We start from the raw sequence: 57671 nt of genomic DNA, 5'->3' as shown, positions 1-57671 counted from the left end.
TATTGAATATGCAGGCGCTTGAATACACTCTGCAAAGCGGCCTGGCGCTGGTCGCACCATTGCTGATAATCCGCTTTCACCTGGGTATTGGCGGTATCCAGAAGCAACTCCTGACGGCCATCAGTCATCGCATAAAGCGCAGGTACTGGCGAAGATAGTTCCAAGGGATCGCAAATATGATAAGCCAGAATGTCATTATGCTCATGCAGCCGGCTTAAATGCTTTTCAGCATCCTGATTCAAGTGATAGAAATCACTGATTAAAACAATAATACTGCCAGGTTTAACAACTCTTCTAAGTCGTAATAACCCCTCGCTCAGAGGCAAGGGAGAATGATCGGACATCATCTCGTCAACCTGGTTGGTATAATCCATTAATGAGGCCAGGATAGGTAAAACCCCTGCTTCGCGAGCCCGGGGTATAAATTCGTTGTGTCTGGCTGATGAATAAAGCAAGGCGCCAATTTTGTCGCCCTGCTTTACCGTAGTCCATGCAATCAGCGCAGCAAGCCTAGCTGCAACAACCGATTTAAATGCCTTTCGGGTTCCAAAATACATGGAGGGATTGAAATCAGTGACGATAACCACCGGACGCTCGCGCTCCTCCTGATAAAGCTTGATATGCGGCCGGCCAGTCCGCGCAGTCACCCGCCACTCCATATGCCGAATCTCATCACCTGCCTGATAATTTCTAACTTCCGAAAAATCCATTCCCCTGCCGCGGAATTTCGACAAATGATTTCCCACGCCATTAGAAGCCCTCTCAGGCTTGTAGGCAATTTTGCGGGCGAAACGCTTCAAGGCTATAAGTTCCGCCAGATCAACTGATACACCATTTCCCATAGTTATTTTCCGATTTACAGGCCGTTAGGGAACAGCCACCAGCCGCAGCAGATGATCAATAAAATCATCGCTGCTTATTCCCTCTGCTTCCGCTTCATAGCTGAGCAATATACGATGCCTTAAAACGTCATGCGCAATCACATGAATATCTTCCGGGGTCACATAATCGCGCCCCGCAAGCCAGGCATGGGCCTTTGAGCAGCGATCCAACGCTATGGTTGCGCGGGGGCTGGCGCCAAAGCGAAGCCATTTGGCCAATTCCTTGCTGTACATTGCCGGATTACGGGTGGCCACAACCAGCTGCACCAGGTAGTGTTCCAATGCAGGGCTGGTATGAACTTTTAAAACCTGTTTACGGGCTTCAAACAATACGCGCTGGGGTAATTGTTTAATGTTCGCAGGGGCAGCATGCTCTAGACTCATTGCTTCTCGTCTTGCCAGGGCGAGAATATCCTGCTCAATAGCTGCATCGGGGTACCCGATTTTAACGTACATCAAAAAACGGTCAAGCTGCGCCTCAGGCAAGGGATAAGTGCCTTCCTGTTCAATAGGATTCTGGGTTGCCATTACCAGAAATAACTCCGGCAAGGGATAGGTTTTACTGCCAATAGTGACCTGACGTTCTGCCATGGCCTCAAGCAGGGCCGATTGAACTTTGGCCGGCGCCCTGTTAATTTCATCCGCCAGCAATAAATGGTGGAAAATCGGACCCGGCTGGAATACGAAGGAACTGGTTTCCGGATGAAAGACATCTGTTCCGGTCAGGTCTCCCGGCAATAAATCAGGGGTGAACTGAATCCGATGAAAACTACCTTCGATAAGGGCGGATAATTCTTTAACCGCCCGCGTTTTAGCAAGCCCTGGCGCACCTTCTACCAGTAAATGGCCATCAGCCAGCAAGGCGATCAATAAACGCGAGACCAAAGCCTTTTGGCCCAAAATACGCTCGTTTAAGAAATGACTGATCCGCAAAATGTCCTGCTGCACAGATTGTGTTGCTGATTCTTGCAGTTGTTCCATTATTCAACCTCGTGCAAAAAAAACATAATCCTAACGTGAATCACTGCCTCTGCCAAGCTCTGGCGGCTGTATTAATCTGAGAGTGTTGTCATTATGCCCAAATCTCCGGCCATGCCGCAGGATTCGACTTAAACCAATTATGGAACAGTTTCTGTACTAAAATTAGATTAATCGGATACGGCTTGCCGCAGAGTTCTGGATTCCGCGAACAAGTCGCGGAACGTAGGGTAGACTCATACGCTGTAAACTCGTCAGCACAAAGTTAAGAGTAACGCTACTCAAGGAGGAGGAATTTATGAATAAATTACAAGGTAAAAAAATCGCTATTCTGGCAGCCAATGGCTTTGAACAAGTGGAAATGGAGGAACCCCGGAAAGCGCTGGAGGATGAAGGCGCGGAAACCTTTCTCATTTCTCCCGAGAAGGACGAAGTTCAAGGTTGGCATCATTTCGAAAAAGGGGATAAATTTCCGGTTGACGTACCGCTAAATGAAGCCAAATCAGAGAATTTTGACGCGCTGCTTCTTCCCGGTGGGGTTATCAATCCAGACCAGTTACGTCTTTATCCCGAAGCGGCCGCATTTGTCAAAGCACTCAATGAACAGCAGAAACCCATTGCTGCAATCTGTCATGGCCCCTGGCTGTTGATTAATGCGGAGTTGGCGAAGGGCAGGAAAATGACGTCCTGGTTATCTGTTAAAACCGATTTAATCAATGCTGGCGCTGAATGGGTCGATGAACCGGTAGTTTGCGATAAAGATATTCTAACCAGCAGAAAGCCGGCTGACATTCCAAAATTTAATGAAGCGATGATTCAACTATTCGAGTAATGTCATGACCCTTGATCGTTATCAGGAGAAAAGGAATTTTGGTAAAACACCGGAGCCCAAAGGCCATGTTCGGGGTAAGCCTCAATTTCTTTATATTATTCAGAAACATGCTGCCAGCCATTTACACTATGATTTCCGCCTGGAGCTTGATGGTGTGCTAAAAAGCTGGGCAGTCCCCAAAGGCCCCTGCCTGGATCCCTCCGTTAAACGCCTCGCCGTGCAGGTGGAAGACCACCCGGTTGAATATGGCAGTTTTGAAGGCATCATCCCCAAAGGCCAATATGGCGGCGGAACAGTTATGTTATGGGATAAAGGCAAATGGAAACCGCTGGATAAGGATCCGGCGGCTGCCTATGAAAAAGGACATCTCCATTTTGAACTGGATGCCGAGAAGTTGAACGGCCAGTGGGATCTGATCCGCTTTAAGGAAAAACAATGGTTTCTGATTAAACACCGCGACAAGGAAGCCAAACCCCTGGATGATTATGATATTACCCTTGAAGAACCAGACAGCGTAGTCAGTCATCAGACGATCGATGAAATTGCAGAAAATTATGAATCGGTCTGGAACAGCAAGGAGGGTAAGGAGAGCAAGAAGCCCAATAAGCCGGCCAGAAAAAAAAAACTGAACCTTGACCTCCCTGATGCCCCTTTCCCCCATTACTATCCGGTTGAGCTGGCCACCCTAGTCGATAAACCCCCAGCAGGCGAGGACTGGCTGCATGAGATTAAATTCGACGGTTATCGAATCATTGCTTATAAACAAGGCGCTGAAATTAAATTGCTTTCCCGAAACAAACTGGATTGGACAAGCAAATTCCCCAACATTGTGGATGCTTTAAAGACATTACCCGTCGATTATGCAGTCGTGGACGGTGAAATAACGGTACTGGATGAAAACTCGCATTCAAGCTTTCAATTACTGCAAAATGCCATGAGCCATGGACGGCTAACCCATTTTGATTATTATCTTTTCGATTTGCTTTATGTAGGACATTACGACATCCGCTCGCTTCCACTGCTGGAAAGGAAAAAGCTGCTTGCATCCCTGCTTGAAGATAGTGATGACAGTCTGCATTATAGCGACCATATTGTGGGAAGTGGCGCAAGCGTATTCAAACAAAGCTGCGATTTTAATCTGGAGGGGATTATTTCTAAAAATATACACAGCAGCTATGAGGGCGGACGAAGCAAAAAATGGCTCAAAATCAAATGCAGTAAGCGTCAGGAATTTGTGATTGGCGGTTTCACTAAATCACAGAAAAACCGGACAGGATTTCGTTCTCTGCTGCTGGGTTACTTTAATGATAAAGGAGGGCTTATTTATTGCGGCAAAGTGGGAACGGGCTTTACAGAGACATCCTTAAAAGCGATTGCAAAGCAGTTAGAAGCCTTGAAAATCGAAAGCAATCCGTTCACAAGCAAACCACCTGACGCTAAAAGCAGCATCTGGGTTAATCCTGAATTAATTGCCGAAATAGAATTTAGTGAGTGGACAGAAGAGGGACATTTAAGGCATCCGAGTTTCAAGGGGCTTCGTCTCGATAAAATCGCTGAAGAAGCAACACAGGAGCAGGAAATTCCAATAACCAAGCTATCTTCAAAAGGAAATGATATGCCATCCATCAAATTGAGTAACCCTGACAAAATTATTTATCCTGAAGATGAAATCGCCAAAAAGGAACTCTTTGATTATTACCAGGCTATCAGCCCCTATATCCTTCCTTATATTACCAATCGGGCGCTAACGCTTGTCCGCTGCCCTTCACACTATCAGGAGTGTTTCTATCAGAAACATCTTAACCAGAAAGACCATGCCGGTTTATATGACATTAAGGTAAAGAGCAAGAATAGCGGCAGCATTGAAGACTGCATTTATTTAAAAGACGAACAGGGCTTACTCGCCTTGGCACAAATGGGAGTGCTGGAAGTTCATCCCTGGGGAAGTACAGTTGATCATTTGGAGCAACCTGATGTGCTGGTGTTTGATCTGGATCCAGATCCTGAAGTCAGCTGGAAAATGCTGGTGGCCGCAGCGCTTGAAATACGGGAAGAGTTAGAGCAGTTAGACTTGTCGGTATTTATTAAAACAACAGGCGGAAAGGGTCTGCATTTGGTTATTCCCATTCAGCCTGAGTATGACTGGGATAGTGTAAAGGAATTTACCCATGTCTTTGTCGAATATCTGGAGAAAAAATATCCAAAAAAATACACCAGCAATATGGCAAAAGCCAAACGAAAGGGGAAGATCTTTGTCGACTATTTGCGCAATCAACGCCAGGCAACTGCTATAGCCCCTTATTCACCGCGTGCCCGATTGCATGCCCCAGTAGCCACGCCTTTGCACTGGGATGAGTTAACTGATAATCAGAATGATTGCTTTTATACTATTCGAACAATCTTCAAACGGCTTGACCATCTGCGGGAAGATCCCTGGAAAGCATTTTGGAAAATTAAACAAAAGTTACCTCTTGATCAAGTCTAGCATTACAAATTGATTAAAATTGATGCTTGAGATATAATTTTTACATTACCTGCAAATAATTAAGCCATCTCTATGAAGTACAAGCAAAGCCTTACTGACATCAAAAGCAAAAAAATTCAAGAGAGGCAATTTAAGAAAAAACACGCCGCCCCGGACGATATGAGCCTCGGAAATCTTCTGCTGTTAATGAAGCAAATCAATGCAGAAGATGAAAGCAAAATGAAAGAGGCGCTTTCCCCTGAAAAGCGTAAAGACGGTCGTTACGTGACGAGTGAAGGGGCTTTGCGTGGTACGGATGGGCGCATTTTTCGAGAAACACAAGTCAAACGCCTGGCACGCTGGTTAAGCTCTACTCCTCCGCTGATTAACCTGTTTTTTAACTGGCTTTTTATTAAGCGACTGGGGATGAAACTCGATTACTTCACCCAGGAAGAAAATAAAAATCCGGATAAATTATACAAACAGGGCTTCAAACATGAAATCAGCAGCCGTGAACATAATTTTACCATTCATAACCTGGGTCATGCTACTCAACTAATTCAAACCGAGGGAATGAATATCCTCACCGATCCTGTTTTTGGCGATTTGGCGCCGCTAATTTACCCTTCCACGACCAAGCCGTTCTCGCGCGATCTTTCAGCGAATGATTTACCGGCCATTGATGTGATTTTAATTTCCCATAACCATCGCGATCATGTGGATGTTGATTCTCTAAAACAACTGATTAAGAAAGCGAAAGATGAAGGAAAGCCGCTACCCCGTTTGCTAGTGCCCCTGGGCGATGAAAAATTCTTCAGGGATCTTGGATTTACGGATGTTAAACAGTTCGAATGGCACGAGCAAATTACCCTGTATTCTCCAAGCAATCAGGCCATAAGCTTTTGCGCAACGCCGGCTGACCATCGATCTGGCCGCAAGGGCCATGACCATCATAAATCATTGGTCACCGGCTGGACTATCAGTCCTAAAAATCGCGATGAAATTGTTTATTTTGCCGGCGATACTGCCCGGTTAAGCAATGCACGCATGGATAGTCTGGCACTGGATATTTACCATCAGGTTCAGCATAAAACCGGTCTGGCTGATAATAAATTACCTAGAATCATTAATATGGAACCAGGTGGCCCAAACTACACGCGCAGGGACATGGAAGCTACCCATCAATCAGCGGTAGATAGTATCGTCTCAGCCTTTCGTCTGGCGGTTTCACTGGAGAAAGTGGAAACAGCCCATAAAGGCGCTGAAAAATCCCATACTGCCAACCAGTGGCTTGATGCTACGTCGACAGTATTCATGCATCATAATAAATTTGAATTAGGGCCGGATCGCTTCAATGAAAATGTATTCATTTATTCCAGGTTATTAAGCTATCTGAAAATGAGCGATAAAGATTTTCAGCAACATAAACAGAAGCAAGCGCAAAAAAGCACCTCCTGGAGCCTGTTCGAGCGGCGAAAAGATTTTATTACCCAGGGAGTAGAAGAGCTTAAAGCGCTGGCCGCAGAAATCTGGCCAGCAGAGGATCCCGAGGTTCAAAAACAGTATCTCATCGAATTTATAGAGGCCCGCACTCACTTCCCGCTAATTAATGAGAAGTTGTCTGCAGACGATGTCTTTCAATTTGAAATGGGCGAAACCTCAAGCATTATTCCAGATACCTTTATAGAAGACGGGAAGCGGCGGAAAGGCGAGAAGCTTGATGAGCCGGAAGAAGGTACTGATATAGGAGGGCCGCCGGTGTAAACGAACTCGTTTCCCTCTCTCGCGGAATCCATAGGTCCTGCGACATCGACCATCAAATCCCCGCAGCACCGACCATCGAATCCCCGCAGCACCGACCATCGAATCCCCGCGGCTGCGACCGCGGGGCCCACACGAAGCCTATTAGAATATCGGTCTTGCTAATTAAGGCTAGCGTTTAAAAGACTTTGTTTTTGATTAACTTCTTCAATCTCTATTTTTCGGCAACATTGGAAACTCATTTGGGGAGCATGTCCCACCACAAGACATGGGCCCCGCGGTCGCAGCCGCGGGGATTCGGAGAAGGTCTTCGCCGCGGGGATTCGGAGAAGGTCTTCGCCGTGGGGAGCCGGAGAAGGTCTTCGCCATGGGGAGTCGGAGAAGGTCTTCGCCGTGTGGAGCCGGAGCGGAAAAACATTTGTGTGCGTAGCCTAATCAAACAGAAGATTATTGATAACCTTAATTCTGATAATCACTCTGCAGCTCAAGCGGCATCATCGTCTGCAGACGCTCATACAGATCAAGCAAATCAACGCAGAAAACCTGGAATTGCTGTCGACTTTGCCATAGCTCATAATTAACGCCCTTACGAAAAGCCAACTGGCGGGACAACATTTTAAAAAGCTGCAGATCCTGGCCGGAAAAACTGAGATCCTGATTCATTTCCAATAATTCAACCAGTGTTTTATTCTGTTTAACGGGGCGGTGGACATGTAATAAATAGGCATGCAAGGTCAATTGAAAGGCGTTGTACATCAAAGAGCAAATAGGGTTTAAGCTATCTTTAATGTATTGCTCTTCAATAAAATCATCCCGCAGATTACTCATGAGATGATCAGCGGCATAGGCATGTTGAGTCGCTATTTTTAACAATTCCAGCGGCGAGTAGTAATGTTTATCCATTGGGCACTCAATTTGATACAATAGCAAGTTAATTTAGAACGCGGATTCTGCCAGATGTTTACTGAAATTGCGAGCCGGGAAGCCAGCCCCGATTCCTGGTCACTAGGCGGGTTGCACTTCCCGCATCGTTTGATACAGGGGCCCTTGGCTGGATTTAGCTGCTCCCCGATGCGCGCCTTGTTTTCACGTTATTTGCCTCCCGCCTATTGTGTTTCTGAAATGATTTCCGCGCATGATGTCATTCATAAGCATACTGGACAAAACCGCTATCTGCACCGTTCGGCAGAAGAAGGCAGGCTCTGTTATCAATTATCGGGAACTGATGCTGATCTAATGGCAAAAGCGGCTCAACGATTGGAAGTTCTGGGAGCTGATCTGATTGATATTAATTGTGGCTGTCCCAAAGCTAAAATAAGAAAACGCGGTGCTGGCAGTGCGCTTTTGGAAACACCTGAACAGTTAATCAGCATTGTAGAAAAAGTACGTAATGCCATTCAATGCCCATTAACCGTCAAAATACGGATTCAGCAAACAGCGCTCGATCTTGCATTAGCACAACGATTGGAAAATACCGGTATTGATGCGCTTATAGTGCATGGAAGGCGCTGGCAGGATGATTACGACATCGCCAGTAACTGGCAAGCCATACGTTTGATCAAACAGGCCATTAATATACCCGTGATAGCCAATGGCGATATTTGCGACCAGCACTCCCTGTCTGCGGCCCTCACTGCAACCGGCTGTGATGCCTTCATGATTTCAAGGGCAGGAACTGGCAAACCCTGGCTGTATCAGCATTTAACGGAAGGAAGCAAATCAGCTATTTCGCCTGAAGAGCGAATTGATCTATTCATGGTGCACCTTCGCGATATATCACAGCTCGAAAATGAGTTTCAAGCTGTTTTGCAGAGCAAAACGCTGGTTCGTTATTATTTTCGTGAATTGCCTGCAGACGTTTTACGAGGATATTATGGGTTGGATTCCCTGCAGGGAATTGAGTTATATTTGACCAAGGAGATACCTGGAGCTTATACCGAGCTGTAAATCCCCGCGGTCGGTGCCATAACTATCTACACAAATGTTTTTCACGCTCCGAATCCATACTTCGCCCTCCATCTACATTCAATACCTGACGACAATGAATTCTGGATCTCCATGCCGTTTCAAGGGAGTTTCCGCAATAATTTTCTGCTGCAGCTGTTCTGATAAGCTATTGTCTTTTTCTGGCCAGATAATCAATAAAGCAGCTTTGGTCTGGCAACAGATCGTGCAGTCTTTGCTGCAAATCCTATCTACACATCACGCTCCGAATCCCCGCGGCTGCGACCGCGGGGTCCACACGAAGCTTATTTAGAATATCGGTTTTGCTAATTTAGGATAATGTTTAAAAGACTTGTTTCTAACTACTTTTAATTGCTATTTCGGCAACATTGGGTTCATCTGAGGAGCATGTTCGGCCACCAAACATGGGTCCGCGGTCGCAGCCGCGGGGATTCGATTAATCTATACTTCGCCCTCCATCCACATTCAATACCTGCCCGGTTACAAATTCATTTTCGACCAGGCAAACCACCGCTTTGGCAATGAAGACTGGATCTCCATGCCGTTTCAGGGGAGTTTCCGCAATAATTTTCTGCTGCAGCTGTTCAGATAAGCTATTGTCTTTTTCTGGCCAGATAATTGCGCCGGGGGCCACCGCATTAACCCTGACTTTTGGCGCAAACTCCTTGGCCAATGCCCTGGTCTGCATCAATAAAGCAGCTTTGGTCTGGCAGTAAATCGCGTAGTCTTTCAGCGGAATTTCAGCATGTATATCCGTAATATTAATGATGACGCCCTGCTGTTGTTTTAAATAGGGCAAAGCAGACTGGCTTAATTGATAAGGAATTTGTACATTCAGTTTGAACAGCCTATTCCACAGATCCTCATTAAAATTCTCAAAATGATTCTTAGTAAATTGCGAAGCATTATTAACCAGCAAATCCAGTCTTCCAGCCCAGTCAATTACGGGCTCAATCAGGGTTTCCGCCTCGCTTAGAGCGGCTAAGTCCTGACAAAAAACCTGAGCAGAATCAGCTTGCTGCTGATTTAATTGCTGCGCCAGACCATCGGCCTCCGCTTTCGACTGATTGTAGTGAATAGCAATTCGATAGCCTGCATTATGCAAGTGCTTGGCAATCATCCTGCCAATGCGTCGGGCAGCGCCGGTAATCAATGCCACTTTCCTGACTTGTTTCTGCTCCTGATTCAAGGTATGTTCCCCCTTTTTGCCTATCTAATTATGAATGTCCCTGCAGCGCTGGTCGCACAGCTTAAAAAACACGATGCCATTCCCTTTGCAGAATTTATGCAGCTCGCCTTATATTCTCCAGAATATGGCTATTATACGTCTTCAAAGCCCAAGTTCGGCTCTGGCGGCGATTTTATTACAGCTCCTGAGCTAAGCCCGCTTTTTTCACAAACCCTCGGCGAGCAATGCCGGCAGATTTTACAGCAGTCAGACACTGATACCATTCTAGAATTCGGTGCGGGCTCTGGCAAGCTATGCACTGACCTGCTAAAACACCTCGCCAGAAAAAATTACCTGCCTGAAGTCTATTACATTCTTGAAGTCAGCGGCTATTTACGCGAGCAGCAAAAACAGTACATTCAACAGGAGATCCCGGATTTGGCTTCAAGGGTGCAATGGCTCTCGGAATGGCCAGAACAGCCTTTCTCCGGCATTATTCTGGCCAATGAAGTGTTGGACGCCATGCCCGTCCATCGTTTCCTGCAAACTGACGATGGCATTTGCGAAAGTTTTATTAGCCTTGATGAACAATCACAGTTGAAAGAAATTTTTAAACCCTGTAGCAATCCCCGCCTGCTAAATTATTTGAAAACAGTTCTGCCTGCAGATTTTTCACCCTATTTATCTGAAGCAAACCTGTATGTTGAGGGCTGGCTGAAGCAATGCGCTGCCAGCTTAAAAGAAGGGGTGATTCTGTTAATCGATTATGGATTTCCGCGCAGCGAATATTACCATCCCGATCGCAACCAGGGAACGCTTATGTGCCATTACCGGCATCAGGCCCATTCTAATCCACTGGTTTATATCGGCGAGCAGGATATTACCGCGCATGTCGATTTCACTCAGGTTGCAGAAGCAGCCCTGGCCGCAGGTCTTGAGGTGAGCGGTTATACTAACCAGGCTGCTTTTTTGCTGGGCAATGGTTTGCTAAGCTTACTGGAAGACATTCAGGACGAAGGCCTGCGTCTGCGGGCAGCCCAGGCGGTTAAACAACTAATTCAGCCCAGCGAAATGGGCGAACTATTCAAGGTAATTGCCCTGTCAAAACACTATGAAGGAGACCTGGCAGGTTTTCAATTGCAAGATAAACGAGCGAGCTTATAAAATGAGTAAATATTTGACGACCGTCGAATTACAGAAAGAATCCATGAAATTTTCTGCGGGGCACACCACCATATTCTCTGCGACAGAAAGAGAGCCTCTGCATGGCCACATGTACGGCGTGTATCTGGCCTTGACGACCTGGGTGGAAGATAATGGAATGACATTTGATTATCGTTATTATAAACACCGCGTCCATCACCTCTGCCGCTTTTTAAATCAAACCTTCCTGATGCCCCAGTATTCACCCTTCCTGGAATTTTCAGAAGATGAGGAATATTATTATTTCGTTTTTAATAAAAAGAAAATTCCCTTTCTCAAGGAAGATGTGACGTTAATGCCTTTAACCAACATCACCGTAGAGGAATTGTCACGCTGGTTTGTCGAAGAGCTCATTAAGGAAAAGGAAGAATTGGATAAACATCGCATTGAAAAAGTGGTGGTCAAAGTGTTTTCTGCGCCTGGCCAGTCAGCAAGCCATCAATGGCAGCGGCATGCAAAGGCCAGTCAATGACTGAGGTCCTTCAGGTTTGTATCCCCAATACCCTGCGGGATTGCTTCGATTACCTGCCCAATGGGATAGAAGCCGCAGTCGGCTGCAGGGTTCAAGTGCCATTCCGTAACAAAATACGCCTTGGTATTGTGACAGGACAAACCGATTCAAGCCTGCCGGCGGACAAATTGAAACCCATCGCTGAACTTCTGGATAAAGAACCCATCTTAAGTCCGGAGACATTAAAACTTTGCCACTGGGTAAGCCAGTATTATCAGTCCCCTCTTTCTGAGGTATTGCCGCTGGCGCTTCCCAAAAAACTGCGTGAAGGAAAACATCTTAAACCCATTGACATTAAACCTTTGCTGCCGATTAAAGAAGAACAGATCAAACATCCTCTCCCCCTGAATGAAGAACAGGCACTGGCAGTGGAGGGTATTGCAAAAGAATTGCATCATTACCATTGCTTCCTCCTTTACGGAGTAACCGGCAGCGGAAAAACGGAAGTCTATTTGCAAACGATCAGCAAGGTGCTTGCCCAGGGATTGCAGGTCATGGTACTGGTGCCTGAGATTGGCTTAACCCCGCAATTATTAAAACGCTTTCAGGAGCGCTTTGATTACCCCATGGCCGTCATTCATTCCGGCCTTAATGAAACGGAGCGCAGCAAGGCCTGGCAATTAGCCAGCGCCCATCAGGTGGGGCTGGTGATTGGCACGCGGGCAGCTGTTTTTACGCCCATGCCTAAACTGGGTTTGATTATTATTGACGAAGAACACGACAACTCATTAAAGCAAATGGAAGGCGTACGTTATTCAGCACGCGACACCGCATTAATGCGCGCCCATACAGCCAATATACCGGTGATCCTCGGCTCTGCCACCCCCAGTCTTGAAACGCTCAACAATGCCCGGCAAGGTAAATTTACCGTGTTGCACCTGCATCACAAGGCGCTGAACCAAACCCCCTTGCAATTCCAGGTGGTTGATTTACGCAATAATTTTTCAAATCAGGGATTGGCAGCCGTGACCCTGGAAGCCATTAAAGAGCAACTTGCCCAAAAAAATCAGGTTCTTATCTTTATAAACCGCCGCGGCTTTTCGCCAGTATTATTCTGCCAGTTATGCGCATGGATTGCGGATTGCCCGGCCTGCGACAGCCATTTGACCTTTCATCGGCAGATTAACCGGCTCATCTGCCATCATTGCGGTTATAACAAACCATCCCCGCCGGCCTGTAAAAAATGCCACAGCCCAGGCCTTTTACCTTTGGGAACCGGCACACAGCGTCTGGAAGAATTTCTGCAGACTGAATTTGCCGACTATCAGATTATGAGGGTGGATCGTGACGAGGTCAGCCGAAAAAATGAACTGAGCAAGCGCCTTGAGTTAATCACCCGGGGAGAGGCACAATTGATTGTCGGAACGCAAATGCTCGCCAAGGGGCATCATTTTCCCAATCTCAGCCTGGTGGTGATTGCAGATGCCGATGGCGGTTTTTTTCATCATGACTTCAGGGCAGTCGAGCAACTTGGCCAATTACTCACGCAGGTTTCCGGGCGGGCAGGCAGGGCTGATCGCGCCGGCAAAGTAATTATCCAGACGCATGTCCCGCAAAACCCCTATCTTAATTTACTAATCAGGCAAGGCTATGACGCCTTTGCCGATGCTTTACTGCAGGCACGGCAAGCAGCGCTTTTGCCTCCCTACCATTACCTCGCCTTAATTCGCGCACAGGGCAGGCAAGCGGATAAAGTCATGGCGGCCCTGCAGGACATGAAAAAACATTTATTAGCCTCATCCATCAGTGTACTCGGCCCAGCCCCTGCACCTATGGCAAGAAAAGGCCATCAGCACCGCATGCAATTGCTGCTCAAATCCCAGGCAAGAAAGCCGTTGCAACATGCATTGACGCAGATGAGAGAATGGTTAACAATGAGTAAAGCGCATTCCAGCGTCCGCTGGAATATCGACATTGATCCGCTGGATTTGTCATGACGAATAAAAATAAAATACATCAACGATGCTTTTCGATTGCCTGGGGCGATATGGATGCTCTGGGTCATGTCAACAATGCACGCTACTTTGATTACTTTCAGGAAGCGCGGATTGAGTGGCTGGCCACGCTTAATATCAAACTGACAGAGAATACCGGCCCCGTGGTTATTCACGTCGCCTGCACCTTCTTAAAACCTGTTATTTATCCTGCCAGTTTAGTTCTGGACAGCAGTATCCACAGTATTGGGCGCTCAAGCTTTGTCATTGACCATGATTTATTTCAAAATGATGAACTGATGGCGCAGGGTGTCAGCAAAATTGTCTGGGTTGACTATCGTTTAAATAAATCCATTCCGATCCCGGATGAGGTTCGTGCAGCATTTACCGGGTAAACTGCTACTTGAAACCCAGGGTAGATTCGAGTTCGCCTTGAGTCAAACCGTCGCTGTTCTTGCTGGAATATCAATCAACTCGTGGCCATCCTCTTTTTTTAGCTGGATAAAAATAACAATGGACGCAAATGTCAGCAATGACATGGCAATAAAGGTCTGGTGAAAACTGCGTACACTCAGCATTGGCTCTTCACTGAAAATTGCAGAAACCCTGATAAGCAATGCCGCCGCAGCAACACCGAAGCTTTGCGCAAGTTGCTGCGTAGTACTGACAATACTGGTTGCCGCACTCATTTCTTCGGCATCGATATTCGCATAAGCCAGCGAATTCATACCGGTGTACTGTAAAGAAATCAACAGTCCATAAACAAAGGTCAATAAAGCAATCGCGAAAAACGATGTCTGGGCATCAATTAAGGCAAACATTCCCAGCGCAACTCCAACTAGAATAGTATTGAGTATTAACAGTTTCTTATAACCAAAACAGCGTAAAATATATACCGATAAAGGTTTAACAATTAAGACGCCTAATGCGGTGGGGGCGAGCAATAAGCCAGAAACCTGAGGATTATAGCCCAGGCCAACTTGCAGGAGTAACGGCAATAAAAAGGGAAAGCCGCCAAATCCCAAACGTGCGAAGAGATTTCCCAATATAGACACGCGAAAAGTGCGGATTCGCAGTAATTCAATCTTGACAATCGGGTGTGATCTTTTATAAGAGTGCCAGGCGTATAAAGCCAGCAGACTAATCGCCAGCGGCAAACAGATAACAACCAGGAAATGCGCAGCATCGGATTCACTGAGAATGGATAAACCGATTGTTAATAATGCCAGGCCGCTGCCAAATAAGATAAATCCCCATTTATCCAGCGCTGCAACCGGTTTAGGCGGCATTGACGGTAAAAGAAACAAACCCAATATAAAGGCAAAAATTCCCACGGGCGCATTCACCCAGAAAATCCAGCGCCAGGAAAAATGATTGCTGATGACGCCGCCCAATACTGGGCCCAACATCATACCGATCGCGGCCACCATAACCACCACATTCATCTTACTGATCAATTCATGGCGCTCACAGGTTCTTATAATGATTAACCGCCCCACCGGCAAGGTCAGCGATCCGCCAACCCCCTGCATAATTCGGGCTATGATAAGCTCGGGCAGCGTATTGGTGAAACCACACCAGACTGAACTGGCTGTAAACAGAACCACCGCAAAAACAAATACTTTTTTAGCGCCAAATTTGTCAGCAATCCAGCCGCTAATCGGGATAAAGATTGCCAGGCTTACCAGATAACTGATTAAGGCAATTTTAAGATTGATGGGATTAACATCCAGGCTTTTTGCAATCACCGGGATAGCGGTGTTCAATACCGTGGTATCCACAGCTTCCATGAATAAGGCGAACGAGACAATTAATAAAATGAGATTTTTTTTCATAGCAAAAATTCAATTAATCATTTGTTACAATAGGCCTGATAAGCATGAACGTCAACCTCTATTGAGCTGCCGCGGGAATTCGAAAGGGCAGATACGAATACATCTGTTTATTCCCTCGGCGCCAGTATATAATCCTTCCAGATTTAATAAGGGAGAAACAATTGATGAAAAAAATGGCTTTATTTTTATTCTGTGGTTTCACTGCACTCCAGGCTCAGGCAAATCCCAGTCTCTGCGGATATACTGATTTTTTTCGCATTAGTGACGACAGCCGTCCTGATATTGCCATCGTTGATGCCAATACTACCCCTGAACTCTACATGCAAATCCTCAGTCATTTAAGTTTTGAAATCCGCGACACCCCTGCCTGTCGCAAAGGTCGTGCGAATATCACCGTAGCCACACAGGACGGAACGGGCTGGTGCGTTCTTCACCTTCAGGATGGCCCTTTCATGATGCATCCCAAAGTTCATGCCAATTGTTCAGGCATGCGTTTTGTAGACATGTCTTATGAAGGCAGCGGCAGCTTCCATTATACTATTCGACTGGATTAATCCTTTGGCCTGCATCACGCAGGCTATAATTTAACTATCCACAATACAAGGACTGCAAAAAATAACAATGGACTTTAAAGATTATTATCAAATTATGGGATTGGATCGAAATGCCAGTCAGGAAGAGATAAAGCAGACTTATCGCAAATTAGCCAGAAAATACCATCCTGATGTCAGTAAAGATCCTAAAGCGGAAGATAAATTCAAAGAGCTGGGCGAAGCTTATGATGTACTGAAAGATCCTGAAAAAAGAGCCAAGTATGATAAATACGGCCAATACTGGAAACAACAAAGTGAGGCCCACCAGCAATACGGCCAGGACTATCAACCGCAGTACCAATACACGGGACAGTCGGATTTCGATCCTGCGGATTTTGAAGACTTCTTAAGTTCTATATTCAGCCGCCAATCCGCACGGGGCAAACCTTCAGGTTATTACGATCAGGGGCAGGATATACACGCGCAACTGACTATTAGCCTGGAAGACAGTTACCATGGGGCAGAAAAATTAATACAGCTTCAGCTTCCTGCAGTGAATCAGAAGAGGGAACTGGAGTATCAGCAACGTGCAATCAAAGTAAAAATACCCAAGGGAATTGGCAATAAGCAGCAAATCCGGCTCAAAGGCCAGGGAGGCGAATATGCTCCCGGCAGGCACAGCGATCTCTATATTGAGATTCACATTGCCCCTCACCATCTGTTCCATTTAGACAAGAAAGATATTCTGCTGAAGATTCCCATTAGTCCCTGGGAAGCGGTTCTTGGCGCCAATATTGAAATTCCCACGCTGGGCGGCACAGTCAATATGAAGATTCCGCCTTATTCGCAAAGCGGTAAAAAAATGCGGCTTAAAGGCCGCGGCCTGCCAGGCAATCCGCCGGGAGATCAATATATTACGCTGGAGATTGTGATTCCCGAAACGGAGAACAGCGAAATGAAAAAGCTTTTTGAGCAAATGGCTGCAAGCGTTCATTTCAATCCGCGCGAAAAAATGGGGGGGCGCCATGGACGATAAGCAAAAAACAGCCACTATTGAAAGTGAACATTTATTTTCTCTCTCTTTACAGGAGATCAGTCATTCATTTGGCGTTACCCGGGAGACGATTATTGAAATTGTTCAGGAAGGCATTGTAACGGTTGATAAAAATGAAAAAAATGAATGGTTATTTGATGATGAAGCCTTAAGCCGGATCCGTACGGTTATACGGCTCAATAAAGATCTGGGAGTTAATCTGGCAGGCGCAGGCCTGGTACTGGATTTGCTGGCAGAGATTGATCAGCTGCGGGCTTTGTTGTATTCACAGGGTCGATAAGAACAATTCCCGCGGCGAAGACCCATCGCTATCTACACCAATTCAGTCGAATCCCCGCGGCTGCGACCGCGGGGCCCATGTCTGGTGCCGAACATGCTCTTCAGAAGAATCCAATGTTGCCGTAAATAGCAAAAAGCAATGAGGAACAAGTCTTTCAAACATTATCCTAAATTAGCAAAACCAATATTCTAAATAGGCCTCGTGTGGACCCCGCGGTCGCAGCCGCGGGGATTCGGAGCGGGAAAAACCTTTGTTTAGATAGCTATGGGCGACCGCGGGGCCAGGAATGAGCCAGGTTGTGGGTCCCGCGGTCTTCGCCGCGGGAATTCGAGTGGGCTTCGCCACAGTATCTCGAGTGGGCTTCGCCACAGTATCTCGAGTGGGCTTCGCCACAGTATCTCGAGTGGGCTTCGCTACAGTATCTCGAGCGGGCTTCGCTACAGTAACTCGAGTGCCCTTGCCCAAGAATGGATAAACAACTCAGGCGCGCTGCTCAAGCAGAAAAGCAGGTGCTTCTTCTTCCGCAAAAGGCGCCGGCCACCGAATCTTTAACTCTTTCATCCGCCCGTTAAACGCTTCGATATATTCCCTGAGTTCACCCTTCGCAGCATCGATGCTGAATGCGGGGCAGGCATTGTCCTTGAGGATTTTATCCAGGCCATCGCGAATAGCTGCTCGCTCTTCTTCATCCCTCAGTTTTCCAATCTGGCTGCGTATGGCATATACGGCACCTAACAATTCTTTAGTAGAAAACGCCTCCTGGGTTAAATCTTCAAACCAAAGGAGAAGATTCTGGTAGGCCTTAGTTGGCGTTGAAGAAAACCAGCTAAAACAGCAATTGCTTTTATGATGCTCAAACAGGTAAACATCAGCAAAATCATCAAGGCTATTCAGGCCGCGTAAAAGATTTACTCGCTTTAACCGTTCTGCTGAGCGGTTAATGGATTGATGCGCGTCTTTAATCAACTGCTGCTGCGGGGAAGAAAGGCTTTTTTGGCTAAGCAGCATTTCAAGCAAGCCCGCATATTTATCAATCATTGTGGATGCGATGGTAATATTAATTTCCAGTACTTTACGGCTATTGGGATCTTTAACGTCTTTATTTTTTACTGCTGCCATAATTTCCGCATTGGAAAGCAACTCCTGCAGATAGGCATTCATTTTTCCATTAATACCGTCTTTAATAAGGTTAAATACATCAGACAGTGTAGAAGAGGCCGAGGACAAAAATGAGAGGCTGTGGGGTTTTGCCGGCTCTTTCAAAAGTTCCTGGGCAGCCGCCAGTTGGTTCACCGTATGGGCATGCGGACTAGTCTCATTCGCTGCACGGTTTGTCAAGCCCCGCTGTTCAGCAGGCAATTGTTCTGATGCTGTTTTACCCGTCAGATCCCTTATTGCCTGCAACTGCTGAATCAACACTATTTTCTCTGCATCACTAAGCTTCATAGCCGCCCCTTTTTCTATCCTTGAATTTAAAGTCTAGAAGGGGTTTACAGAAACAGGCAAATTCTCAAAGGATGTTTCAGCGGCTTTGTGTTTCGAAATCTCATTCGCCTTTACGCTCAGTAAATCAATCCCTAGCTTAAAATTATTTTCTTTAGCGATATCAAGGGCAGTCTGACCCGCTTCATTTTTTAAGCCCAGATACCGTGGCAAGGCGGTTTTATCGGAAAGCCGCTGCTCAAGTTTGAGCACCATTGATATTAAATCAGCGCGCTGACTGATAACCGCCCAGTGCAGAAAACTGTTCCACTGTGCATCCTGTTGCGCAATCATATTGAAAAACATATTCGGAGGAAATTTTGCAAGGATTTCCCGCCCTTCACTGCGATTTATCAAATAAATGAGCAAGGTATCCGCTTCGCTCAAGTCACCCCACGGTCTGGCTGTAATATCAGGGTATAAATGAGTGATAATGCCGGCGTGTAACTCTTCTCCTACTGTGTCTGATATAGACAGCATTTTGAAAATAGCGTGCAGGAAAACAAGGCCTTCCCTGCTGCGGACCAGTGTTTCAAAGCGGCTTTTAACGCTGTTTTTGTCTACTTTGAATAATTGCTTTAAAGAAAAATTAAAGTTAACCAGTACTGGATTATCTTCCATATATTTAAGAAAGGATCCCCAAGGGCCTTCTCTGTCGTCAGACCAAAGACTGGTAGTAAACAGACAATAGAGTAACGGAGGAAGCTTGGGGGTGATACTAGCAGTCAGACAGGTGAACAATAAATCAGGAGGTGTGCCAACCACTAGCAGGTCGAGTTGTTCATACATCGCTTTTGAGCCAAGATTCGCTTTCGTTAATTGGAATAAGGCATTAACTCTGATTTCCCTTTCCAACTCGTTATGCTGGCTCATTCTCTCGTCTATAACTGTTTCAACAAGTTTTAGTTTTTTCCTCAATTCCTTATTTCGAGGGTTCAATGATAACTTATCCCGGCATACTTTCTGATCATGCCGAAGCGCATTTGTCTCATTTACAATTTTCTTAATCGCAGGAATCTGGATTGAACCTCTAGTCTTTGCTATCTCCTGTATGGCCACTGTTATATACTCTTCATCATGAAATGGGGGCGTATTAGTGCCTGAGGATTTCTCATAGTTGGAAGGATTCAAAGCATCGATTATTTTGCTCGAATTATTCTTTTTCGCTAGTTCAAACGCGGTTAAGTTCTGGCTGTTTTTGATACCCAGCACATCAAATTCCGGCTTCAGGTATCCGCCTCCTAAAGCCGCTGCCCTCGCCCTCATGATACTTTTAACCAGATCTTTCCGTTGATCACTAACTGCCCAATGCAATAGAGTATTTTTCTCTTTATCCATCCAGCGTAGTGTTGCGAATAAGGAACTACTGAAAAGTGTTTCAAATACAGCGAGGCCTCCGGGGTAATTAATCAGATAAATTAATAAATTTTCTTTGTCGTCCAGATCATCCCATGCATTTGTAGAAGAGGCGGCATAAAAAGTTGTCCATAACTGCGCAAGCGCGCCAGAGTGCACCGTTTCCGGGATTGACATGGAAGCCCAGATTGAATTAAGGAAATTAAGCCCGCATTGTTTGCGGCAGAGGATTTCAAAATAAGTTTTTCCAGAAGCAGGTTCTGTCCGAGTTAGCTCTTGCAAAGAGAAATAGCTATTTAAACCTTCATAGTGCTGCAATGCCAACCACTTGTCTTCATTCGGTTTTAAATTTCCTTTATCGAATTTTAATCGGCTTAGGAAGCAATCATAGCCCTGGTTCTCTGTAAGAACGAACCATTTTAAAATGGTTTCGGGCTTGTATGGGGGAACTCTTTTGAAAATCTTATCCAAATATTGCTTGGAAAAATTATTGAATAATTCATTGAGAAAGCGCTGAACTTTTAAATCGCCGGGTAATAATGCAGTTTTAGCTTGCTCTTTTTCTTTTTGTATTTCGGCCCATTTCTTTTCCAGGTCGGTGCCCTGAGCAATTATGGCATCACAGGTTTTTACTAATTCGCCGCTTGTTGCGATTTTGCTTAGTTTCACTGTATTCAGACTTGCCTCTAAATCGGCTACAGTGCCAGGAAGGCCTAAGTTTCTTTTAACCCCTCTATTGGCAAAGAATGTAGCCGGCGATCGAACCAAGGCATTACTCGATGGGAAAGGGCTTGTCTGATCCATAGTTTGTGGCGGTTTAAGCGACAGACTGGCTGTTATTGAGAGCTGCGCTTTCTGGGCAGACTGGCTGGCCTTCCTCTTCGCTTTCTTTTTTCGGTTTCGCCTGCTGCCCGCTGCCTCTTCTTTGGCTGGCTCAGGCAAAGCTGCCTGAGGCTCAGTGGCTTCTCCTGCTGGCGGTTCGATCTCTGGAGTTGCTTCCTTCTCTTGTTTCTCTTCTGCCAGCGGCATTTCCTTTTTAATCAGCTCATGCGCCAGCAAAAAGCTTTCATAATCGGCGTAGGGCAATTTGCCTTCAATCCAGCGGTGAAACGCATGCTGCGACCATTCCTTTTTACCCTCCCGATACAAGCGGCAAACTTCAAGCTCCCAACCCGCCAACTGTTCTTCCGCAGTCTGCTCGGATAATAGCTCCCTTAAAAAAGCAGACTTGGGCGTATTAATGCCCTCCTTTAACGCTTTACACAGCCAGGTTAAGGGATGGCCTTCATCCTGGTCAATAATCAAAGCTCCCGTGGCACGCGTACTGCTGGTAAAAAACTTATTCAGCGCCGGGCCAAAGCGCTCATCGCTGCAGCCGCGACGGGAGCGGTGGACAGGCACTTTGCCGTCAGGACCTATCTGGCCTAACTTGCGGCTGGCATCACGGCAATGCGCATTATCCAGCATGCGGTACAGCACCACATTTTCATATTCCAGTCCCTTGATTTGCTCCGGCGTGAAGATGAGCACGCCCTCCCCGTATTTACGGCGAGCCTCATCAATATATTCAGGCAGGGTGATAACCGCAAAATTACTTTGCCTGGCCAGCTTTTTTAATTTGTCCAACTCTTCCGGCGTCTGCTCTAACCAGTGGACAATGCCTTTATTTTTCTGCTCGGCTGACATCTTTATCTCAGGCTTTTCCCATTTATCGGCAGCGCCTCCCACCACCGTATTCTTAATGCTTATCACCTTGTTCGCAAAATGAACCACGTTCTCAGGGCAACGATAGGCATGCGGCAACTCAATATGATTCATCCCTTTCATCCCAAGCAGAAAAGGACGCTTGGATTTACAGTCAAAAAGGCTCTGGTGCGTATCCATGCAAAAGCACACCTGGCCGTCTTTCGCCAACTGCATTAGAAACCGCAACTGCAGATCCGATAAGTCCTGTGCCTCATCGCCTAGAACAAAATCATACTTGCCCTGCTCATTAACCGGCAGAAAATCCAGCGAATACTTGTGATTGTCTTTTAGATAATTCAAATAGGAATCATAAGCTTCCAAAATCCAGCGCCTGCTTGCCGGGGGATATAAACCCGCGTCCTCACCAAGCTTCAGATAATCGTCCGCACTCTCTCTATATCCTGATAAAAGGCGAAACTCCTGATACAGCTCATTGCGCTCCTCAAAATAATGATTCAGCTCTAATTCCGCTTCACTCGGCCTGTTTTTCTTACCACGAGTGCCGGCTGCCGCTGCCGCAGGCTTTAGCGCCGTTTTCTTGGCATCAAGATACCCCTTCAGCCACTGCTCAAAATCCGCTTCTTTTGCTGGCGTCTTACCCACAAAATAAGCGGACTGCTGCTCCCGTGCAACCGTTTCATACGTCTTAAACTCCACCCGCCTCTTTAAGGCCTCCGGCAGCGATATCTCAGCCCATATCTTCTCCATCGCCTCAATTAACTCCGGCGATTGCGTCACATACAAAATCCTCGCGTCCGGCTCCTGCGACAAGCGGCTGAGTACCTGCTGAATCAGCGATATCGCCACACAGGATTTGCCGGAGCCCGGCGGACCGCTCACCAAAGCCGGTAAATTAACCTGCAATACTTTGGCCTGCTCACTGTTTAAGCGAATAAAATTCTGGTTATAGCAACTTAAGGGGGTAACCCGATGCACCGCTGCCGCCCTTTCACCCGCTGCCTCCCGCGCCGCTGCCGCCTCTTCCTCGGCTATTGCCTCCGCAATCCGCTTCTCTATCGAAGCCCCATACTTCGCACGGTATTTCGCCACCCCATCCCGTAAATGGTATAAGGGCGATTGCGCATAGGCGTGATGCTCCGCTATACCCGCTATCATCGCCGTCCTGCCAAAATTCACTATCAGCGCACGGTCTGCACCACTCAAGCGCGCACTCCCCAAATTATCCTTATCACTAAACTCCTCATACGACACGGACTCCCCTGACAGCATCGCATCCGCTAGCTTATATACAGGCTCTGGACCTCTCCCATAACCCTCTAATACGGCTCGGTCTATAAATACCCTGTCCCAACGGGAAGAAGGTGCTGTTTTCTTTTTTGGCATGGGTTAACCTGAATAAATCCGACTGCAATGGCGGAATATTATACATACAGAGCTACGTTTAATCAAACAAAGAAGCCGTCGCAATTTTCGATGTTTAGTCACCACATCCCATATGGATCCCGCGCGCAGACCTTCGAATCCCACAGCATCGACCCTTCGAATCCCCGCGGCTGCGACCGCGGGGCCCATGGTCGCTCAAAAAAGTGCTCAGAAAAACCACAATCCTGCCACAGTAAAGATGAACGGCTTAGTAAATTGGGGCTCTGAATTAGACTCATTGGGCCCCGCGGTCGCAGCCGCGGGGATTCGGATGGGTCTTCGCGCGGGGATTCGAAGGGTCTTCGCTCGGGAGTTCGGAGGCGCATCGCCGGGCAGGAGGGAATCCATCATTCTGCAGGGAATCGCTTATTGAAACTCAAATTTTTCAATTTCATTCGCTAACATCGCTTCTACGTCCTTCGAGCTTAAACCAGTTGGAGGTGCAAAAAATACACTGGATGATCTAGTATAGGGATTAGGGTAGGGTATCGTTTTTGGCCCGCCTCTTAATCTGTCCCTTGCTATAATTGATTGTTTTTCTAACAAGGAAATGATGGCCTCAAGACTTACTATTTCAGTGTCATTGTTCCCCTCAGTTTTTATAGCTTCTTTAACCTTTTTAGCTAAAGCGAGCGGGATCAGGCCATCCTTATTCTGGATATTAAAAATAATATCCATATTTGTCCCTTTTACTGTACGGTCTCCCCCCCTTAAACCGGCTACCCTGGTATTCATAATGATGAGCACTAAATCCGCTCGCTTCTTGTTGATAGCCCAATGCAGAAAAGTATTTCCCTCTTCATCCTGTATTTTCAAACCCGGTGTAAAACGGCATTCCACAATTTTCTGAAAAAGAACTAGACCTTCTGAGCTGCTTATTAAATGCATAAGGCAGTGATTTTCTGCAGTTAACTTATCCCAGTTAAATTGACCCGGCTTGGCAAAAAATACCTCGCATATGCGCGCATTTAGTTCAGTACAAAAATTTTCATCAATAATTTCAGCAAAAATTAAATCAAGGATCTCCAGTCCTGCCGGTTTGCGGGCCAATATTTCAAAACGGCTTTTGGCGCAATCCGGTGCAGCTTCAAATAATTTTTGCAGGGGAAACCATTGTTTAAAATTTTTGGAGTGTTCTAATAAATAAGCGCGAAAGATCGTCCACTTATTCGGATCTTTTTTAAGCCGGGTCAAAAAACAGTCTGCATTCCCCGTTTCAGTAAGAACCAGCCATTTAAAAACAGTTTCCGGCTTATAGGAAAATACTTTATCAAAGTCTTTCGCGGAGCAATTTCGAAAAAGAATATCGAGAAATCTTTTTTCTTTTTCGGCCGCTGTAGGGACATTCGTAGAAACACTGGACATTACGGGAGGTTTCGATGGGCTCGATACCTGCGCTTCATCCGGGCAGGGCTGTTTTTCTATAGACTCAGGATTTACAAAGGTAAACTCACTGCATTCTGCTGTACGCCAAAACTTATGGGATCGGCCTATTTTACTTAAGGGTACGAAATGATTTAAATCGACGCTATTGGCAGACGGTTTAAGCGACAGACTGGCTGTTGTTGAGGGCTGCGCTTTCTGGGCAGACTGGCTCGCCCTTTTTTTCGCTTTCTTTCTGCGGTTTCGCCTGCTGCCCGCTGCCTCTTCTTCGGCAGGCGCAGGGGAAGCTGCCTGAGGCTCCGGGGTTTGGACTGCTGGCTGCTTGATCTCTATAGCAACTTCTGCATCCTGTTTCTCTTCTGCCAGCGGCATTTCCTTTTTAATCAGCTCATGCGCCAGCAAAAAGCTTTCATAATCGGCGTAGGGCAATTTGCCTTCAATCCAGCGGTGAAACGCATGCTGCGACCATTCCTTTTTACCCTCCCGATACAAGCGGCAAACTTCAAGCTCCCAACCCGCCAACTGTTCTTCCGCAGTCTGCTCGGATAATAGCTCCCTTAAAAAAGCAGACTTGGGCGTATTAATGCCCTCCTTTAACGCTTTACACAGCCAGGTTAAGGGATGGCCTTCATCCTGGTCAATAATCAAAGCTCCCGTGGCACGCGTACTGCTGGTAAAAAACTTATTCAGCGCCGGGCCAAAGCGCTCATCGCTGCAGCCGCGGCGGGAGCGGTGGACAGGCACTTTGCCGTCAGGACCTATCTGGCCTAACTTGCGGCTGGCATCGCGGCAATGCGCATTATCCAGCATGCGGTACAGCACCACATTTTCATATTCCAGTCCCTTGATTTGCTCCGGCGTGAAGATGAGCACGTCCTCCCCGTATTTACGGCGAGCCTCATCAATATATTCAGGCAGGGTGATAACCGCAAAATTACTTTGCCTGGCCAGCTTTTTTAATTTGTCCAACTCTTCCGGCGTCTGCTCTAACCAGTGGACAATGCCTTTATTTTTCTGCTCGGCTGACATCTTTATCTCAGGCTTTTCCCATTTATCGGCAGCGCCTCCCACCACCGTATTCTTAATGCTTATCACCTTGTTCGCAAAATGAACCACGTTCTCAGGGCAACGATAGGCATGCGGCAACTCAATATGATTCATCCCTTTCATCCCAAGCAGAAAAGGACGCTTGGATTTACAGTCAAAAAGGCTCTGGTGCGTATCCATGCAAAAGCACACCTGGCCGTCTTTCGCCAACTGCATTAGAAACCGCAACTGCAGATCCGATAAGTCCTGTGCCTCATCGCCTAGAACAAAATCATACTTGCCCTGCTCATTAACCGGCAGAAAATCCAGCGAATACTTGTGATTGTCTTTTAGATAATTCAAATAGGAATCATAAGCTTCCAAAATCCAGCGCCTGCTTGCCGGGGGATATAAACCCGCGTCCTCACCAAGCTTCAGATAATCGTCCGCACTCTCTCTATATCCTGATAAAAGGCGAAACTCCTGATACAGCTCATTGCGCTCTTCAAAATAACGATTCAGCTCTAATTCCGCTTCACTCGGCCTGTTTTTCTTACCACGAGTGCCGGCTGCCGCTGCCGCAGGCTTTAGCGCCGTTTTCTTTGTCTCGAGATAGTCCTTCAGCCACTGCTCAAAATCGGCTTCTTTTGCTGGCGTCTTACCCACAAAATAAGCGGACTGCTGCTCCCGTACCACCGTCTCATACGTCTTAAACTCCACCCGCCTCTTTAAGGCCTCCGGCAGCGATATCTCAGCCCATATCTTCTCCATCGCCTCAATTAACTCCGGCGATTGCGTCACATACAAAATCCTCGCGTCCGGCTCCTGCGACAAGCGGCTGAGTACCTGCTGAATCAGCGATATCGCCACACAGGATTTGCCGGAGCCCGGCGGACCGCTCACCAAAGCCGGTAAATTAACCTGCAATACTTTGGCCTGCTCACTGTTTAAGCGAATAAAATTCTGGTTATAGCAACTTAAGGGGGTAACCCGACGCACCGCAGCCACCCTTTCTCCCGCAGCCTCCCGCGCCGCTGCCGCCTCTTCCTCGGCTATTGCCTCCGCAATCCGCTTCTCTATTGAAGCCCCATACTTCGCACGGTATTTCGCCACCCCATCCCGTAAATGGTATAAGGGCGATTGCGCATAGGCGTGATGCTCCGCTATACCCGCTATCATCGCCGTCCTGCCAAAATTCACTATCAGCGCACGGTCTGCACCACTCAAGCGCGCACTCCCCAAATTATCCTTATCACTAAACTCCTCATACGACACGGACTCCCCTGACAGCATCGCATCCGCTAGCTTATATACAGGCTCTGGACCTCTCCGATAACCCTCTAATACGGCTCGGTCTATAAATACCCTGTCCCAACGGGAAGGAGGCGCTGTTTTCTTTTTGGGCATGGGTCAACCTGAAACTAAATATGAATACAAAACTGGTTCGATATTATACACGCAGCCCTTTATTTTGTAATTAGATTATTTTTAGAACAGCCAACTATTTTTGAAATACATAGGTTCCTGGTGCACTGCACAGAGGGGGATAACCCTTTTCCGGGTTACCCATAGGTGGGGGCGTCACTTTTTCACCTGATTGAGCGGCCAGCCATTCCTCCCAGACAGGCCACCAGGATCCCTTATAGGATGGCGCTTTCTCAAGCCAGCTGTCGGAGGTCAAGTATTTATCATGCGGTTTACGCGTGCGTATCTGATAACTGCGGTTTTTATGCCCGGGTTCACTGACAATTCCGGCATTGTGGCCGCCGCTAGTCAGGACAAAAGTAATTTCAGTGTCGGTAAACAAATGGAGCTTATAAACAGAACGCCAGGGGGAAATATGGTCTGTCTGTGTCCCGACAACAAACATAGGCACTCGAATATCACTTAAGGCAACCCGACGGTGGTTCACCCGAAAGCGCCCCTGGACCAGATCATTATTTAAAAATAAGTAATGCAGATATTCTGAATGAAAACGATAGGGCAAGCGGGTAGTATCATGGTCCCAGGCCATCAGATCATTTAATGGCCGACGCGTGCCCAGGAAATAATGGTGAATGATTCGGGACCAGACCAGATCATTGGATCGGAGCATGCTGAAAGCAGCAGTCATTTGATTCCCTTTTAAGTAACCCTGCTCCCACATAATATCTTCCAGATAGGTCACCTGGCTAGGATCGATAAACAACTGCAATTCCCCAGGCTCCCTGAAGTCAACCTGGGCGGCAAAAAGGGTCACACTTTTCATGCGCTCATCCGAACGGCCTGCTAAGGCAGCGGCGACCATGCTAAGCAGAGTACCGCCTAAACAATAACCTACAGCATGAACCTTCTGGGTGGGAACAATACTCAGAATGGCATCCAAGCCTTCTAAAATGCCATGGTTAATATAGGTATCAAAACCAAAATCCCGGTCTTCATGACCCGGATTTTTCCAGGAAATGATGAAAACAGTATGTCCCTTGCCCACCAGATACTTCACCAGCGAATTATGAGTGGAGAGGTCTAGAATATAATATTTCATAATCCAGGCAGGTATTATAAATACAGGCTCCGCATAGACTTCTTTAGTAGTTGCTTCGTACTGAATAAGCTCAATTAAACGATTTCTGAAAACAACTTTTCCAGGCGTCACTGCCAGATTGACGCCTACCTTGAATTTTTCCATTTCCTTAGCCGGCAGGTTTAGCCACTCACGAAATATATCCTCGATAAGATTTTCTGCCCCTGCTAAAAAATTCTGGCCTCTCGATTGCAGCGACTTTTCAATAATCTCAGGATTTGTCCAGGGAAAGTTGCTGGGTGAAAAAATATCGAGAAACTGACGTTGAACGAAATTAACAACCCGTAAATGATGCGGTGTGGCGCCGCGGATTCCCCATGTCATTTCATTGATAGCCTGCTCTACCATTAAAAATTGCTGGACATATAATGAAAATGGAAAATTTTTCCAGGAGTCTGCCTGAAAGCGCTTGTCTTCGAGTTTAATCTGCATGCAATGTTCGTTTTTACTCAGATCACCGTGCTGGCAGTGGACGGCAAAAAAAAGCAGCTTGATTAGATTCTGCCAATTTTTTCGAGCAATATAAACCTGTCTGGCGGGTGCCATATTAAAATGGGAAAGCCAGTCAAAAAAAGCGAGGGAAACTGACGCAGGAGATAACCATCCGGTAAAACGTCCCTGCCAGGAGTGCAGGAGGATATCGAAAATTTGCCCGTCATAATGACCATTGGCCGGGGGCTCAACCGGTTGCAATGATTTGTTGTCTGGATTCGCCTTGTTCTCTTCTGTCATCACGGTCCTTTGTTAGAAGAGAATTTGCTAATTCATAGAGCGAATTGCATCAAACTCTTGATAAAACTCTTCATCCTGTCGAAGTCCATCACAGAAATTTAGCGTTTTTTGTACATTATTCTCTGGCTTCACAACCACTGAATCCGCATTTTCCTTTTCCTGCTCATCTATTGCATTTTTAACGTCTCGATTACGCATGACTACTCCCCAGCATTACACTTATATTTTAACTTTAGCCCATAAAATAATTTTTGCTATTGTTCGAGACTTGTTGCCAAAGCAAGGGCTTGTTGTATATAGTTTTTTAATCAGCTCAAAAAAGGATGCCCATCGTGTTAAAGCGCGACATATCAAGAACCAATGTATTAATCGCAGCAGCAGGGGGCATGATCGGTTCCGGTTGGCTGTTTAGTCCTTTTATCAGCGCCCAAATGGCTGGAAGCAATGCGTTGATAAGCTGGATCCTTGCAGCCTTGTTTATGCTGTTTATTGCACTCCCTCTTTGCGAACTTGGCGCAATGTTCCCTATCTCTGGTGGAATGACCAACTATCCAAGCTTTACCCATGGCAATGAAGTTGGTTTTTTGTTTGCATGGACCTCCTGGTTATCCTATGTGGTTATGACGCCCATTGAAATTCAGGCCATCCTGCAGTATTCCAGCCATTTTTTCCCAGTCTTGCTGGTAAAAAACTCCACGACATTTACGCTGTCTGGAATTGGTTATGTTGTTGCCATCGTTATCATGTTTTTTGTGGTATTGCTCAATTCCTACGGCATTAAAATGCTTGCCGAATGTAACAAATTTGCCAGTATCATAAAATTTCTGGTGCCCAGTATTGCCATTGTTGCTTTGATATCCAGTGCGCCATCCATGGCCAATATTGACATTCACCTTAGTGATAAAAATGCCTGGGTACAAATCTTTACCGCCCTCTCAGCCGGCGGTGTAGCCTTTGCATTTACCGGCTTTCAGAATGGCCTGATGCTCGCAGGCGAGGTGCAGAACCCCCAGCGCAATATTCCCATTGCGATTCTTGGCGCAGTGCTTATCGGCTTTGTTTTATATTTTATGCTGCAGCTTAGTTTTTTAGTCGCCATACCCTCGTCCTATCTGGCAAATGGCTGGCAGAATTTAAGTTTCCCTGGCGATAGCGGGCCTTTGGTGGGTCTCAGTTTACTTCTGGGTCTGGGGCTCGTTGCCATGTTGCTGATGTTTGATGCCGCTTTCTCACCATTTGGCACGACATTGGTGTATACGGCCGCGACTTCTCGAATTGTTTATGGCATGTCGCTCAATAACCATTTGCCTAAATTCTTCACCCGATTAAACAGACACCGCATTCCCTACATCACTCTCTATGCCAATTTACTAGTGGGCTGCTTATCCTTTCTGCCCTTTCCCGGCTGGCAAAAAATGGTGGCTTTTCTATCTTCCTGCAGTATTCTTTCCTATGGAATAGGACCCGTCTGCCTCCTCGCCATGCGTAAATTACAACCCAATCGCGAACGGCCATTTCATCTGTCCGCCAGCCAGTTTTTCTGCCATGCAGCCTTTTACGCCTGTAATCTTATGCTTTACTGGTGTGGCTTTGATATTCTTTGGAAACTGGATTTGGCCTTATTACTCGGCTTTATTATAAATCGGATCTGTCAAAGGAAAAAATCGACCGCTTTCACCGATCGAAGCCTCTACTGGTTTGCATTCTATATGAGCTCCATGTTGCTTGTTTCCTATCTGGGTTCTTTCGGGGGGATTGGCCGAATCGGCTTTCCTCAGGATATTATTCTGATACTGCCCCTGAGCATGCTAATCCTGCACTTCTCACAAAAGGTATTAGTGGATGACAAACTGCATCAGGAAATTACTTCAAATTTACTGATGGCAGAGATGGCGGAATCTTAATCAAGCCGGAGCGGGATCTTTGCCTGGCGTATCCTCTTGCTGTAAACTTTTTACATAAGCCTCACCATCCATAAAGGCCATGTGGGTACCCTGATGTTTGCGCATGGCTTCATTTATTTTTTCGCAAAGTTCTGTAAAAGCCAGTTCGGTATATTCCCCTTCATTGGGATCAAAAAATGAGTAACTGTCCTTCGTTTTCTTAATCACCATCGAATGGCCTTCAAAATCAAAAAAAGTTTTCTTGAAAACAGAAAATTTAACATAATGCCCGTCGGGAAGCGCATCCAGTTTTTCAGCCAGGGCAGATTCGTTAACCAAACCGTTTTTCTGATTCGATTCGAAAGGCCTGAATAAATCGTGCGGATAAATATTAAAGAAATAAGCAATGATTTTCTGGAAGAGAGTACTGACATGAAGGATATGGCTTTTTCGGATTTTATCCTCGTTTAAATCAGTCACATAGAATCGATGACGGGAAATTTTCTCTTTTTCTATCAGAACCAGTTTGTCATCGTCGGCTTTCATTTCGAAGGATTTTTTCGCAAAGGCATCACTGAATCGTTTGTTGTGCTTAAATGTTCTTCCCAGCTTATCTTCCATAATTACAAAATTACAAATCAGCTCGCACAAGCCATTAAATTTCAAATTAATCTGATGCAGGCTTGAATAGACGTCTTTGTTTTTCTTTACTTCATCGCAAAGTTCAGTCTGATCAAATTTGATTAGATTGCCAGGCGATTTATCCTGAACTGTTTGCCCCTCAGCCCGATTGCAGGCATTAAAGATTACTGTTTCACCCTGGATATTCACGTCAATGAAAAACTGCGTTGGTTTCATAATAATAGAGATAAGCCAAAAACTGATAAACAAAGTTATTTTAGCACAAAAAGATGAAATTAAATACATTAAGCCTTACTTAAACGCAGGGTTGTTATGGTATAATAATGAAACTTTAACTGTCCTCGTGCATTATGACGAAACAGCTCCTTTCTCTGAGCGCTTTACATATTATTTTACTCTGTTTAAGCAATATTCTGGTACAAATCCCGATGATGATCTTTGGGTTTCATACGACCTGGGGGGCGTTGTCCTATCCACTTATTTTCATTCTGACTGACTTAACCACCCGTTTGGCAGGTTCTGCTACAGCAAGAAGAATTGTTTTTCTGGCCATGCTGCCTGGTTTATGCTGTTCTTACCTGATCACTAACTGGTTCAGTTATGGTAGTCTCTGGGTTAGCAATCCCCTGGCTCTACGCATTGCAGTCGCAAGTTTCAGCGCTTATGTAGTCGGTCAACTACTCGACATCCGCTTTTTTCAGAAGCTGCAGCGGCACTCTTCCTGGTGGCTTGCCCCGACCGTTTCAAGCAGTGTTGGGAATGTTCTGGATACTTATTGCTTTTTCTTCATTGCTTTTTATCAATGCAGCGATCTCTTTCTCAGCGGGCACTGGCCGGAAATAGCCAGTGTGGACCTGATATTTAAGCTGCTAATCAGCATCGGCTCTTTTGTGCCATTATACGGGCTATTATTAAGCCTCATTCTGCCAGGAAAAGGGCGGCGCTCAGTGGAACATGGCTCCCATAGCGATACAGCCCTTTCCGGCATGGAGTCCAATGGCAGTTGAAACCGGTTCAACGAACACAGGCTCCTGACCAAGCACTTCGTAAGTCATTGCAGCAAATTCCGCAGCCTTCTCAGGGACACCCGCATGTACAATACAGTAATTATCCAAAGACCGGGTTTTAGCAAGCTCACTGACCGTATTTACCAGCTTGACTAAAGCCTTGGTTTCACCAAAAGCCTTATCCTGAATTACCGCCCTTCCTTCTGCGTCGAAAGAAATAATGGGTTTAATACCCGAATACCGGGCAAACATTCCCTTGAGTTTGCTGACCCTCCCTGAACGAATCAAGGCATCAAACTGATCAACCATCACATACAGATGCGTGCTGCTGGCCCGCTCCGTCAATGCGGATTTTATAGCTTCTACGTCCATGCCCTCTGCAATCAATTCCGCGGCATAATATAATAAAAGGCCCTGGGAACCGGAAACCAGGCGCGAGTCCAGTACATGTACATTGGCATAACTGGCTGCTACTTTACAAAGTGCATCGTGCATGCCACTTAAAACCTTGGCCACACTTAAGACGAGTACCTGGTCATAATTTTGAGCCAGATAGGCAATCCGTTCATTCATCAGCACAGGCGCAGGGAAGGAAGTGGTTGGATAAGCCTCCAGTGTCGATAAACTATTGTAAAAATCATTGCCTTCCAGGCAATACCGGTCTAATAAGTCATGCCCGTCATAATGAACATTCAGATTGATTAAGTGGATTTGAAAATCATCGAGAATCGCTTGCGGAATGTTCACGCTGGAATCAGTTACCAATGCAATCCGGTAACGGCTCTCATGCATGACCTGGTATTGCCTGAGCATATCCTCGACCTTCGGCGACTGGATGCTGCCGTGCTGCCTTAAAATCTTGAATACTGTAGACGGTTGATTGCAATGGAGGTGCAATCGACATAATTGCTGATTGGCGGTGAGCACTATACTATCGCCATGCGCCTGTAATGAATTGACAATCTCGGTTTTATCTATCTGTTTGCCGGCAATAACCGCTTCCGTACAATAACGGTTATGAGGCGGATTTCCGCAAACTGGCTGTTCATGCTGATGGTTTTCACTGACCAATACCTCATCAATTTCCTCATCTAGCGGTTTGGGGTCAGCAATGTAGCCGGCGAATCCTTCTACGAAAAAACAAAATCCCAAAGCACCCGCATCGGCCACCTGGGCTTCCTTTAATATCGCCAGGGTATTTCTGGTCGACTCAACAGCAGCCTTCACTTCCGGTAAACTGCGGTTTAATAAATCAACCAGGCAATCAATAGTTACTGCATCCCGCTCCAGACAGGCAGCCCAAACGTCCATTACCGTCAGGATAGTCCCCTCAACCGGTTTGAGGATCGCCGAGCGGACACTTTGTACCGCAATTTTTATCATTTGCGCAAACTGCCGGGTATCCAATGCATCCGGCAGAGGGGCCGACTCCATCAATCCATTAAAAAACTGGGAGAAAATCATTCCTGAATTGCCCCGTGCACCCATAATCCCCGCATCAGCCAGGGCTTTGCAGGTCAGTTCGAGATCTGGCTGCTGTTTGGCATAGGTAAGAATGGAGCGGGCAGTCGCTGCCATATTATCGCCCGTGTCGCCGTCAGCGACTGGAAAAACATTGATTGCATTTAGATTTTGCCGTTGAGCTATAAGCGTCTTGCAGGCACTCATTACGGCTGAGTGAAGCAATGCCGCGTCCAGTTGCAGTATCGCCATGATAAATTATTAAAGTAAATGAACCCTAAGATTAAGCATACTCCCGCCTCTTTTTTAAAGCAATGCGTGAGAAGTTCTAATGTGCAAAGACAAGTAAAACCTGGAGCCTATTGCCTCCTGTACTGCGCTTAGCGGTATTTTCCCGTTTTTGCCCGGATTTTTTCTATATCTAAAATCAGGCTTGTGCCATAATTTCCGGATATCTGAACTCAGGCCAGGCCACTGTATTAAAATGATTTATTCCGATTTACGTGATTTTATGGAGCAATTGGAAAAACGGGGATTGTTGAAACGAATTGAATATCCCGTTTCTCCCTACCTTGAAATGACTGTAGTAAGCGACAGGGTTTTGCGCTCTGGAGGCCCGGCTCTGCTATTTACCCGCTCCCATGCGCAAATCCCTGTTTTGACAAACCTGTTCGGTACAGTAGAACGTGTCGCCCTGGGTATGGGAACAGAACAAATCAGCGCCTTGCGGGAAATTGGCCAGTTGCTGGCTAGTCTGAAAGAGCCTGAACCGCCTAAAGGCTTCAAAGATGCGATGGGAAAGCTTCCCTTACTGAAACAAGCATTGACCATGGCGCCCAAAATGGTAAAAAAAGCGCCTTGTCAGCAGATCGTTATCGAAAAGGAAGAAGTCGATTTGTATGCGCTGCCTGTGCAAACCTGCTGGCCTGAAGATGCTGCACCGCTGATTACCTGGGGGCTTGTCACTACCAAAGGCCCGTACAAAAACCGGGAAAACATGGGCATTTACCGTCAGCAGGTGATTGATAAAAACAAACTGATTATGCGCTGGCTTTCCCATCGGGGAGGTGCGTTGGATTATCAGGAGTGGCAAAAAGCCCATCCAGGGGAACCCTTTCCTGTAGCGGTAACTCTCGGTGCCGATCCAGCCACCATTCTTGCCGCCGTAACGCCTATTCCAGACACCCTCTCCGAGTATTCTTTTGCCGGGCTTTTGCGGGGAAAACGGACTCAGCTAACCCAATGCATTGGTAATTCCCTACATGTTCCAGCGTCTGCAGAAATCATCCTTGAGGGCTATATTGAGCCTGGATCTTCCGCAGAAGAAGGACCGTTTGGCGATCACACCGGCTATTATAATGAAGTTCAATCCTTTCCCATTTTTACAGTGGAGCGCATAACACATCGGCCAAATCCCGTCTATCATAGTACTTATACCGGCCGTCCACCAGATGAACCCGCTATTTTGGGTGTTGCCCTGAATGAAGTATTTATTCCTATACTGCAGAAGCAATTCCCGGAAATTGTTGATTTCTATCTGCCGCCGGAAGGTTGTTCTTATCGCCTGGCTGTGGTGACTATCAAAAAGCAATACCCTGGCCATGCAAAGCGGGTAATGATGGCGGTGTGGTCATTCTTAAGACAATTCATGTATACTAAATTTGTAATAGTTTGTGATGATGACGTTGATGCGCGAAATTGGCAGGATGTTATCTGGGCCATGACTACCAGAATGGACCCTGCCCGCGATACGGTGATGATTGAAAATACACCAATCGATTATCTTGATTTTGCTTCACCCGTCTCCGGACTAGGCTCAAAAATTGGATTTGACGCGACCAGTAAATGGCAGGGGGAAACACAACGAGAATGGGGGAAACCAATTCTCATGGATACCGAAATCTTGAACAAGGTCAACCACTACTGGGACAAGTTAGGATTGAAATGATGGATATTATTGAAACCACGGCGCAAATTGAAAGCATAACTCCTTTATCAGATAACATTATTGAGATTATACTTTCACCTGCCCGCTATGTGGATTACGAGGCCGGCCAATATCTTCAGATTAAATCGAATGACAGTTACACCTGCTTTTCAATTGCCAATGCGCCTCTTGGTTCGCGCAAATACGAGTTACACATACGCCATACCGGCAACCCCTACAGCCAGCCGCTTTTTACGCAAATCAAAGAAGAAGGGCAAGTTACCATTCGTCTTCCATATGGGGATTGCTGCCTGTCCAGGCTAAAACCGAAAAAGCCCATCCTTTTCATTGCGGGAGGGACAGGATTTGCGCCAGTCAAGGCAATGATTGAAGAGTTATTGGCCACCAGCGAACCCCGTCCCTTTGAGTTATATCGGGGAGCACGCTCCAAGGTTGACTTATATATGGATGAGAAATTGAAGGAATGGGAAGCACATTCCAGCCATTTCAAGTATTTTTCATTATTGCCGCCAGAATCCAATTTCCTGGCCCCCCTGGCAATCAAAAAGCATCCTGACGATTTGATGCAATATGAAATTATAATCGCCGGCCCCTTTGATATGGCTTACATCGTACGTGATCAGCTGCTTGCCCAGGGCTTGAGCAAATCCCAGCTTTATTCAGATGCATTCAGTGTTTCAGAAGGAAAAAAGAAATAATGGAAACTTTTTATCAAATTCTTGGCGTGATCGCTGCCAGCTTAATCGTCTGGTATCTCTACCGCACAGTTAAAAACCGCCCGGAACTATTCAGCCGGGAAAACATGAACAAAAGTATGGGTACAATGGGTGTCCTGGCACTTATTCTTATTGCCTTTGTCGGTTTTCTGATTTTGATGCTGAAGTATTCCTGAATCGATTCCCCGTCATTGCGAGCCATAGCTATCTACACAAATGCAGTCGAATCCCCGCGGTCGAAGCCGCGGGGCCCATGTTTGGTGGCCAAAAGCTCTCAGATGAATCCAATGTTGCCGTAGATAGCAATTTAAAGCAGTTAGGAACTAGTCTTTCAAACATTATCCCTAAATTAGCAAAATCGATATTCCAAATAGGCTTCGTGTGGGCCCCGCGGTCGAAGCCGCGGGGATTCGAAGGAGCTGCGCAACGAGGAATTCCAAGTGGGAACATATTTGTGTAGATAGCTATGCATAGCGAAGCAATTGATCCAAACGGCGTTTGCCTTCAGGCTAATGCTTCTTTATACAGCTTCGATAGCCCTTTTTATCAGCTATCAGATACTCCGGCAGTCTGGGATTGTCAATTTGCTCACTCCCCTTATCCAGGATTAACTGATCTTCTTCAACATAGGTAATCTGGCTGCTTTCATCCACCAGCAATCGATACCAGGTGCTGCGGGTGGCGAACTCCCGTTTGCTTGCCTGCGGATTGTAGCGCCCTGAGGCCTGAAATAAAGGATCGATATCAACAATTACGGCACGATAGCCATGCTGTTGATGCCTGACGCAATCGCCGATATTGAATTTGGCTTCTTTAGTCATGGGCTCTCCTTTTTTATACTGTTCTCTATAGATATCGGTTGCTTGCCGTAAATCTTAAGCGCTTGATATTCCTTTCGTTAGGGCTCAAAATGCTTGGCATATTTACATTTTGCGCTCCAATTATGTCAGCAAGGATTGGCTCCCCTCCTGTTAATTCGGATTTATTTCTTTATAAAACCCGGTTTATCAGTTTTGTATTACTATTCGGCTATACCTTTTTACATACCCGGCTGACTGTTATCTATGTTCAGGTCACTCTTGATCAAATGCTCGGATTTTGCGCGCGCATGCCTTTTGCCCAGCGTCTTCTGGTTCCTGCATTAGCCAAACTATTATCCGATTTTCTCCCTTTTTCTGCTGCCTCCCTCTTTTTTCTGCTGGAATTTCTGTTCACTGCAGCCTTTTTTTTCAGTTTACAAGCCCTGCTGCGTACCCAGCTTCCCCGCAAAACCAGCTTAATGGGTTCCTGGCTGTTTTTGCTGTTACTGCCATTGCTCTCGGTTGTGAATTATCGATTTATGTATGGAGGGCCGGCGACGTTTTTTTATCCGGCGGATACAGCATCTCTTTTCTTTATGAGCCTGGGTTTTTTGCTGTGTTTACAAAAACGCTGGCCTTTACTTTTACTCTGGATATTTCTCGCCACCTTTAATCGCGAAAGCAGTATCTTGCTGGTTCTGTTAATTCCTGCTTTGCATTGGAAAGATAAAACCAGTATTAAGCCCTTCATCGCAGGAACAATGCTCTATATCCTGGCGCGTTTGATTATTCTTTTCCTGACGCGCAGCTCCCCCGGCCCGCTCACCGAATGGTATGATCAGTATTTTGGCCATACTTATTTCGAAACCAATTTTAATTGGCTGTTCAGGCAAATGGGCATTTTCCTGATTAGTTTTTGTTTTATGGGTTTGCCCTTGCCATGGTTCGCATTTATTGATTACATTCCCCTTCAACTAAGACCTATACGGTTCATCGCAGTTTGCTACTTCCTGGGATTATTGTTGATTGGAAATTTTCCAGAAGTCCGTATATTTCATGAAATTGTAATCCTGCTTTATTTACCCGTATGTATGGCTATTTATCGCTGGATAAAGCAGGAGCCTCCCTTTACAGAGCCCGCCGGATCACCCCTCCTGTATTTCCTTAATCGCTATGCTGTTTCTCTAATTCTGTTAATTATTATCATGGCCCACTCCGTACTTGCTCCTCTGGTCAGCAAGGTTGCTGATCTCTCGGGAAGCAAAAACAGTAACCCGCTGAATAAAGATTGGTATGACAAGTATTACAACTATTGAGTACTCATTAGAAAATCGATGCACTAAATGGTGCAAATCATGCTATAATGTCACATAAGGTGCACAGGAGAAACGAATGAATACCCACTCCAAACCTGATGAAAACCATGTATTGGCAGTTGCCTTAATGAATTTAAAAGAGCATTTAGAACTATCTTATGAAGATCTAGGGCATATTATTGGCCTCCATCGCAATAGCATCACTCGCCTTTTAAAAAAGGGAGGGATTAACCCTGCAAGTAAAGAAGGGGAGCTTTCACTATTATTAATCCGGGTTTACCGTGCTTTATTTGCTTTAAATGGAGGCAATAAAGAGGCTATCAAACACTGGTTAACAACAAAAAATCGTCATATTCAGGGTATTCCTTTGCAAACCATGAAAACGGTATTAGGTTTATCCAGGGTTGTTAATTATCTGGATGCTATCAGAGGAAAAGTATAAATGGTTGATATATGGTCTGAGGTAAAAGGGATGAATGAAATCCAGCCATTGATGGCGAGTATTTTCCGTTTTGTCGAATCTCAGGAACAAATAGCTACACTCAATCTGGTAAATAATGTATATGAGCAAGGAGTTCTTGAAGAATTACTTGAATCAACTAAAAATCCGCTGCCTGAAAAACCACCCTCTATGCACTATTTGCTAACCACACCTTTTCGCTATCCTCCCTTACGATATGGCTCCCGATTTGGGACGACTCTGGAACGGGGAATTTTTTATGGCTCATTAAATTTACTCACCGCCCTAACGGAAACCGCTTATTACCGTTTTGTTTACATACTTGGACCAGAAACACCCTTTCACTCTATTATTTCCAGCGAATACTCTTCATTCTCGGTCTCGGTAAAAAGCGAGGCCGGAGTTTTCCTGGACGAACAGCCCTTTTCAAAATATGAGTCCATTTTGACATCTCCCAATTCATATTCAGAAACACAGCAATTAGGCTCCAATATGCGTCAGGATGGAGTTGAAGTTTTTAGATATATTTCAGCCAGAGATAAAAATAAAGGAAAAAACATAGCCTTATTTACACCAGAGGCCTTCCATAGTGACAAACCCTCAAAACGAACAACCTGGTTATGCCAGGCAAGCATAAAAGAAATAGGATTTATATCGAAAGAAAACAACTTGCGCACAATGTTTATGCAAGAAGACTTCTGGGTTAATGGAGCGTTTCCCTCTCCAGCGGTTTAGTTTTTTGAGGGCGTCGCGGGTTTCGCCAGCGGCAAAGAACAATACCCAATTCATATAACAGACATAAAGGCACTGCCAGCAGGATTTGCGATAACACATCCGGGGGGGTTAATAACATGCCCACCGTAAAGGCCAGGACAATGATATAAGGGCGCACCAGAATTAAATGTTTAATCTCAATCCATTCCAACTGCACAAGCACCAGACAAATTAACGGAACCTGAAAACAAATACCGAAGATAATGAGCATACGGGTAATAAAATCGAGCGCATTGCTGATATCCGGCATCATTTTAACCCCTTCAGGAACCGCCTGGATAAAAAACTGAAACATAAAGGGTAAAACGATATAAAAGCAGAAAAGCACCCCCAGCATAAAAAGACTCAAGCTGCTAATAATGGCGGCTTTAATTTTCTCGCGTTCATTGCGATAGAGCCCAGGGGCAATAAAACACCAAAGCTGAAACAGGAAAAAAGGCGTTACTGAGAGAAGCGCCAGGTTACTCGCCAAAGCGATAGGGGTTAAAACAGGCGCAGTGACCTGGGTGGCAATGAGGCTGCCTTGTGCGGCGGGCAATGCATTGATTAAAGGGGAGACAACCCAGTGAAACAGGTCTTTGGCGAAATAAAAATAGCTGCCGAACAGAAGGGCAAAAAAAATCAGCACCCTAATCATTCGTCTTCTAAGCTCAATAAGCTGCTCTAACATAGTTCGTTCCAATGGGTAATTGCCCGGGAGATCGATGAAATACTATTTATTTATATCGATCTCGGTTAGGCTGGTCAAATCGGGTGATTTAATTATTGCAATCATGAACAGGGATCTTTTTCGCTATAAATTACGCTTCATTAGTATCGCTCTGATTTTCGGTTATGCGTTTATGCATGTCAAATTAGCAGGTGTTTACAGCGGCGCCACATTAGACGAAATGATCAACTTCACCGCCCGCTTGCCCTTTGGCCAGCGCATGCTGGTACCCGCACTGGCGCGCCTGCTCAGTTATATTCTTCCGCTGGGAACCTATCAACTGTTCTTCCTCCTTGAGGTAATATTTGTCGCTTTATTTTTTATAGCGCTTTATCAGTTGTTAAGAACAATATTCAACGCTGAAAGGGCAATCCTGTTAAGCTGGCTGTTTTTCCTGCTACTGCCCCTGATGTCCATTGTCAATTACCGTTTTACAATTGAAGGCGAAGCGTCTTTTTTCTATCCAGCCGACAGTGCGTCCTTATTTTTTATGGCCCTGGGTTTTTTCTTTTGTCTTAAACAGCAATGGCGCTGGCTGATTCTCTTAATTTTTATTGCCACCTTCAATCGGGAAAGCAGCATCTTACTGGTCCTTTTAATTCCAGCCCTGCATTGGCAGCAACTGAAAAAAGTACGCGCGGTATTTAGTCTGGCTTTGATAAGCTATCTGCTGGCCCGATTAATGGTGGTTTTATTAACCTGTAAGTTACCCGGCACTTATAGCGAATGGTATTTTCGCGATACCAGTCACAGCCATTTTGAAGCGAATCTTCTCTGGCTGCTGGCTGATAATAATCTGCTGCTCTTCGTATTTTGTTTCTGCGGTTTGCCGCTATTCTGGTTTGGATTTTACGATTATATTCCCTTGCAATACCGCCCAATCCGGTATTTAGCCTTATTTTACTTCCTCGGGCTTCTGTTGGTGGGCCATTTTATGGAGGCAAGAATTTTTAATGAATTACTCATCCTGCTTTATTTTCCTGTCTGCATCGCCATATCCCGCTGGCTGGAAGAACTCCCGCCCTTTATTAGCGCAAAGCAAGGATGGATTTATTTCATTAACCGGTATGCCGTATTAGCCATTTTGCTTCTGATAATAATCGGGCGGTCATTTATTAACCCCCTGGTGCTGTGGTTTGCTGCAAATTAGCCTGGATTATCCCTTTTGCAAATGTGGGACTATTACTGTAGAATAGGGAGCGATAATTTGTAAGTGAATACAGAAGTTATTCATTCAATCGTGGTCAAGACTCGCAGCAATTCCTTAGGTTCGGTAACAAAATCTAATATTCGCTAAACTCTGAACGCGAGTGCAGACTGTTTTCAGGTGAGAAAAAGTGAGTCATCGTCCTCGTAAACGTTTTGGTCAAAATTTTTTGCAAAACCCATCTATCATTGCACAAATTGTTGCATCTATTAATTTGAACGCTTCCGATAATGTGCTGGAAATCGGGCCGGGTATGGGGGCTATGACCCAGGCATTGCTTAAGCAGCTCCCCAGGCTCACGGCCATAGAGATTGATCGCGATCTTTGTGCCTTGCTTAAAGAAACCTATCCCGCTGAACAGCTGCTGCTTATTAGTTGCGATGCATTGACGGTTGATTATGAAGCATTTGGCCCTAATCTAAGGGTTGTAGGGAATCTGCCTTATAATATTTCAACGCCCCTGCTCATCCACTTATTTAATTTTGTATCGTCCATCAAGGACATGCATTTTATGCTGCAAAAAGAAGTGGTTGAACGTCTGGTCGCAGCCCCCGGCTCCAAAGATTACGGGCGCCTGAGTATTATTACCCAGTATTATTGCCAGACCGATTATTTGTTTGAAGTGCCGCCAGAAGCCTTTTTTCCAAAACCCAAGGTTGATTCAGCCATTGTCAGGCTTACACCCTATACAAGTTCTCCCTATCCGGAAGTGGATATCAGCCGCTTTCAAAATCTTGTAGCCAAGGCTTTCTCCATGCGTCGCAAAACCCTGGCCAATAACTTAAAACCGCTGTTGTCAGCCCATGATTTAATTCAATTGGGGGTCGATCCGACCCAAAGGCCAGAGCAGGTTTCAATAAGAGAGTATATTGAGATCAGTAAGCATCTGGATATGATGTAAAATTAATTAGAAGCACTGCAATTAGGCACGCAGTCCAATTGCAAAACACTATTATTATGGAGGTTGTCTTGTTTCATCGTTATGGAAAAGGACGTGTGTCCCAAGCCCGGCCATTGAAGGATTTAACTAAAATAATAACAGTTGAACAAATTCTTGCCGAAGAAAAACGTAACCAGTTATTGCAGCAAATTACTGAAAACTGTGCCCTTGAACCTGCACGCTTTGACAGCATCTGCACAACCCTTATTCATAACCTGGTCAATCATACGCAGCTTTTACCTGAAACCTCCAATAGTTATTATTCGCAGCCCGGCGGCTTGATTGATCATGCCTTAAACCGTACTGAAGCGGCATTAAACCTTTTTAAACAATATCTCATTGTGGAAGAAAACGTCAGTTATTCGGAAGAACAGAAATTATGGCAGTATGCGCTGCTCTCTGCTGCCCTGCTGCAAGGGATAGGTAAATTGCAAATCGATTTGACGGTAGAGCTTTTTGACAATCACGGTCAATTTCTCAAACAGTGGAATCCACTGCTTGAAAATCTGATATTAGTCGGCAGTCATTACTCTTATAGTTTTCAGAAAGAAAGTGATATTGAATTCCGCAAACGTCTGAACCTGCTTATGGCTCGCCTGTTAATGCCGTCCAGCGGCTTTGCATGGATTGCCTCGAACCCGGAGGTACTCCAGGTCTGGCTGGCCTTATTAAATGAAGATGTTTATTCTGCCGGCACGCTTGGCGCTATTCTAATTCGTGCCGATGCAATTGCTTTGCAACGTTATTTCAACCAGCAGGCAGCGCGTCATTATGGCAACAGAGGCCGATATGGCCGCGTGAGTACATTCGGCGGCACACCTGATTCGGTCAGTGATATTGAACAGCAAATTGGGATTGAATTTTTGCAATGGCTGCAAAAAAGCCTGGATAGCGGCATCATTATGATTAATAAAGCGCCGCTCTTAATGGTTCCCGGAGGCTTGCTGATGTGTCCGGAAATATTTCAATTGTTTGTACGTGAACATCCTGAATATAAAAACTGGCAAGCGATTCAGAATGCCTTCCTCTCATTAGGCTTGCACCGCAAAGGACCCGATGCGACTTCCTTGCGCTTTGAGCATGGCAAAACTCAGAAAATATTTGTTGGATTGGTTGTTGAAGGGAATGGATCCTCGGTTATGCCTCCCGAAGTAACTGCCATTAACTTAAATACAGGCAGCCAGAGCAGGATTAGCAGCATGGAATTGATTCATCAGGCGCAGTATAACAATGTATTTACCCAGCAGAATCAGGTAGCGGTAAACGCTCCGCTGCAGCATCTTAGCGCCAAAGGATGGCAGAACCCAGCTCAACCGGTTCTGACTAATCAGCAAAGCTTGTTACCGGGCTGATTATTGTGCCGGATTATGCTATCGGAGATATTCAGGGCTGCTATGATCCCTTAATGCGATTACTAGACAGCATTCATTTCAATGAACGGGCTGACCGGATCTGGCTGGTTGGCGATTTGGTTAATCGCGGGCCTGAATCACTCAAGGTGCTGCGCTTCATAAAAAATCTTCCCCTAAAACCAGTGATTACCCTTGGCAATCATGATTTACATCTTCTGGTGAGACTCTTTGACCAGCAGCAGAAGAAAATTAACGCAGATGATACACTTCATGCGATTCTGGCAGCCCCCGACCGTGAAGAACTGGGCGATTGGTTGCGCCAGCAGTCCATTCTCGTGCACGCGCCGGACCTGGATATAGTGATTTGCCATGCAGGCATTGCGCCCCTGTGGGATCTCGATACCGCGAAGCGGCTTGCGGCAGAATTGGAACAGGTGCTTCATTCACCTGACTATAAGCAGTTTCTCGCAGCAATGTATGGCAATGAACCCAGCTTATGGCAAGATGACTTAATTGGAATGGACCGTTTGCGGGCGATTACCAATTATTTTACCCGCATGCGTTTCTGCGACAAAAATGGGCGCCTTGTCTTAAATTATAAAGGCACAATAGCCCAGGCCCCTGCAAACCTGATACCCTGGTTTGCTGTTCCCCATCGCATCCCCATCGAAGCGCAGATCGTCTTTGGCCACTGGGCCGCACTAAGAGGTTATTGTCCCGTGCCTCGCATCCATGCCATTGATACAGGCTGTTTATGGGGAGGCCAGTTGACTGCATTACGGCTACAGGATAAAAAACGTTTCGCAGTGTCCGGGCAATAACCCTGAATCAGGCCGAAGCCCCCGCGGCCAGCCCTTCGAATCCCGCGGCAAAGCCCCTTCGAATCCCCGCGGCTGCGACCGCGGGGCCCATGTCTGGTAGTCGAAAATGCTCTCCGAGAAATCCAATATTGCCGAAAATAGCAGTTAAAAGTACTTAGGAACAAATCTTTCAAACATTATCCTTAAATTAGTAAAACCGATATTCTATATAGGCTTCGTGTGGGCCCCGCGGTCGCAGCCGCGGGGATTCGGAGCGGAAAAACATTTGTGTAGATAGCTATGGGTCGCAGTCGCGGGGATTCGAAGGGGCTGCGCCGCGGGGATTCGATAACTAATGCATTGGTGTAAATACGTCATCCACAAATTTAACCGGTAAAATCCCACCCTTCTTGATGCGAGCCAAATCAGGATTAAACTTCAGGTTTTGAAAAACACTATCGATAGAACGTAAATCCAGGAGCAAAGGAATCAGCTTGCCTTGCGGCTGATGGGTGCTAACCAGATAATCACCTGTAGTCAGAATTAAGGGCTGTGGATCATAATCCACATCAATCTTGACACTGGTAAAAAAATCCTGGATCGGCGAGTAGTGAATGGAGAGCGAATGAACCACTGGATTGATGGCAATCACCTCTTTACTGGCATTCATTTTTTCGACTTCAATGTTATGCTTTTTTAGTAGCTCAAGCGCTCCTGTTTCACTGCTTTTAATCAGGTATGCATCCGGCATCAGAATAGTTTCATCAATTTCTATAAAATCAAAATTGGCAAATGCACGATGAACTTCCTGTAAATTATCAGCGCGGCGCAATGACACCTCTGCCCTTGGCTGCTGCATATTCAAACTATAATGATAGGCGAGATAGCTTCTATAGTTTATGGGATAGTTTTTCCACTCATTGCGGGCCTGCTGGATAATTGACTGCAGCGCCTGTTTGTTTTTCTCGATAACGGTGAGGAAGCTTAAAACGCTAATGTATTGTTTATCCCGGCGCGCCTTAATATTCCCAGGGGTCTCATAATGCCCCGTTTTTGAATCCAGGCGGTTTTCAACCAGTACAGAGAAGATACCCTGAAGCGCACTATAATTACGCATATTGCTTACCCTTAAACCGCCATGGCTAACCGGTTGATTCAGCTGCAGAATCTCTCCTCGATAATGCTCACTGCGTAAACCATACCCTTCACTGGTTTTAAGTAATTGCGGTAATAAAACCTGGCTGCTGAATTTTTGTAATTTTTCATTAATATTGGGATTATTTCCTATCTCATATTGCGCTTCGGCATTAACATAAAAACCTTCTTTAAGCGTAAGAATTTTCTTTTTGGTGGACGATTCATGCAGATCGAGCAAGGCATCGATCTGATAGTTTTTAAGCAGGTTTATAAAAATTCGCGTTTCTGGGTAGGCAAGGCGGGTGAAATCGACATTCAGATTCCCATTCTGAGCATTGAAGCGGGAATTATTATCACGGCCATCAGGATTGGCATTAGCAATGATCATAAAATTAAAATCACTAAGCAGGCTTGCCCGCTCTTTATTTATTGCCAGTTCCAGCGCTAATTTCTGCAGAGCCTCGCATCCTGAAGGTTCTGTCCCATGCTGGGATCCAAGGAGCAAGACGGTCAATTTACCAGATTCATGCTGGCCGCTTTGCAAAAATGCAGGGGAATTAGAGACTAGCAAAGCGGAAATGGGCCGCCCGCCAGCGGATGTCCCCAAATGAAGCAGCTTCATTTTCGGGGAAATGCTGGTAAGTTGCAGAAGAAATTTTTCAATTTCTGCGCTATCTGGCAAGCTGCGGAACTCACTGGACTCCAAGGGGGTCAGGAGTTGCACAGGGTTCATTTTTGCCATCAGCGGATCCAGGCAAAGCAGCAACATCACAAAAACTGCCAGGCATTTCTTCATCATATCAATCCAAACCTTTTTCTTCTTTTAAGCAATTTCTATGCCTTTCAAATAAGTTCACCATCCCTTGATTTGCCCCTTGCCTCCCTATACCCCCCGCCTGCGTATGCCCCCCGCCTACTTACTGCGGCTTGTCCGCAGTATCCATAAATGCTTTCAGAAGCGTTGGACTGAGCACCAGAATAACTTGGATACTGCGAACAAGTCGCAGTACGTAGCAATATGAGTCGCAGTTTGCAGGCCAGCAAACGTTTTTTTTAAACGGACTAGAATTTATGGCTACTAGTAGCCTACACTAATTTTAATGGCATCAATAAGTTAGCGCAGGGATTAGACAATGGATTTAGTTAAAATATTAGAGTCTTCATCGCTGTTTTCCGCTTTGAACAAACGCATTCTATGGCGGATCGCTGATTTGGCGCAGGAAAAAACCTATCTGGAGGGCGATTATTTAATCCGTGAAGGGGAATCCGCCCAGTATTGCTTCATCATTGTCTCTGGAACCGTCGAAGTCTTCCGTGAGATGAACCTCCCCGATAAACTATTTATTGCCACATTGGGCGAAGGGGAAATTCTGGGGGAATTAGCGATTATCGATGGCCTTCCACGCTCTGCCAGTGCAATTGCCCTGGAGCTTACCAAAACATTGGCTATATCCGCCTGGGATTTTAAGGCCCAAATTCAGGCCTATCCTGAAATAGCCTTGCAATTATTACCCGTCATCGCGAGGCGTCTGCGCGATGCCCAAAATCAATTAACCAACATGAATGCATAATATGGATACAGAAAAAAAGCCAATTGTTTTTCGGCAAAGCGCCCTGGAGCATCTTAACCGCCCAGTGATGCTTGACGATGCACTGCAAGTGGTCTCGACCCGGAATTGGCTTATTCTGCTGATTTTATCGCTGCTGTTACTGGCCTTTATATTCTGGTTATTTTTTGGAAATATTTATCTGCGCGTCCAGGGGAATGGCATGCTGCTCAGCCTCGATAGCTCTGTCGTTTCGGTGCAGTCCTCTGAACAGGGAGGAATCGTTAAACAGATTTATGTCCATCCGGGTCAACGCGTCCATAAGAATATGTTACTGGTAAGAATGGACAGCGATTTGGCATTACAGCTTCAATTACAGAAAAATTATTTAATGCAGCTTAAAAAACAGCAAAGCGATCTCACCGAGCGTGCCAAAACCATCCTGGTAAATCTTGAAACAAGCCAAAAACAGCAAATTGAAAAAATTAATTCGAGTCTGGCCGCCGCCCAGCAAAAATTAAAGCAACTTGAAAAAATGATGGGCTTGAAGGAGATAGCCTTTAAGAAAGGGATCCTTGATCTACCCAACATTACTGAAACACGAATTGAATATTATCGCCTGCTGCAGGAAATTCGCTCCCACGAGGCGGATCTCATTTCCATGCAAGCCAATCTTGTCGATCTGAAAGATAAATGGCGGGAGCGAAAACTTGAGATGGATATGACCGTGCAGAAAGCAGAGTATGATTATAACCTTGCCCAGAAACGCTGGGAGATAACCCAGAATATTCTTAGCCCCGCAGATGGCATTATTGCCGAAATTAAAGTGAAGGAAGGCGACCTGACCAAACCAGGAGAACCTTTACTCACTGTTGCGCCGGCTGAAAGCAGCCTCTATGCCCTGATTTTCATCCCGGCAACCAAAGGGAAGCTGCTTAAAATTGGCATGACCGCTCAAATTGCGCCCAGCACAGTCAATAAACTGGAATATGGCACCATAAAGGGCCGCGTGGAAACTATCTCCCTGCTTCCGGTAACCGCAGAAAATATGATGACCCTGTTGAGGAACCAGGACCTTGTCCGCTTTTTTAATGGCCCGACCCCGCTGATCGCGGTCAAAATCCTGCTTGATAAAAATGCTACGACTCGCAGCGGCTATGAATGGACGAGCTCAAAAGGGCCCAATGTTACCCTGACGCAGGGAACCGTGGTGGATGGCATGATTAATGTTGAAGCGAAAAAACCAATTGATTTATTTATCCATTTTGTTGAATAAGAATTATTAAGAAAATATGACAAAAGAAAAGCTACAGCAGGCGAAAGTCAGTACCCCAACCATTTTGCAAATGGAGGCTACAGAATGTGGCGCTACGTCACTGTCCATTATTCTGGCCTACTATGGAAAATACATTTCTGCAGAAGAAGCCCGGATTGCCTGTAACATTTCCCGTGACGGCACCAAAGCTATCAATATTGTGAAAGCAGCCCGGCATTATGGAATGGATGCCTTTGGCGCCAATGTTGACATCGATGAACTGAACAACGTCAAGGTACCCTTCATTGCTTACTGGGAATTTAACCATTTTCTGGTGGTAGAAGGATTTAATTCCAAAACCGTATATCTCAACGATCCCGCAACAGGACCCCGCAAGCTTGGCTGGGAAGAGTTTGGCAAGAGTTATACCGGTGTTGTGCTCGAAATGGCTCCTGGGGAGAAATTTGAAAAAGAAGGAGCTCCTGAACGATCTACCCTATCCCTCTTATTTGCCAAAATTGGCAATAATTACTGGCCGATGGCATTTATTATTTTGACCACCATAGCCCTTATCGTTCCGCAGATTGCCACCGCTATTTTCACCAAAGCATTTATTGATCATTTACTCATTGATAACCAACGCTCGCTGATTCCTGTAGTCCTGCTGGGCCTGGCGTTTACCACGCTTGCAGAAACCGCTTTCTCCGTGCTGCAATTCAGGGCGCTGCGGCGATTGCAGCTTAAGTTAAGTATCGTTAACTCTATTCAGTTCCTCTGGCATCTGCTGCATCTGCCTATTCGTTATTTCCAACAGCGGGCGGCGGGGGATATTGCGCATCGTAACTCGCTCAATGAAGAACTGGCCATCATGCTATCGAAAAATCTGCCCGCCCAGGTCGTCGGTATATTTGAAATGTTCGCCTTTGGCCTGGTTATTTTTATTTTGAGTTGGCAAATTGGCCTTGCCTTGTTTCTGATTACCTCGCTAAATCTGGTTTCGATGCTGGTGGGCAGACGCTTTCTTCTTGATCAGGGCCGACGTTATGCGCAAAATAAGGGAAAACTGGATGGCATCGAAGCGAATGGCTTCCAAATTATTGAAACCCTGAAAGTCGCAGCTCTTGAATCGCATTTTTTTAACCGCTGGCTTGCCCACTATACCGAATACCTGACTACAGAACAGCGCCTCCACTGGATTGGCGGCCTGCTTGGTCTTATCCCCAACCTGCTTGGCTTCTGGGCGAACATGATTATTATCTGTTATGGTGCATATCTGGTTATGGCCGGTGTGATTACCATTGGTTCGGTGGTTGCCATTCAGGCACTGCTCAGCAGTTTTCTCAAGCCGCTGTATGATCTGATTAGCTTTTATCAGCAGTTAAATCAGGTAAAGGGCGATATCATCCGCTTAGACGATGTGGTCAATGCACCTGCGGATGCTCATTTTAGCAATGCCCCATCCCTGAGCCAGGAACCGCCGCCGGTTCCTGACAATCAGCTGATCCTCCAGGTTAATAATTTGAGCTTCAGCTTTTCACCACTGGATCCGCCTGTGCTTGATAATGTTTCCCTGGAACTTCGCGCAGGGGAACGAGTCGCAGTGGTGGGCCAAAGCGGTAGCGGGAAATCAACTCTGGCGAAACTCATCTGCGGGGTCTATCAGGCCTCTGCGGGTAATATTCTACTGAATGGCTGTCCTATTGACCATCTAAGCCGATTAGCAATCAGCAAGCTTCTAGCGCAGGTTGACCAGAATATATTATTCCTCCCTGGAACCCTGCGCGATAATTTAAGTTTCTGGGACAAGACGCTAACGGATGAGAAGTTATACGAGGCTCTTAAAGCCGTTGAAATGGATGAAATCATCAGATCCCGTGGCGGCCTTGATTTGACACTTAATGAATCCGGCAACAATTTTAGCGGCGGCCAGCGCCAACGTCTTGAAATTGCCCGGGCCATTCTAAGACAAGCGCCGCTATTGATATTGGACGAAGCCACTTCTGCCATGGATACGGTACTTGAAAGACAGATATATCATAACCTCTGGGCAATGAATACCAGCTTACTGATTATTGCTCACCGCCTGAGTGCCATCCGCGATTGTAATCGAATCTATGTTCTCAAAGAAGGACAATTGGTACAGACCGGGACGCATGAGGAATTACTCAATCAGCCCGGCCTGTATCAGGAACTAATCAACCAGGAGATGGAATGAATCAGGATGAAGAACTGCCTCTTTCCAGTTTGCATTTACTGGAAGATGTATACAATGAAAAGGACAACCCTTATCACAGCGACAACATACTGGAAAGTTATTTTGCAGTTTGTTCCATGATTACCAGACACCTGGGGATAGAAATTCATAAACCGGCGCTCTCGTCCACCGAGCAGGTCGACCCCATCGATTACCTGACTTCAGTCGCAACGGCCAATAGCCTGCGCATGAGAAAAATTCGTTTAAAGCGCAATTGGTGGCACAGCGATATGGGACCTATGGCAGTTTTTTATAAAAAACAGTTCTGCGCATTAATTCCCGAAGGCAACAAAGGGTATCAACTGGTTAATTGCAGGACTGGAAAACAGGTCAGGATTACGCAGCTGAATCAGAAGGAGATTAAATCCGAAGCCTATTTATTTTATCCCACTTTGCCGCAGAGAAGTCTGTCATTGAGAGATATCTTTCGCTTTACCTTTAAAGTGTTAAAGAAAGATCAGGCGAAAATAATTATTTTTCAATTACTGATTAGCCTGAGCTTGCTTATAGTTCCAATCATGACCGGCGTGATTTTCGATGAAATTATCCCTTTTGCCAATCTTTCACTCTTAGGTCAGGCAGCCGTTTTATTAATTCTAACAAACGTTATTACACAGTTATTATACCTTTTACAGACCGAATCAATTATTCGGCTGCAAATTAAATCCAAGCATCGCCTGCAAGTGGCTATCATGGATCGGCTTTTGCGTTTACCGCTTTCCTTTTTCAATCGCTACAGCGCCGGTGAATTAAGTTACCGCTCAGGTATCATCAATGAAGTGCAGGAAATTTTAAGTGCAAATATTTTACGCAGTATGCTGGACGGCATGATGTCCCTGATCAATTTCTTTTTAATGTTTTACATTAACTCACTTCTGTCACTGGCTGCTGTTGGCATTGTATTGGTTATAACCATTACCAGTTTAATCTTTAACCGTATTATCTTGCGTCAGGAACGTCGGGTGATCGAGGCGGAGTCAACGCTTAGCGGTATTTTGCTAAGCATTATCAGTGCGATTGTGAAGCTGCGTATTGCCCACAAAGAGGATGCAGCGTTTACCAGCTGGAATAAACATTACGGCGAAAAGATGCGGGAAGAAAATCTCGCGCATAAGTATCAGAATCGCCTGGATATTTTTAATATCTTTTTTGGCGGCATCAGCACCTTAATTATTTATAGCCTGGTCATCTGGCAGAATAATGCTATCAGTTTTGGCCAATTCATTGTTTTTAACTCAGCCTTTATTCAATTTTTTGCCGCCTTCGTTTCCTTAAGCAATGTGGTGAGTGAAAGCCTGGAAATCATTCCTTTGTTCAATATGGCGAAACCTATTTTTTCGACCGAAACCGAAAAGGAAGAAGACAAGTCATCGGTTGAACTCAATGGCCATATCGTCATGAAAGATATTGTCTTTCGTTATCCCGATCATGAAGAACCTATATTTGTCGATTTTAATATGGAAGTCCAACCGGGTTCCTTCACCGCTATTGTCGGTCCCTCCGGCTCCGGCAAATCCACTCTTTTTCGCCTGTTGCTGGGCCTGGAAACAATTGAGTCTGGTGAAATTAAGTTTAGCGGTATCGATTTAAAAAATATTCATCTGCGTAATCTGCGCTCACAGATGGGGGTAGTCATGCAGGTTACCCGTCTTATCCCCGGAACTATTTTTGAAAATATTGCCGGCAATAACAATGCGCTCACCCGGCGCGAAGCCTGGGACATTGCCCGTGCAACCGGTCTTGAAACGCTCATCCAGGATTTACCCATGGGGATGGACACATTAATCAGCGACGGCATCCAAACCTTTTCCGGCGGCGAAATTCAGCGGATAAACCTGGCCCGTGCGATTAGTGTGAACCCCAAAATTCTGCTTCTCGATGAAGCCACCAGTGCGCTGGATAATAAGGTTCAGGCGCAAATTAACGATACCCTGGAAGCAATGAAACTAACCCGGATTGTTATTGCCCATCGATTCAGCACGATTATCAATGCGGATATCATTCATGTCATTCATAATGGACGCTGTGTTGAATCAGGCCATTATGAGGAACTCATGCAACGCCAGGGTTTGTTTCACAAGATGGCTAAGCATCAGCTATAGCGTGTTTGCTGGGCTATAAAGCCCAGCAATCCAGAATTATTTCAGTTTTTTAATACGCTGCGCTTCAATGACTAGTAATTTGAAATAATCATAGGACATATAAAAATCACCCCTGTCGCCGACTCTATCGCCCCAGGAGTTCCTCAACTTCAATAATCCGCGATGGCTCCCTTTCTTGTCGTCAACGGCAACCGCATTATCGTCGTAACCAATAATAACCATTTCATGACCGCCGAATTCAGGGTTATTATTGAGATCATCGGCAATTTCAGGCGAAATTACCCAAGTATCGAATTTCTGTTTAGTAGTACCGACGGCTCCCATGATTCCCTTGTCAAAATCCAGCAACAGAACGCCAAAGGTTACGCGGTCGCCTGCGTTTAATGCTTTTTTCACTTCAGCCAGAGTACGATTAGCATCCACATTTCCGGTAAAGGCATCAAAGACATCCAGAACAGGTGTCCAGGTCAACTGATTGTCATTCAAGGGTTCGCTTAATTGATGAAAGCTTTCCAGGGACATGGGGTTGCCAATGTTGGAATTATTGGTGGGATATTCGGTTAATCCACCACAGCCGAAACGCTTTTGCTTCTCTTTACTTACAAAGCCAAAGCTATCAATTTGTCCCAGCAGATAACGCCCCCAGGTTCCCTCCCAACCACTCATGCTATAACCGTTATCTGCCAGATATGCGCCCAGTTCAAGCTGGCATAATTGGCTGACGTAATCCCCTTTACCCAACGCCGCATCAATCGCCGCTGTGGTAGCGAAAGTCACACAGCTTCCATGGCTGCCCTGATTTAAAACAGGCGTATTATTCATGCCCAGATTTACAGCAGACTGTCCAGAGGAGCCAGCCGGAGCAAACTGTTTGCTCTGTGTCGATAAATTTTGAATCTGCTGGCTTAGGTAGTTTCTCCCCTGCTCCGATAATTCAATTTTCATCAAGCTGATTTCTTGCGGAGGAGTTGCATTCAGGCTGCGTGCCTTGCTGCTGGCGGGTATTTCTTTGGTGATGCTTCCTACAATTGACACATTCTGGGCAGCTAAAGTACTGCTTAATAGCAGAGAGACTGCAGCGAGCGGCGCATATTTCATATTTATTTCTCCAATATTCATTGAATAAACGGCGAAAGGATTTTACCATGTGAATTAAATTTAATCACTATGATTAAATGAGATAAATTAGTATCGCCCGAACTGGAGAAAACTTTAATTAGCAAGCGCCTTTGCGAGCATAGCACCAAGCAATCCAGATCGGGGCTTGAATGAGGCACCGAGTTCTTGGTTGCTTCACGTTGTTCGCGAAGACGGAGATTAAAAAGAACGCGTAAATCAAAACTTAACGCAAAAACATCTGGCGGCTAAACTTTACCCGCTCTTCCACTGATTCCTGACAGGCATCCGCCCTGGCTTCAATTGTGCGGTAACGATGTAAACCGCCTTCGCGATTGGCAATTTGAATATTCAAGCCCGGCCGGGCATTAAGCTCCAGCATTAAGGGGCCATGGTCTTTATCAAGAACAATATCAACCCCAAGATAACCCAGGCCAGTCAGCTCATAGCAACTGGCAGCAATTTCAAGGATCTTTTGCCAGTAAGGCACTTCAATGCCGACAATAGGCATCAAGGTGTCGGGATGAAAGTCAATAGCATCATTATGGAACACACCGCCCAGGGTTTTTCCTGTACCCAGATTGATGCCGGCGCCAATGGCGCCCTGATGTAAATTGGCTTTTCCACCCGATTGACGGGTTGGCAGGCGTACCATAGCCATTGCCGGATACCCCAGCAAGGTAATTATGCGGATATCCGGGATCCCTTCATAACTAACTTCTTTAAAAACGGGATCCACAACCACACGGTGTTCAACAATCGCATAATCCGCATGGCCTCCCAGACTATAGGCGCCGGAAAGCAAACAGGACAGATGATAATCCATTTCCTGATTTGTGAGCAGCTTGCCGTTAATTTGCCGGTAACGACCAAAAACCCGGTCGGTAATAACCAGAATTCCGTCCCCTCCAGCGCCATGGGCAGGTTTAATCACAAAATCCTTATACGGTGCGAGAATGGAATCAAGCTGTTTGATTTGATGCTCGGTTTCAATGATTTCATAAAGCTGGGGGACGGCAATGCCTGCAGCCACCGCCAAACGCTTGGTTTTCAGTTTATCATCGACCAGCGGGTAGCGCTTTCTATCATTATACTTAAGGACAAAATCGCTGTTACGCTGATTGATGCTCAGTACATGCTTGCGCTTAAGCCGCCGGTAAATCCCAAACATTAGTGTTCCCCAGCCAATACCTTGAAGCGAAATAACTCAAATAGGCGGTATCCGCGATATTGGCCAAAGAGTAAAATCAAAGCCAGCAGTACCAGCAGCAACTCAGGGAATGCAAAGACAAGGTATTGCACTGGCGGGTAGTTCATCGCACCAAAGGCAATGACTGCTGCTATCAGGCTTCCCGCCCCGGCTCTTATTGCTTCAGAAGCGCCTCGTTCATCCCAGGTAATGCACATTCGTTCAATGGTCATGGTTAGAATAACCATGGGGAATAAAGCAACCGACAAACCCGACTCAAGGCCGAGGTTCTGGCTCATAACGCTGACGAAAATCATTAGCATAATCACCACGGTAAGAATCGCGGCGAGGCGCGGCACTAGCAACAATTTGAGCTGATCCAGATAGAAACGCGCCAGTAAACCAAAGGAGACGATAAATACAAAGAGAAGGATCCCCCAAATTACATGGGTTTCACGAAAGGCCAAGGCAATTAAAACAGGCATGAAGGTACCAAAGGTTTTCAAGCCAACAAAATTACGCAACAACAAAATAATGAATGCCCCAATAGGCACAGTCAGTAAAATTTTATAAGTTTCCTGCACATTAACCGGTAGTTGCAGCAAAGAAAAGCGCAGCATTTGAGAATCTGTTTGCAAACCGCGGCTTTTGGCAATGGATAAGGCATTAATCGGCGTGGGTGAAACGGTGAGACTAAAACTGGGCTTTTTACCGCCATTCACTTCAAATAAGGGTTCTGAACCATATTGCCAGACTAAAAAGTTTTTTGGTAATCCGGTTCCGCCAGTGCGCGGATTGATGTAAAACCATTCCTTGTCATTATAAACCGCCATGAATAATTTAAATTCGGCCCGATTTTGCTGGTTAAGGTATATTCCCTTTACCGGCATCGCATAAATCTTTGCCTGGTTCAGAATCAGAATGGCTGCTTTAATCAGGCTGTCCTCGGTAAAATCAGTACCCACCAGTAATTTGGCATTGCCATCTTTCTTATTAAGTTCTTTTACAGTTTCCTGAGCAAATGTCTGAATATCTGCAGAGGTGGGGCGAACAATATTCGAAATGGTATCTACTGCTGATTTTTGAGTTTCGTCCAGTGCTTGTGCCTTGACCATGGGGGGCTTGGGCAAAATGGAGTCATTATTATCTGTTTCGCGGAAAATGGCACGATAATACAAGGACTGTGCACCATGCCCGCGGCGGAGCGACCAGACCGTCTGGCGGTTATAGCCTTTTAAATTGGTGGTTACCCCGTAATTATGAGAAACAAAATATTCATCGAGAATGGCATAATATGGCGGCAAGTAAGGAATAATAAAACTCGCCTTCACGGGCGTGTTTTTGTCTGCCGTAAAGCGCAGATTGGCTTCAACCATCCAACTGTTAACCGTTTCAGTATCCGTTAAGGGCACATCGAGAATAAAATGCCTATACAGAAAAAGACCCGTTCCTAATAGAAATAAAAAGAGAATTAAACCATACACATGGCGTTGCCTAGACTTCATCTTTTCCTACTTTACCCATTTTTATTTTAAACGCTGCGGACGGATCAACCAGACCGGAAAAAGCGTTGATGGCATCTCTACCCAAAAGAAGCGGATAAATGAATCGTTTTCGATTAGTCAGATTAACCGGAATGTTTTGCTCCACATTCCCCATACGAATACGCACCAATACGACTGGCCGCCTGATAGGCTCTATTTTACCGGCAAGATGCTCACCAGCCCTGACTTTAATTCTGACCTTGCCCAGATATTCAGCGATAAAATCAACATTTCCCTGCTTGCTGGGAACTGTGAATTGCAGATATTGTTTACCATCCTTAATAAGCGGTTGAATGTTAATTGCACTTAATGAAGCTGATTTTGCTCCCGTGTCTAGTTTGGCAGATACGAGGAGATTTTTATCAACCAGAAGGGCTTTTTCAACATAGCCATACACAATTTTCTTTTCAGCCGCCATGGAATAACCTGACATTAAGATAGA

General features: G+C 45.8%; 46 protein-coding genes (2 of these 46 cut by a window edge). 27 read left to right on the top strand and 19 right to left on the bottom strand.

Annotated elements, in window-relative coordinates; genetic code table 11:
- On the bottom strand, positions 1 to 842 hold the 5' portion of the coding sequence (locus tag DYH42_RS00485; RefSeq protein ID WP_058523867.1) for a DUF58 domain-containing protein. 73 nt of this gene lie to the left of the window's left edge; 842 of the gene's 915 nt are visible here — the first part of the coding sequence; its start codon is at positions 840 to 842; its stop codon lies off the left edge, out of view.
- 24 nt (positions 843 to 866) lie between these two features.
- Positions 867 to 1862: an AAA family ATPase gene (locus tag DYH42_RS00480; RefSeq protein WP_058523868.1), complete on the bottom strand. Its 996-nt coding sequence runs from the start codon at positions 1860 to 1862 to the stop codon at positions 867 to 869.
- A 295-nt stretch (positions 1863 to 2157) separates the two neighbouring features.
- Between DYH42_RS00480 and DYH42_RS00475 the strand changes: the two genes are divergently transcribed.
- The 3 genes from DYH42_RS00475 to DYH42_RS00465 all read left to right on the top strand — a co-directional run bounded on the left by DYH42_RS00475 (position 2158) and on the right by DYH42_RS00465 (position 6919).
- Positions 2158 to 2691, top strand: coding sequence for a type 1 glutamine amidotransferase domain-containing protein (locus DYH42_RS00475; protein WP_058523869.1), 534 nt, complete (start codon positions 2158 to 2160; stop codon positions 2689 to 2691).
- Between the two features lie 4 nt (positions 2692 to 2695).
- Positions 2696 to 5176 (top strand): DNA ligase D, encoded by a 2481-nt coding sequence (gene ligD / locus DYH42_RS00470; protein WP_058523870.1) that lies wholly within the window; start codon positions 2696 to 2698, stop codon positions 5174 to 5176.
- Between the two features lie 72 nt (positions 5177 to 5248).
- Positions 5249 to 6919 carry an MBL fold metallo-hydrolase gene (locus DYH42_RS00465; RefSeq protein ID WP_058523871.1) on the top strand — a complete coding sequence of 557 codons (1671 nt, stop codon included), beginning with the start codon at positions 5249 to 5251 and terminating at the stop codon, positions 6917 to 6919.
- A gap of 456 nt (positions 6920 to 7375) precedes the next feature.
- On the opposite strand, the gene DYH42_RS00460 is transcribed toward DYH42_RS00465, so the two are convergent.
- Positions 7376 to 7819, bottom strand: a complete 444-nt coding sequence (locus DYH42_RS00460; RefSeq protein WP_058523872.1) for a hypothetical protein — start codon at positions 7817 to 7819, stop codon at positions 7376 to 7378.
- A 54-nt stretch (positions 7820 to 7873) separates the two neighbouring features.
- Here DYH42_RS00460 and DYH42_RS00455 point away from each other — a divergent pair, with 54 nt between their 5' ends.
- Positions 7874 to 8863: a tRNA dihydrouridine synthase gene (locus DYH42_RS00455; RefSeq protein WP_058523873.1), complete on the top strand. Its 990-nt coding sequence runs from the start codon at positions 7874 to 7876 to the stop codon at positions 8861 to 8863.
- 454 nt (positions 8864 to 9317) lie between these two features.
- Here the strand turns inward: DYH42_RS00455 and DYH42_RS00450 are convergent, their stop codons facing one another.
- Positions 9318 to 10070 (bottom strand): pteridine reductase, encoded by a 753-nt coding sequence (locus tag DYH42_RS00450; protein ID WP_058523874.1) that lies wholly within the window; start codon positions 10068 to 10070, stop codon positions 9318 to 9320.
- Positions 10071 to 10100: 30 nt separating this feature from the next.
- Between DYH42_RS00450 and DYH42_RS00445 the strand changes: the two genes are divergently transcribed.
- The 4 genes from DYH42_RS00445 to DYH42_RS00430 are packed head-to-tail and all read left to right on the top strand — an operon-like array spanning position 10101 to position 14092.
- Entirely contained in the window at positions 10101 to 11213 is a 1113-nt protein-coding gene (locus tag DYH42_RS00445; protein ID WP_058523889.1) for a class I SAM-dependent methyltransferase, read from the top strand.
- A 1-nt stretch (position 11214) separates the two neighbouring features.
- Positions 11215 to 11724, top strand: a complete 510-nt coding sequence (locus tag DYH42_RS00440; RefSeq protein ID WP_058523875.1) for a 6-carboxytetrahydropterin synthase — start codon at positions 11215 to 11217, stop codon at positions 11722 to 11724.
- Positions 11721 to 13700 (top strand): replication restart helicase PriA, encoded by a 1980-nt coding sequence (priA, locus tag DYH42_RS00435; RefSeq protein ID WP_058523876.1) that lies wholly within the window; start codon positions 11721 to 11723, stop codon positions 13698 to 13700. Before DYH42_RS00440 ends, priA begins: the two co-directional genes overlap by 4 nt.
- Positions 13697 to 14092 (top strand): acyl-CoA thioesterase, encoded by a 396-nt coding sequence (locus DYH42_RS00430; protein ID WP_058523877.1) that lies wholly within the window; start codon positions 13697 to 13699, stop codon positions 14090 to 14092. Before priA ends, DYH42_RS00430 begins: the two co-directional genes overlap by 4 nt.
- A 42-nt stretch (positions 14093 to 14134) precedes the next feature.
- Here the strand turns inward: DYH42_RS00430 and DYH42_RS00425 are convergent, their stop codons facing one another.
- Positions 14135 to 15532: a DHA2 family efflux MFS transporter permease subunit gene (locus tag DYH42_RS00425; protein ID WP_058523878.1), complete on the bottom strand. Its 1398-nt coding sequence runs from the start codon at positions 15530 to 15532 to the stop codon at positions 14135 to 14137.
- Positions 15533 to 15693: 161 nt separating this feature from the next.
- Here DYH42_RS00425 and DYH42_RS00420 point away from each other — a divergent pair, with 161 nt between their 5' ends.
- The 3 genes from DYH42_RS00420 (at position 15694) to DYH42_RS00410 (ending at position 17399) form a co-directional block, all read left to right on the top strand.
- Positions 15694 to 16086: a hypothetical protein gene (locus DYH42_RS00420; RefSeq protein WP_131793011.1), complete on the top strand. Its 393-nt coding sequence runs from the start codon at positions 15694 to 15696 to the stop codon at positions 16084 to 16086.
- A 67-nt stretch (positions 16087 to 16153) separates the two neighbouring features.
- Positions 16154 to 17101, top strand: coding sequence for a DnaJ C-terminal domain-containing protein (locus DYH42_RS00415; RefSeq protein ID WP_058523880.1), 948 nt, complete (start codon positions 16154 to 16156; stop codon positions 17099 to 17101).
- The gene (locus DYH42_RS00410; protein ID WP_058523881.1) at positions 17091 to 17399 is read left to right on the top strand and encodes a chaperone modulator CbpM; all 309 of its coding nucleotides are present in this window, start codon (positions 17091 to 17093) and stop codon (positions 17397 to 17399) included. The genes DYH42_RS00415 and DYH42_RS00410 overlap by 11 nt, the downstream gene beginning before the upstream one ends.
- Before the next feature lie 480 nt (positions 17400 to 17879).
- Here the strand turns inward: DYH42_RS00410 and DYH42_RS00405 are convergent, their stop codons facing one another.
- The 5 genes from DYH42_RS00405 to DYH42_RS16485 all read right to left on the bottom strand — a co-directional run bounded on the left by DYH42_RS00405 (position 17880) and on the right by DYH42_RS16485 (position 29268).
- A complete protein-coding gene (locus tag DYH42_RS00405) occupies positions 17880 to 18845 on the bottom strand; it encodes a hypothetical protein (RefSeq protein ID WP_058523882.1) in 966 nt (321 codons plus the stop codon).
- 33 nt (positions 18846 to 18878) lie between these two features.
- Complete coding sequence (locus tag DYH42_RS00400) at positions 18879 to 23327, bottom strand: UvrD-helicase domain-containing protein (protein ID WP_115316876.1); 4449 nt, start codon at positions 23325 to 23327, stop codon at positions 18879 to 18881.
- A 405-nt stretch (positions 23328 to 23732) separates the two neighbouring features.
- On the bottom strand, positions 23733 to 27182 hold the full coding sequence (locus DYH42_RS00390) for a UvrD-helicase domain-containing protein (protein ID WP_115316874.1): 3450 nt from the start codon (positions 27180 to 27182) through the stop codon (positions 23733 to 23735).
- Between the two features lie 94 nt (positions 27183 to 27276).
- On the bottom strand, positions 27277 to 29070 hold the full coding sequence (locus DYH42_RS00385; RefSeq protein WP_058524237.1) for a PHA/PHB synthase family protein: 1794 nt from the start codon (positions 29068 to 29070) through the stop codon (positions 27277 to 27279).
- 27 nt (positions 29071 to 29097) lie between these two features.
- Positions 29098 to 29268, bottom strand: a complete 171-nt coding sequence (locus DYH42_RS16485) for a hypothetical protein (protein WP_157062405.1) — start codon at positions 29266 to 29268, stop codon at positions 29098 to 29100.
- A gap of 134 nt (positions 29269 to 29402) precedes the next feature.
- Between DYH42_RS16485 and DYH42_RS00380 the strand changes: the two genes are divergently transcribed.
- Positions 29403 to 30974, top strand: coding sequence for an APC family permease (locus DYH42_RS00380; RefSeq protein ID WP_058524238.1), 1572 nt, complete (start codon positions 29403 to 29405; stop codon positions 30972 to 30974).
- Here the strand turns inward: DYH42_RS00380 and DYH42_RS00375 are convergent, their stop codons facing one another.
- On the bottom strand, positions 30975 to 31880 hold the full coding sequence (locus tag DYH42_RS00375) for a hypothetical protein (protein WP_065232838.1): 906 nt from the start codon (positions 31878 to 31880) through the stop codon (positions 30975 to 30977).
- Positions 31881 to 31945: 65 nt separating this feature from the next.
- On the opposite strand from DYH42_RS00375, the gene DYH42_RS00370 reads away from it, so the two are divergent.
- Positions 31946 to 32602 carry a 7-cyano-7-deazaguanine/7-aminomethyl-7-deazaguanine transporter gene (locus DYH42_RS00370; RefSeq protein WP_065232839.1) on the top strand — a complete coding sequence of 219 codons (657 nt, stop codon included), beginning with the start codon at positions 31946 to 31948 and terminating at the stop codon, positions 32600 to 32602.
- Here the strand turns inward: DYH42_RS00370 and DYH42_RS00365 are convergent.
- Positions 32540 to 34315 (bottom strand): DegV family protein, encoded by a 1776-nt coding sequence (locus DYH42_RS00365; protein ID WP_058524241.1) that lies wholly within the window; start codon positions 34313 to 34315, stop codon positions 32540 to 32542. The genes DYH42_RS00370 and DYH42_RS00365 overlap by 63 nt on opposite strands.
- Positions 34316 to 34547: 232 nt before the next feature.
- Between DYH42_RS00365 and ubiD the strand changes: the two genes are divergently transcribed.
- Genes ubiD through DYH42_RS00350 form a run of 3 tightly spaced genes read left to right on the top strand, consistent with a single transcriptional unit; the run spans position 34548 to position 36903 of the window.
- Entirely contained in the window at positions 34548 to 36011 is a 1464-nt protein-coding gene (gene ubiD, locus DYH42_RS00360; RefSeq protein ID WP_058524242.1) for a 4-hydroxy-3-polyprenylbenzoate decarboxylase, read from the top strand.
- Positions 36011 to 36709: a ferredoxin reductase domain-containing protein gene (locus DYH42_RS00355; RefSeq protein WP_115316871.1), complete on the top strand. Its 699-nt coding sequence runs from the start codon at positions 36011 to 36013 to the stop codon at positions 36707 to 36709. The genes ubiD and DYH42_RS00355 overlap by 1 nt, the downstream gene beginning before the upstream one ends.
- Entirely contained in the window at positions 36709 to 36903 is a 195-nt protein-coding gene (locus DYH42_RS00350; protein ID WP_058524244.1) for a hypothetical protein, read from the top strand. The genes DYH42_RS00355 and DYH42_RS00350 overlap by 1 nt, the downstream gene beginning before the upstream one ends.
- Positions 36904 to 37236: 333 nt before the next feature.
- On the opposite strand, the gene hspQ is transcribed toward DYH42_RS00350, so the two are convergent.
- Complete coding sequence (gene hspQ / locus DYH42_RS00340) at positions 37237 to 37548, bottom strand: heat shock protein HspQ (RefSeq protein ID WP_058524246.1); 312 nt, start codon at positions 37546 to 37548, stop codon at positions 37237 to 37239.
- A 122-nt stretch (positions 37549 to 37670) separates the two neighbouring features.
- Here hspQ and DYH42_RS00335 point away from each other — a divergent pair, with 122 nt between their 5' ends.
- The 3 genes from DYH42_RS00335 (at position 37671) to DYH42_RS00325 (ending at position 40038) form a co-directional block, all read left to right on the top strand.
- On the top strand, positions 37671 to 38843 hold the full coding sequence (locus tag DYH42_RS00335) for a hypothetical protein (protein ID WP_131793009.1): 1173 nt from the start codon (positions 37671 to 37673) through the stop codon (positions 38841 to 38843).
- A 76-nt stretch (positions 38844 to 38919) separates the two neighbouring features.
- Positions 38920 to 39285: an MbcA/ParS/Xre antitoxin family protein gene (locus DYH42_RS00330; protein WP_058524248.1), complete on the top strand. Its 366-nt coding sequence runs from the start codon at positions 38920 to 38922 to the stop codon at positions 39283 to 39285.
- Positions 39286 to 40038: an RES family NAD+ phosphorylase gene (locus tag DYH42_RS00325; protein ID WP_058524249.1), complete on the top strand. Its 753-nt coding sequence runs from the start codon at positions 39286 to 39288 to the stop codon at positions 40036 to 40038.
- Here the strand turns inward: DYH42_RS00325 and tatC are convergent.
- A complete protein-coding gene (gene tatC / locus DYH42_RS00320) occupies positions 40007 to 40747 on the bottom strand; it encodes a twin-arginine translocase subunit TatC (RefSeq protein ID WP_058524250.1) in 741 nt (246 codons plus the stop codon). The genes DYH42_RS00325 and tatC overlap by 32 nt on opposite strands.
- Before the next feature lie 34 nt (positions 40748 to 40781).
- On the opposite strand from tatC, the gene DYH42_RS00315 reads away from it, so the two are divergent.
- From DYH42_RS00315 to DYH42_RS00300, 4 genes are all read left to right on the top strand, one after another.
- Entirely contained in the window at positions 40782 to 41936 is a 1155-nt protein-coding gene (locus DYH42_RS00315; RefSeq protein ID WP_058524251.1) for a hypothetical protein, read from the top strand.
- Between the two features lie 187 nt (positions 41937 to 42123).
- A complete protein-coding gene (rsmA, locus tag DYH42_RS00310) occupies positions 42124 to 42894 on the top strand; it encodes a 16S rRNA (adenine(1518)-N(6)/adenine(1519)-N(6))-dimethyltransferase RsmA (protein ID WP_058524252.1) in 771 nt (256 codons plus the stop codon).
- Between the two features lie 56 nt (positions 42895 to 42950).
- The gene (locus DYH42_RS00305; RefSeq protein WP_058524253.1) at positions 42951 to 44285 is read left to right on the top strand and encodes a TraI domain-containing protein; all 1335 of its coding nucleotides are present in this window, start codon (positions 42951 to 42953) and stop codon (positions 44283 to 44285) included.
- 5 nt (positions 44286 to 44290) lie between these two features.
- Positions 44291 to 45106: a symmetrical bis(5'-nucleosyl)-tetraphosphatase gene (locus DYH42_RS00300; RefSeq protein WP_058524254.1), complete on the top strand. Its 816-nt coding sequence runs from the start codon at positions 44291 to 44293 to the stop codon at positions 45104 to 45106.
- A gap of 331 nt (positions 45107 to 45437) precedes the next feature.
- Here the strand turns inward: DYH42_RS00300 and DYH42_RS00295 are convergent, their stop codons facing one another.
- Positions 45438 to 47021: a M14 family zinc carboxypeptidase gene (locus DYH42_RS00295; RefSeq protein WP_083503161.1), complete on the bottom strand. Its 1584-nt coding sequence runs from the start codon at positions 47019 to 47021 to the stop codon at positions 45438 to 45440.
- A gap of 334 nt (positions 47022 to 47355) precedes the next feature.
- Between DYH42_RS00295 and DYH42_RS00290 the strand changes: the two genes are divergently transcribed.
- From DYH42_RS00290 to DYH42_RS00275, 4 genes are read left to right on the top strand one after another with little or no spacing between them, the layout of a single operon-like run.
- Positions 47356 to 47793 carry a cyclic nucleotide-binding domain-containing protein gene (locus tag DYH42_RS00290; protein ID WP_058524256.1) on the top strand — a complete coding sequence of 146 codons (438 nt, stop codon included), beginning with the start codon at positions 47356 to 47358 and terminating at the stop codon, positions 47791 to 47793.
- Position 47794: 1 nt separating this feature from the next.
- Positions 47795 to 49045 carry an NHLP bacteriocin system secretion protein gene (locus DYH42_RS00285; RefSeq protein WP_058524257.1) on the top strand — a complete coding sequence of 417 codons (1251 nt, stop codon included), beginning with the start codon at positions 47795 to 47797 and terminating at the stop codon, positions 49043 to 49045.
- Between the two features lie 16 nt (positions 49046 to 49061).
- A complete protein-coding gene (locus DYH42_RS00280; protein ID WP_058524258.1) occupies positions 49062 to 51239 on the top strand; it encodes a cysteine peptidase family C39 domain-containing protein in 2178 nt (725 codons plus the stop codon).
- Entirely contained in the window at positions 51236 to 53380 is a 2145-nt protein-coding gene (locus DYH42_RS00275) for an ATP-binding cassette domain-containing protein (RefSeq protein ID WP_058524259.1), read from the top strand. Before DYH42_RS00280 ends, DYH42_RS00275 begins: the two co-directional genes overlap by 4 nt.
- Before the next feature lie 36 nt (positions 53381 to 53416).
- Here DYH42_RS00275 and DYH42_RS00270 read toward each other — a convergent pair whose 3' ends face one another.
- The 4 genes from DYH42_RS00270 to DYH42_RS00255 all read right to left on the bottom strand — a co-directional run.
- Positions 53417 to 54478, bottom strand: a complete 1062-nt coding sequence (locus tag DYH42_RS00270) for a C1 family peptidase (protein WP_058524260.1) — start codon at positions 54476 to 54478, stop codon at positions 53417 to 53419.
- 244 nt (positions 54479 to 54722) lie between these two features.
- Complete coding sequence (locus DYH42_RS00265) at positions 54723 to 55667, bottom strand: alpha-L-glutamate ligase-like protein (protein ID WP_058524261.1); 945 nt, start codon at positions 55665 to 55667, stop codon at positions 54723 to 54725.
- Entirely contained in the window at positions 55667 to 57190 is a 1524-nt protein-coding gene (locus DYH42_RS00260) for an inactive transglutaminase family protein (protein ID WP_058524262.1), read from the bottom strand. Before DYH42_RS00260 ends, DYH42_RS00265 begins: the two co-directional genes overlap by 1 nt.
- On the bottom strand, positions 57180 to 57671 hold the 3' portion of the coding sequence (locus tag DYH42_RS00255; RefSeq protein ID WP_058524263.1) for an ATP-dependent zinc protease family protein. 30 nt of this gene lie beyond the right edge of the window; only the last 492 of its 522 coding nucleotides appear in the window; the start codon falls outside the window, past its right edge; the stop codon is at positions 57180 to 57182. Before DYH42_RS00255 ends, DYH42_RS00260 begins: the two co-directional genes overlap by 11 nt.

Source organism: Legionella birminghamensis (assembly GCF_900452515.1).
Lineage (GTDB): Bacteria > Pseudomonadota > Gammaproteobacteria > Legionellales > Legionellaceae > Legionella_C > Legionella_C birminghamensis.
This window is presented reverse-complemented; position numbering and strand designations above follow the sequence as displayed.

Excerpts from the sequence above, each read along its gene's own strand:
- DYH42_RS00350 (WP_058524244.1), top strand. The coding sequence starts at position 36,709 with ATGGAAACTTTTTATCAAATTCTTGGCGTGATCGCTGCCAGCTTAATC.
- DYH42_RS00280 (WP_058524258.1), top strand. The coding sequence starts at position 49,062 with ATGACAAAAGAAAAGCTACAGCAGGCGAAAGTCAGTACCCCAACCATT.
- DYH42_RS00295 (WP_083503161.1), bottom strand. The coding sequence starts at position 47,021 with ATGATGAAGAAATGCCTGGCAGTTTTTGTGATGTTGCTGCTTTGCCTG.
- DYH42_RS00375 (WP_065232838.1), bottom strand. The coding sequence starts at position 31,880 with ATGTATTTAATTTCATCTTTTTGTGCTAAAATAACTTTGTTTATCAGT.
- DYH42_RS00305 (WP_058524253.1), top strand. The coding sequence starts at position 42,951 with ATGGAGGTTGTCTTGTTTCATCGTTATGGAAAAGGACGTGTGTCCCAA.
- DYH42_RS00465 (WP_058523871.1), top strand. The coding sequence starts at position 5,249 with ATGAAGTACAAGCAAAGCCTTACTGACATCAAAAGCAAAAAAATTCAA.
- DYH42_RS00315 (WP_058524251.1), top strand. The coding sequence starts at position 40,782 with ATGAAATACTATTTATTTATATCGATCTCGGTTAGGCTGGTCAAATCG.
- DYH42_RS00385 (WP_058524237.1), bottom strand. The coding sequence starts at position 29,070 with ATGACAGAAGAGAACAAGGCGAATCCAGACAACAAATCATTGCAACCG.
- DYH42_RS00415 (WP_058523880.1), top strand. The coding sequence starts at position 16,154 with ATGGACTTTAAAGATTATTATCAAATTATGGGATTGGATCGAAATGCC.
- DYH42_RS00270 (WP_058524260.1), bottom strand. The coding sequence starts at position 54,478 with ATGAAATATGCGCCGCTCGCTGCAGTCTCTCTGCTATTAAGCAGTACT.
- tatC (WP_058524250.1), bottom strand. The coding sequence starts at position 40,747 with ATGTTAGAGCAGCTTATTGAGCTTAGAAGACGAATGATTAGGGTGCTG.
- DYH42_RS00445 (WP_058523889.1), top strand. The coding sequence starts at position 10,101 with ATGAATGTCCCTGCAGCGCTGGTCGCACAGCTTAAAAAACACGATGCC.
- DYH42_RS00425 (WP_058523878.1), bottom strand. The coding sequence starts at position 15,532 with ATGAAAAAAAATCTCATTTTATTAATTGTCTCGTTCGCCTTATTCATG.
- DYH42_RS00275 (WP_058524259.1), top strand. The coding sequence starts at position 51,236 with ATGAATCAGGATGAAGAACTGCCTCTTTCCAGTTTGCATTTACTGGAA.
- DYH42_RS00290 (WP_058524256.1), top strand. The coding sequence starts at position 47,356 with ATGGATTTAGTTAAAATATTAGAGTCTTCATCGCTGTTTTCCGCTTTG.
- DYH42_RS00370 (WP_065232839.1), top strand. The coding sequence starts at position 31,946 with ATGACGAAACAGCTCCTTTCTCTGAGCGCTTTACATATTATTTTACTC.
- DYH42_RS00400 (WP_115316876.1), bottom strand. The coding sequence starts at position 23,327 with ATGCCAAAAAAGAAAACAGCACCTTCTTCCCGTTGGGACAGGGTATTT.
- DYH42_RS00440 (WP_058523875.1), top strand. The coding sequence starts at position 11,215 with ATGAGTAAATATTTGACGACCGTCGAATTACAGAAAGAATCCATGAAA.
- DYH42_RS00285 (WP_058524257.1), top strand. The coding sequence starts at position 47,795 with ATGGATACAGAAAAAAAGCCAATTGTTTTTCGGCAAAGCGCCCTGGAG.
- DYH42_RS16485 (WP_157062405.1), bottom strand. The coding sequence starts at position 29,268 with ATGCGTAATCGAGACGTTAAAAATGCAATAGATGAGCAGGAAAAGGAA.
- DYH42_RS00260 (WP_058524262.1), bottom strand. The coding sequence starts at position 57,190 with ATGAAGTCTAGGCAACGCCATGTGTATGGTTTAATTCTCTTTTTATTT.
- DYH42_RS00355 (WP_115316871.1), top strand. The coding sequence starts at position 36,011 with ATGGATATTATTGAAACCACGGCGCAAATTGAAAGCATAACTCCTTTA.
- DYH42_RS00460 (WP_058523872.1), bottom strand. The coding sequence starts at position 7,819 with ATGGATAAACATTACTACTCGCCGCTGGAATTGTTAAAAATAGCGACT.
- DYH42_RS00455 (WP_058523873.1), top strand. The coding sequence starts at position 7,874 with ATGTTTACTGAAATTGCGAGCCGGGAAGCCAGCCCCGATTCCTGGTCA.
- DYH42_RS00405 (WP_058523882.1), bottom strand. The coding sequence starts at position 18,845 with ATGAAGCTTAGTGATGCAGAGAAAATAGTGTTGATTCAGCAGTTGCAG.
- ubiD (WP_058524242.1), top strand. The coding sequence starts at position 34,548 with ATGATTTATTCCGATTTACGTGATTTTATGGAGCAATTGGAAAAACGG.
- DYH42_RS00365 (WP_058524241.1), bottom strand. The coding sequence starts at position 34,315 with ATGGCGATACTGCAACTGGACGCGGCATTGCTTCACTCAGCCGTAATG.
- DYH42_RS00330 (WP_058524248.1), top strand. The coding sequence starts at position 38,920 with ATGAATACCCACTCCAAACCTGATGAAAACCATGTATTGGCAGTTGCC.
- DYH42_RS00265 (WP_058524261.1), bottom strand. The coding sequence starts at position 55,667 with ATGTTTGGGATTTACCGGCGGCTTAAGCGCAAGCATGTACTGAGCATC.
- ligD (WP_058523870.1), top strand. The coding sequence starts at position 2,696 with ATGACCCTTGATCGTTATCAGGAGAAAAGGAATTTTGGTAAAACACCG.
- DYH42_RS00390 (WP_115316874.1), bottom strand. The coding sequence starts at position 27,182 with ATGCCCAAAAAGAAAACAGCGCCTCCTTCCCGTTGGGACAGGGTATTT.
- DYH42_RS00480 (WP_058523868.1), bottom strand. The coding sequence starts at position 1,862 with ATGGAACAACTGCAAGAATCAGCAACACAATCTGTGCAGCAGGACATT.
- DYH42_RS00335 (WP_131793009.1), top strand. The coding sequence starts at position 37,671 with ATGTCAGCAAGGATTGGCTCCCCTCCTGTTAATTCGGATTTATTTCTT.
- DYH42_RS00475 (WP_058523869.1), top strand. The coding sequence starts at position 2,158 with ATGAATAAATTACAAGGTAAAAAAATCGCTATTCTGGCAGCCAATGGC.
- priA (WP_058523876.1), top strand. The coding sequence starts at position 11,721 with ATGACTGAGGTCCTTCAGGTTTGTATCCCCAATACCCTGCGGGATTGC.
- DYH42_RS00430 (WP_058523877.1), top strand. The coding sequence starts at position 13,697 with ATGACGAATAAAAATAAAATACATCAACGATGCTTTTCGATTGCCTGG.
- DYH42_RS00410 (WP_058523881.1), top strand. The coding sequence starts at position 17,091 with ATGGACGATAAGCAAAAAACAGCCACTATTGAAAGTGAACATTTATTT.
- DYH42_RS00325 (WP_058524249.1), top strand. The coding sequence starts at position 39,286 with ATGGTTGATATATGGTCTGAGGTAAAAGGGATGAATGAAATCCAGCCA.
- hspQ (WP_058524246.1), bottom strand. The coding sequence starts at position 37,548 with ATGACTAAAGAAGCCAAATTCAATATCGGCGATTGCGTCAGGCATCAA.